We start from the raw sequence: 57,671 nt of genomic DNA on the forward strand, positions 1-57,671 counted from the left end.
TGAGGCTAAGGAAGAACTTCAGGATATGTTCTCCAGGAGGTACTCCTAATGGTTTACACAAAATTATTGACACAACCGCATCATAAAAGAGAACTCAAAGAAAGAATACATCAGAATAATGGAAGAATTTATCGAAAACAAAGCTGAAGGAATTATTTTAGGATGCACGGAAATAGGCCTTTTGGTCAAAAATGGAGATGTTCCGGTGCTGCTTTTTGATACCACATTTATACATGCCGAAGCAGCAGTAAAAGAAGCTTTAAGCTAAAAAGCTCTGAACAACTTTTTCGGCGGTTTCTCTTGCCAGTTTATCAATGGAAACAACCTCTTCTATAGTTTCCGGAGAGGAAAGGTTAAGTATATCCATTGTTTTTTCTATAACTTCCGGAATCGCTGTAAAAGGAATTTTCCCTTTCAGAAAACTGTTAACCGCCACTTCATCAGCAGCATTTAAGATTATTGGATATGGATAACCTCTATCCAGAGCTTCAAAAGCAAGCCTCAAACATTTAAACGTTTTCAAATCAGGCTTTTCAAATGTAAGAGACATTTCGTAAAACTCCATTCCAAGATTGTCAGGAAGCGGCAATCTTTCAGGATAGGAAAGAGCATAAGCTATCGGAATTCTCATATCCGGTTTTCCCATCTGGGCTATAAAAGAGTTATCACAAAATCTCACCATAGAATGGACAATACTCTGAGGATGAACAACCACTTTTATCTTTTCAACAGGAACATCAAATAACCAAACAGCTTCAATAACTTCAAGTCCTTTATTCATAAGAGTCGCCGAATCTATTGTTACCTTATTACCCATATCCCAGTTTGGATGGGAAAGAGCATCTTCAGGCTTTACATCTTTTAACTCTTCAAGTTTTTTACCTCTAAAAGGGCCTCCGGAAGCTGTAAGAATAATCTCTTTTATCTCTTCTTTTTTTCCTGATAGAAGTGCTTGAAATATCGCAGAATGTTCACTATCAACAGGGACTAGCTCCTTTGCTACAGCTTTAATGAATTTACCAGCACAGACAAGAGACTCCTTGTTGGCAAGTGCCACCCTTTCTGCCTTTTTCGCAGATTCAAACGTCGGAATAATTCCGGAAGCTCCAGATATAGCAGCAACAACAATATCAAAATCAATATCCTGTATTAAAGATTTTATCCCTTCTTCTCCAGAATAAAAGTCAACACCTACAGGCGTCTCAAGTTCTCCTTCAAACAGAGCAACAGCTTCAGGATTAAACTTTTCCATCTGTTTTTTTAGCTTCTCACTGTTTTTCCCGGCAACAAGTCCTGTAACCTTAAACCTTTCAGGAAACTGTCTGATAATATCAAGTGTGTTCTCTCCGATTGAGCCTGTAGAACCTAAAATCAGAACCTTCTTTGTGCCATTTCCCATCAAAGCCTCGCTAACAATTCAGCAACAGATTCTATCCTTTCCTGCTTGCCGGTTTCAAAACACTTCAAAGAGTAAAAACCGCCCTCCAATTCTTCATCGCCTATGATAACTACATATTTTACGTTTAACTTATTGGCAAGCTTAAACTGAGATTTAAAACTACCTTGCCTATGATCTATCTCTGCATAGAATCCTTTATCTCTTAAAGTTTTAACAAGTTTAAGTCCCTCTAAATAGGCTTTTTCTCCTCCGGTTACGACAAAAAGACCTTTTCTCTCTTTCTCTTCATCAGGAAGGAGAAGCATTATTCTGTCAATACCCATTGCAAAACCGAGAGCCGGAACATCACCACCGCCGAGCTCTTTTATCAAATTATCGTAGCGACCACCTGCCAAAACGGTACTTTGAGCTCCTAAATTTTCAGATTTAAACTCAAAAACGGTTTTTGTATAGTAATCAAGACCTCTCACGATGAAAGGATTGTGAACAAAAGGAACATCAAGCTCTTTAAGTAAAACTTTAAGTCTCTCAAAATGTTCCCTGCACTCATTACAAAGATAATCTGTTATTAAAGGTACCTCTCTAACAACTTCTCTGCAGGACTCGTTTTTACAATCAAGAACTCTCAAGGGATTTCTTTCAAGTCTGCTCTGACAATCTTTACACAAACTCTCTTTTTTAGATGAGAGATACTCAATTAATGCTCTCCTGTAATTCGGTCTGCACCTTTCACATCCGATAGAGTTAATCTCAAGAGTAAACTTAACATCTAATGCTTTTAAAATTTCTGAAGCGAGAAGTATAACCTCCGCATCCGCTCCGGGAGAAGAAAGACCAAAAACTTCACATCCCGCCTGGAAAAACTGTCTATTCCTCCCAGCCTGAGGCCTTTCGTAACGAAACATAGGACCTATGTAAAACCACTTTGTAAAAGGTTCTTTCACATAAATACCGTGCTGAATGTAAGCCCTCACGGCAGAAGCTGTTCCTTCAGGTCTCAGAGCTATCTTTCTGCCACCCCTATCTTCAAAAACATACATCTCTTTCTGAACAATATCCGTTGTTTCTCCAACACTTCTTAAAAACAGCCCCGCTTCTTCAAAAACGGGAAGAATAACCTCTTTAAAACCGTAAACCTTTACCTTTTCTTTAAACGTCTCAGCAATTTTTTCAAATTTTTCACTTTTAGGCGGTATTACGTCCTCAACACCTCTAACCGTCTTAAATTCCATAATCCTCTACAACCTCCACCCCTTCCGTGTAACAAAACCTATCACCGGCATCACCAAGACCCGGCATAATATAACCTTTATCGTTCAAACATCTATCAATTGAAGCCGTGAAAATTTCAACGCCAGAAAACGCCTCAAGCTTTTCAATTCCTTCCGGTGCACTTACCAGAGAAACAAATTTTATCCTATCAGGTTTTACATTTAATCCCAAAAGCTTACCTATTACACATGCAGCCGTCCCGCCGGTAGCAAGCATGGGATCAAGAATAAAGTAAAAGGCATCTTTAACAACAGGCACTTTAAAGTAATATAGGTTTGGTTCCAGTGTTTCCTCATTCCGATAAACACCAGCAAATCCTATTCTTCCCCTTTCATAAAGCGAAATGGCAGGATGAAGCATCAAAAGCCCTGCTCTCAAAATGGGAACAAATACAATATCAACGTTCAGAACATCAGCTTTAACACCACTTTCAACAGGCGTATCTACAACAACCGAATCAACAGGAAGATTAGATAAAGCTTTTGATATCAAAACCGAAGTAAGTTTTTCTGCAGCTTTGCGAAAAGAAACACCATCACTTTTTCTATCTCTTAAAACAGTAAGAAGGGAAGATGTAAAGCTATTTTTAACCTCGGTTATCATTGAATAACTTCCCCTAAAACAGCCGTGTAGAAACTATTTTTATAATCTCCGCTCAAAATATCATAAGTCTCTTTCGCTTTATCCTTTTTACCATTTGAAAGGTAGTAGATTGTTAAGTAGTAAAGCCCGGCAGGATATGTCCAATCCTTATCCCTCGAAAGTGAGGCAAACTTTTGAACTGCCATTTCGCCCTTCCCGTCTTTCATCATAAAAATACCATCTTCCAACTTTGCAGCAGGAGAAAGCGTAAAGCTTTTAACGCCTTCTAACTTTTTAATATAAGATACATCATTTGCCAACTTTCCATACAGAAAAGCTCCTGCTTTCCCGGAAGGTGCAGAAAAATATTTATCGGCAGCCTCTTTAAAATACTTCTCGGCTTCTTTCTCATTGCCATTTTCGAGGGCAATCATTCCTCTATCAAAAATAGACGCTGCTTTCATCTCCAGACTATTTTTATACCATTTATAACCAAAATAACTTCCGCCTAAAATTACCAGAGCTGCAAGAACAGCGACAAACTTAGAAGCATGCTCCTGAAAAAATGCAACAACTTTATAAACATCATCAACCATCATCTCGGCTTCCGGAGTATCAACAGGAGCCGGTATATCAATGTGCTTTTCTATTTTTGCTTTCTTTTTCTTTTTATCTCTTCCGTAAGATTTATAAGGCGGCTTTTTCATTCCCCATTTTCCTCCTGACCATTTCCTCAGACGTTGCAAAAGCCATTTCTACCTCACGCATTGTAAGTCCTGCACCAAGACCAACTTTCATAGCGAAAGCTCTATCTATCAAATCGGAAGGTGCATGAGCATCAGTATTTATAACAAATCTAACACCAACTTCTCTACCAATTTTCACAACGTATCCATTGGTTATATTATGCCCTTTTCTTGCAGTTATCTCAATAGCTACACCATTTTTAGCCGCCATCTCAAGTATCTTCAAATCCACAAGTCCAGGATGAGCAAGAATATCGGCTCTACCCTCAATTGCTGCCAGATTTGTTCCCTCAGCCACCGGCTCGACTACTGTCTCACCGTGAACAACAACAACTTTAGCTCCTTCGTTTCTGCACTTCTCTATCAATTCCGGAATTTTAACAGGTGGAACATGAGTTATCTCCACACCAGGAAGAACAACTATGTTCGTATTTTCAGTGAGAATCTCAACTGTTTTTAGAAGATTTTCAATAATAAACTGATAATTGGAGTAATCTGCATGGTCAGTTATGGCTATCGCTCTGTAACCTAAAAACTCGGCACGCCGAACAAGTTCGGAAGGAATAAGCTCACCGTCACTAAAAACCGTATGAGTATGAAGATCTATCATTTCTTCCTCTTTAAGAAAGTTCTTCCACAACTATATTAACATTTGTATAGATACATATACTTCCAGCTATTTTTAGAGATTTTTCAACAATCTCTCTTGCCGACAAATTGGTATTCTCATAAAGGGCAGTAGCAGCCGCCTGAGCATAAGCACCACCTGAGCCTATCGCCATAACGGGAATGTCAGGCTCTATCACATCCCCATTACCAGAAATAAGTAGTATCCTACTCTTATCTGCAACAAGAAGCATCGCTTCAAGACGCCTCAAAACTCTATCGGTTCGCCAATCTTTTGCAAGCTCAACAGCAGACTTTAAAAGATTACCGCCGAAGGAAGTTAACTTGGATTCAAATCTCTCAAGAAGGGAAAAAGCATCGGCAACAGAACCGGCAAATCCAACCAGAACATTACCGTTATATATTTTCCTAACTTTTCTGGCACCGTTTTTAAACACAGTGTTTCCCAGAGTAACCTGACCATCACCGGCCATGGCTACTTTTCCATCCTTTATAACGGCACAGATAGTAGTACCGTGAAAAGTCTCACTCATAAAGACCTCCAGGATAATATCTTCTCCTTATCATACCTCCGACAAGCTGACCAACAACCGCCGTAGCAATAAGAATAGGAGCAAATTTTATACTGATTCCAAGCAAAATCCTGCAGGCTATTATAAACGGTATAGGAAGGTGAATGTATAGAAACCACTTTTTTGAAAACTTCTCCGTCGTTTCTCTCAACCAGCCAAAAGGTAAATTTAAAACAAGTGTGAGAAGAATCACAAAAAGCAATTTTTCAAACATGCTTTTTCCTCCTTTCAAATGTAGTTAGGGAAAAATTATTAACATTCCCTAACTATGTCAATTGCAACTCATTATCAATCTTTCCAAAAAGAAGGCATAAAGATCGCAAAAAGTGCAAATATCTCAAGTCTTCCAAGTATCATTTCTATGGAAAGCATGAACTTCTGCCAGTCGGCAAAAAAGTGATAGTTTCCGGCAGGACCTGTCTTTAAAAGGCCTGGACCGGAACAACTAGCGCAGGCAATTGAAGATGAAAATGCAGTTACAAGATCAGTGCCATTTAAACAAAGAAGGATTCCCACAATCACAGTAATAAATGTAAAAGCCGCTCCAAAAGCCCATATTGCATTAAGAGCAGAAAAATCAAGAGTTTTACCGTCCAGTTTAATCCTGTAAACAAGTCTTGGATGTGCAGTTTTTTTCAACTCACCATATATGGATTTTCCCAGAGCAACAAGTCTGAACTGTTTTAAACCACCTGCTGTTGAACCTGAAACACCGCCCAAAAACTCCAGAATAATAAGCACCGCTAAAACAAATGTCGGCCAATGAGTGTAATCCGTAGAAGAGAAACCTGTTGTAGATGCTGAGTTAATAACTTGAAATATACTGTATCTTAGAGCCTGAAGGGGATTATAAAATCCGTCAACAGTCAGAATAAAAGCACATAGAACAATGGCAATTCCAAGAATTGTAAAGTAAAGCTTGTTCTCTTCCGATTTAAAGAAAACCCTCCAGTTTTTTGTTCTGTAAAGGTGATACCAGTTAAGAAAATTAACAGAACCAAAAACCATAAACAGAGCAACTACCATCTCTATAAAAACACTGTGATAGCTCCCTATACTGCTGTTTTTAACGGAAAAACCACCGGTTGCTATCGTGCAAAACGCATGGTTAACGGCATCAAAAAGAGGCATTCCACCAATAACAAGAAGAAGAATTTCAGCAAGAATCAAACCGTTATAAATAACAAAGATTATTCTTGCGACCTCTTTCACTTTTGGCTTTAATTTCTCCTCTACTGCTTTAGAAGCCTCAAACTTCATCATTTGCATACCGCCAGAACCAAGGGCTGGCAAAAGTGCAATAGCAAAAACGACAAACCCAAGACCGCCAACCCAGTTTGTAGTGGAGCGCCAGAGCAGTAAACTTTTCGGCATAGCTTCCACATTTGTTAGTATGGAAGCTCCCGTTGTCGTAAAACCGGAAACAGATTCAAAGTAAGCCTCTATGAAGTCAGGAATAGCACCGTTTATCCAGTAAGCCATCGCCGAAATGGCGGGGAATATGAGCCATATGAGAGATATAGATAAAATCGCCTCTTTAAGTGTCAAATCATCTTTTACTTCTATCTGATAGGCAAGAAGATATATTGAACCTACAAGAAGAAACGGATAGATAAAATCCATAACCTGTCCATCACCTACAACCAGAGAATAAGTAGCCGGAATCAGAAGAGAAAGAGACATGTAGAAAAGAATTGAAACAACAACCTTAAAGACCACTACTAAATCAATACCCTTCACTTTCATCACACTACCTCTGCCTTATACATATAAGAATATCTCCTTTTTTAACAACAGTGTCTCCACCAACTACCTGAATATCATTATCCCTTTTAAGAGCAAGAACCAATGGACATTCTTTACACTTTATTTCAGCTATCTGTTTACCATCCCACTCTTCACCAACCCGCATTTCAAGAATCTCTATATTTTCTCTTAACTCAAAAACATCAAGAAGACTTTTACTGCTAAGAGTAGTATAGACACGGCTTGCCAGCAATTTCCTGGGAACTATAGGTGTATCAATGCCGATTGATTCTATGATGTTCTCATATTCGGAATGGGCTATTAAAGCGGCCGCTCTTTTTGCTCCCAACTTTTTGGCAAGAATACAAGAAAGAACGTTGTTCTCTTCGTCTTCTGTTATAGCTATCACCAAATCGGCTTTATCAATACCTTCCGATTTAAGAAGCTCAACATCCGTAACTTCACCGTGAAGAACATCAATATTCGGAAACTCTCCGGCTGTCTCTTCACATTTCTGTAAATCAGGTTCAACAAGCTTTATCTTCAATCCTTCAAAATCACTTATCCTTTTAAGAAGCTCAACCGTAAACTTTGAATACCCAAGTATAAAAGCAAGTTTAACTGGCTCGGCATTTTTAAGGAGATGTTCCTGAAACATCTTCACATCTTCTTCTTTTATTACGAAGAAAAGAGAATCTCCAGGATAAACTATTGTATCACCATCCGGAACAGTGACTTTTCCGTCTCTTTCCAAAGCGGCAATAGTAAACGGAATCAACCTTCTTAAAGCCTGAAGCTCTTTTATCTGCTTACCTGCGAAAATATCTTCAGAAGAAACCATATAATTCAAAAGAATTAATTTACCTTTCTCAAAACGCACAACCGAACGGGCAAACGGAAATCTAATAGTATCAATAATTTTTGTTATGACCTCTGTTAGAATGTTAACCGGTTCAACACCGAGTAATTCTTTAATCGGAGGAGCTGCAAAAGCATTTTTACTAACTCTTATAATTATCTTGTCTTTCTTGAAAAAAGACTTCAAAATTGCCGCTATCGCTATATTCCTTTCATCACTGTCTGTCACAACAATAAAAAGTTCAAAATCTTTTACCTTATCCAGACATCTAACTTCTGTAGCATCACAATCAATTCCCATTATGTCAAGAGTTGATGTTAAGTCTTCTATCTTGGCACCATTTTTATCTATAACTGCAATCTCATAACCTGAAACCGAAAGTTTTTTTGCAAGGGAGCTACCAACAACACCAGCACCTATGATACAAACCTTTTTCATCTTTCACCTCGACCAAAACTCTTATATAATTGCCTATTATGCCAGAAAATAAAAGTATAGGAAAATCATTTCTAATTGTAGCATTATCTATATTTTCAAGCAGAGTATTTGGCTTGCTAAGAGATGTCGTCATAGCATCAACTTTCGGTGCCGGACGGGCAACAGATGTATTTTTTGTAGCTTTCAGAATCCCAAACATGTTAAGAAGAGTATTTGCAGAAGGAGCATTCAGTTCAGCTTTTACGCCAGCTTTTGCAAAAAAACTCCAGATTAGCAAAGAAGAAGCCATAGAATTTGCCTCAAGATTCTTTTTTATTCTTTCAATATCTCTTATCACGGTCGTAATTATTGGAGAAATATTTGCCCCTCTAATAATAAAAGTTATAGCACCGGGATTTTCAGGAGAATTTGAAAAGCTTGCTATCTCTTTAACAAGAGAAATGTTCCCTTACATATTTCTGGTAAGCCTTGTAGCCTTTTTCGGCGGTATACTGAACGGATACGAGCATTTTTTTGCACCGGCTTTTTCCACAGTCCTTTTTAACATTTCGCTTATACTCTGTGCAATATTTTTGAAAAATAAGCTTAATATCCATGCACTCGCTCTCGGTGTTGTAATAGGTGGATTTTTGCAGGTGCTTCTTCAACTCTATTTCCTCAAAAGAGAGGCATTTGTTCCTAAACCAATACCGGAAATTGATGAAGATGTCAAAAAAGCACTAAAAAACATCATTCCGGGAATATTCGGATTCGGTGTAAGGCAACTTTCCATGCTGGCAGATACCATTATTGCCTCTTTTTTAGCTGCCGGTGCTATCTCCTATCTTTACTACGCAAACAGATTTGTTCAGTTACCTCTCGGAATATTCGCGATAGGCCTGTCTCAAGTGCTTCTTCCAAAACTTGCCAAAACATTCAAAGATGAAGATGCATTCAGGTATAACCTAACAATAGGACTCAGATTATGCGCAATGATAATAATCCCCTCAACCATAGGCCTTCTCTTTTTCGGGAAACCCCTGATTGATATAGTTTTTCACCACGGTAAATTTACAGTAAAAGATTTGAACGCAACCTACTATGTGCTGTGTGGATACGGAATCGGCCTTCTGTTTTATTCCTTTGAAAAAATCCTGGTAAACGCTTTCTACTCCCTTGACGATTACAGCTATCCTGTTAAAGTCGGAGCCGCAACCCTTATATTTAATATAATCGTGAACATAATCCTCTGTTTTGAACTTAACCTCGGAGCCGCAGGATTGGCTCTTGGCACGGCAATGACTTCTTTGCTAAATGTTGTTTTTTTAATAAGAAAACTTGAAAAAAACGTTTCTTTTATAGATAACTGGTTAAAAGGAAACTTCAAATACTTACTCTTATCTCTTCCCATAATTCCAGTTGCAATTTACGGCACAAGAATATACTTTCAGTTTGCGTCACCACCACTAAAAATTACAACCATAGCAGTAACCATATTAACAGCTGCGACTGTTTATTTTGCAACACTTGCTCTAACAGGTGACAAAATCGCGTTGAAATTAATAAGGAGGCAATAAATGCATCCAATACTTTTCAAGATAGGCCCCTTCACCGTCTACACTTTCGGCGTAATGGTAGCAATCGGTATCATCTGCGGGTACTTCATTTTAATTAAACTCGGAGAAAAAGAAGGAATAAACACAAATGATCTTTCAGATCTTATGATCTGGACTGTTATCTCCGGTTTTATTGGAGCGAGAATTTTCTTCTTCCTGTATAATCCACAATACCTTCATCCTATATGGAGAATATTTTATTTCTGGGAAGGTGGACTTGTCTGGTATGGCGGATTTTTATTCGGATTCATAACCGCTCTTTACCTTGCAAAAAAGAAAAACATTCCCATATGGAAAACAGCTGATATTGCAGTAATAGCCGGTGAAGTCGGACTTGGTTTTGGAAGAATAGGTTGCACGATGGCAGGATGCTGCTACGGTAAAGTTTGCCACTCACGATTTGCCATTGTGTTTAAAGACCCCCACTCAGCTGCACCTCTTAATATTCCTCTTTATCCAACAGAGCCTATATCTTCTGCGGCAAACTTCCTCATAGCCGGAATACTATATCTACTTTACAGGAGAAGAAAAGCACCAGGAGAAATATTTGGCTTTTACTTCATTCTTTACGGAATTTTTAGATTCCTGATTGAATTCTGGAGAGCAACACCAAAAACATATTTTGGCACTTTAAGCAATAACCAGATAATGAGTATCTTCATGATTATCCTGGGAATAGCACTGGTGATATATAGAAGGAAAGCCTTCAAAGAAGTATAATTGATTTCTCAAGGAAAAACTCAAAACTGGAGGAGAAAAAATGGCTCAACGCTATGCCTACTTTGAAGGTAAATTCGTTCCAATAGAAGAAGCAAACATAAATATTCAAACAAACTCTTTTCACTACGGAACAGCCGTTTTTGAAGGAATCAGAGCATATTGGAACGAAGAAAAGCAACAACTTTTCGGTTTATTTTTTAAAGAACACTATGAAAGAATGCTGGCAAACTGCAAAATACTGAATTTTCAGGTGAATAAGACTGTCGATGAACTTGTTGATATAACCGTTGAACTTCTTAGAAAATGCGAACACAAAGAAAACGTCTACATAAGACCAATCGTTTACTTCCCTAACCTTCAAATTTCACCAAAACTCATAGGCTATGACACCGAACTGGCAATTTACACCGTTCCACTTGGCGATTACCTTGATACAAAAAAAGGATTAAAAGTTATCACATCATCTTTCCACAGAATTAACGACTCTATGATTCCTGCAAGATGCAAAGTTGCAGGAGCTTATGTAAACAGTGCTTTTGCAAAAACAGAAGCAATCAGAGCCGGTGCAGACGAAGCAATAATGCTCAACCCTGACGGAACAGTTGCGGAAGGAAGCGCGGAAAACCTGTTCATTATAAGAAACGGCGTTGCAATAACTACACCTTCATACAGCAACATTCTTGAAGGAATTACAAGAAACGCAATAATAAAACTTCTAAAAGAAGAATTAGGTGTTCCTGTGGAAGTAAGACCAATGCTAAGAAGCGAACTTTACATAGCAGACGAAGCCTTCTTTACAGGAACAGGAGCACAGGTTGCACCAATTGCAGAGATAGACGGAAGAATTATCGGAACTGGAGAAGTCGGAGAGATAACCTCAAAACTTCAAGACCTTTACTTCAATATAGTGAAAGGCAACGTTAGTAAATATAGCGATTGGCTCATTCCTATATACTAAGAAAACGGGGCTACGCCCCGTTTCTATTTACATTGAAATTATCCTGTGTCTGCCTTAAAATAGTCTTGTAATTCAATTACCAACAGGCGGTGATTATGAAAGTTGCTGTTGTCCAAATAAACACTGTTTTGGGAAACTTAGAAAAGAATATAGAAAAAATCTGCCAGTTCGTAGAGAAATGCATAGAAAAAGGAGTAAGTATCTGCCTGTTTCCAGAACTTTCTATGACAGGTTACTACCTTCAAGACATAACATCTGAAATAGCAATAAAACCGGACGATGAAAGACTATCACCTTTAAAAAGACTGAGCAGACACATCGGAATAATAGTTGGCGGTATAGAAGAGTCAGAAGAACATATCCTTTATAACTCTGCTTTCTTTATAGAAGATGGAGAAGTAAAACACATACACAGAAAAGTTTATCTGCCGACATACGGGATGTTTGATGAAGCCCGCTTTGTCGGTGCAGGAAATAAGTTTGAAACTTTCGCTATGTGTGGCTTTAAATCAACAATTCTCATATGTGAAGACTGCTGGCATTTCTCTTCCATTTATATACCATTTCTAAAAGGAACAAAACTTATATTTGTCCAATCTGCCAGCCCCGGCAGGGGCTATAGAGAAAACCGCATGTTCGGCAACTCAAAGATATGGAAAAATATGGGAGAATTTTACTCCCGGCTTACAGGCTCATACTTTATCTATGCAAACAGAGTCGGTGTTGAAGACGGATTCGTTTTCTCAGGAAACTCATTTATATGCGATCCCTATGGTAACATCGTGAATGAAGGAACAACATTTGAAGAAGAAATAATTACTGCCGACATAGAACCATCTTTGATACGTTCTGCAAGAATAAATCTTCCTCTGCTGAGAGACGAGAAACCCTGGTTAATTGAAAAAGAACTAAAAGCCTTTCTGGAAGGAAAAAAATGAAAGAAAAACTAATAGAAATTTTAAAGATAAAAGACAAAAAATTCATCATGAACGTCCTTACCACTTTCATAAAACAAGAAATAGAAAAAGCGGGATTTAAAAAAGCCGTTATCGGCGTAAGCGGCGGCGTTGACTCTGCCCTTTCTGCATTTTTGACGGTAAAAGCCCTCGGTAAAGATAACGTCATACTGATATCAATGCCTTATAAAGAAAGCTCTAAATCTTCAGTTGAAGACGCCAGACTGGTGGGAGAAGTTCTCGGTGCAGAATTTCACGAAATAGACATAACACCTCAAATAGATGCATACTTCAAAAGATTTCCTGAAGCATCAAAACTAAGACGCGGTAATAAAATGGCCAGAGAGAGAATGTCTATTCTCTACGACCTTGCTTACGACAGCAATGCCCTTGTTATAGGAACAAGCAACAAAAGTGAACTCTTAATAGGCTATTCTACTCGCTGGGGAGACAACGCACACGACATCAATCCACTCGGCGACCTTTACAAAACACAGGTGTGGGAACTGGCCGAATATATCGGTGTCCCTGAAAGAATAGTTAAAAAGAAACCCTCCGCAGACCTATGGCCGGGACAAACAGACGAAGGAGAAATAGGCTTTTCATACTATCTACTTGATCAGATATTAGTTGCATACGTTGACCTGAAGATTAAAAAGGAAGAAATTATAGCCTTCGGATATGAGCCTGAAATAGTAGAAAAGGTTATGAGAATGATTCAACGTTCACAATACAAGAGAAAATTACCAATTATATGCAAAATAGCTCAGAGGACGGTAGACAAAGACTTCCTCTATTTCAGAGATTGGGGGATATAGTTATGTTAGTTGATTTCAAGGAGCTTGGCGAATTTGGTGTTAGGGAACTGCTTAAACGCGGTGCCGACTTTGCTGATCTGTTTTTTGAAAAGAAATTTACATTCGTTGCAAAGTGTGAAGAGAATCGTATTGAGAATATATCCAACGGAATAGAAATTGGCGTTGGGATTAGAATGATAAAAAACGGTAAAACTTACTACGGTTTTACCAACGAGATAACCCAAAAATCTATTCTTTCTGTAATAGAAAATCTGGCAATAGCATCAACGTCTGAAAAAGAAATATCACTTGATATGAGAATCAAAGACAAAAGATATCCGGAAATAGTTGACGGAGAAATAGACTTTACCATACCCGTAGAAAATAAAATTATGCTCTTAAGAAGAGCCAATTACAGAGCAAGAGAATGTGGAGACAGAATCAAACAGGTAACGGTAATGCTGAAAGACTCTATTCAAGAAGTTGTAATTGTCAACTCTCTCGGAAATATCGTTGAGGATGTAAGACCAAGAGTTGTATTCTACGTTCTTGTCGTGGCATCCGATGGAAGAACTCTTCAAACAGGTTATGAACCTGTCGGCCATCTCGGTGATTACTCCATTTTTGAGAAAATAACACCGGAAGACATCGCCCTGAAAGCAGCCGAAAGAGCCATAAAGATGCTCTCCGCAAAACCGGCTCCTGCCGGAACGTTTCCGGTAGTGATATCTTCAAAAGCAGGCGGAACGATGGTTCACGAAGCCGTAGGTCACGGACTCGAAGCAGACCTTGCAAACCAGGGACTTTCAGTCTATTCAGGCAAAATCGGAGAAAAAGTGGCCTCTGACCTTGTAACCGTTGTTGACGACGGAACGCTCAAAGGGAAATACGGCTCTTCAGGATATGACGACGAAGGAGTAGCAACGGCAAAAAACGTCCTGATAGAAAACGGAATCCTCAAGGGATTTATGTATGATTATCTTCAAGCGAGCAAAGCAAACCAAAACCCGACAGGCAACGGAAGAAGAGAGTCATACATGCATGTGCCCATCCCGAGAATGACAAACACCTTTATAGCACCGGGGCACGACGATCCGGAAGACATTATCAATGACACAAAAGAAGGAATCTTAGTTGTAAAAATGGGTGGCGGCCAGGTTAACACAATAAACGGAGACTTTGTATTTGAAATTTCTGAAGGATATATGATAGAAAACGGAAAGGTAACACATCCAATAAAAGGTGCATCACTAATAGGAAACGGACCCGCTGTTCTTCAAAACATAGATGCGGTTGGAAACGATCTCGGATTTGCCATAGGAACCTGCGGAAAGGACGGACAGGGAGTTCCCGTTTCAGATGCACTACCAACAATCAGGATAAAAGAGATGACAGTAGGCGGAACTAAAAGCTGACACTTGAAATATCAACGTAAGAGTATATAATTACTACCGTTTAACTTTCGAAGGAGGCGATTGGCATGCCAAAGATTAAAACACGCAGGTCAGCAGCCAAGAGAGTAAAGATAACTGCTACCGGAAAGGTGAAGCACTGGCATCCTAACAAGGGCCACATCCTCACCAAGAAAAGTAGAAAGAGAAAGAGAAGACTCAGAAAGGCAGATTACCTCACAGGTGCTCAGGCTGCAAACTACAGAGAGTTAGTGCTCTACAAGTAAGTGATGCAACCGGGCATAAGCCAGAAGGCGCCCGTAGCTCGCTAAAAGGAGGAAAAAGATGAGAGTAAAGACAAGCCCAAGGAAGTACAGAAGGAAAAAGCTTAAAAAGCTAACCAAAGGTTACTTCGGTGCAAAGCACAAACTTTACAGAACAATGAAAATCCAGGTAATGAAATCCCTCTTCTACGCTTACAGACACAGAAGAGAAAGAAAGAGAGAATTCAGAAGACTCTGGATCGCAAGAATTAACGCTGCAGTAAGACAGTTTGACCTTAACTATAGCAGATTCATCAACGGTCTAAAAAAAGCTGGCATAGAGCTTGACAGAAAAGTCCTTGCGGACATTGCCGTTAGAGATCCGGAAGGCTTCAAAGCCTTAGTTGAAAAAGTTAAAGCTGCTCTTTAAATTTGGCGGGGAAGGCTCTTTCTTCCCCCTTAAATTTTATTCAGGATAGAGGGGAAAATGAACCTTGAAACACTTAAAGAACTTAAATCAAAATTTATAGAAGAACTCTCAAAAATAGAAAATCTAAAAAATCTTAATGAATTAAGAGTCAAATATATTGGAAGAAAGGGAGAAGTAACATCTCTCCTAAAAAGAATTCCGGAACTTCCCCCTGAAGAGAGAAAATCATTCGGAAAAGCCTGTAACGAACTAAAAAAAGAGATAGAATCACTGCTCCAAAACAAAATAAACGAACTTAAAGCAAAAGAAAAAGAAGAGAGGTTAAAAAAAGAGTTTATTGACATAACCCTTCCCGGAAGAAAAATTCCTTCAGGAGCCCTCCACCCTATAACAAAAACTCTGGCAGAAATAACAAAAATATTTACATCTATGGGCTTTGCTATTGCAAGCGGTCCTGAAATAGAAACTGACTTTTATAATTTTGAAGCTCTCAACATACCTAAAGGTCACCCTGCAAGAGAGATGCAGGACACCTTTTACATAAAAGATGAAGTTGTTCTAAGAACCCACACTTCACCTGTCCAGATCAGAGTAATGGAATCCACAAATCCACCGATACAGATAATAGCTCCTGGAAAAGTTTATAGAAAAGATGCAGACCTAACACACACCCCTATGTTCCATCAGGTTGAAGGACTCATGGTTGATACATCAGTAACATTTGCAGACTTAAAAGGTGTTCTTGAACTTTTCTTGAGAGAATTCTTCGGTTCTGAAACAAAAGTTAGATTTAGACCAAGCTTCTTTCCATTTACAGAACCAAGTGCCGAAGTGGATATTGGCTGTGTAATATGCGGCGGCAAGGGCTGTAAGGTATGTAAAGGAACAGGATGGCTTGAAGTTCTTGGCTGCGGAATGGTTGATCCTGCAGTATTCAAGGCTGTAAACATTAATCCTGAAGTCTACCAGGGGTTTGCTTTCGGAATGGGCGTTGAAAGGCTAACGATGCTTAAATACGGAATAGATGACCTAAGACTTTTCTTTGAAAACGATCTAAGATTTATAAAACAGTTCAAAGGGTTGGAAGTATGAGAATAACATATAACTGGTTAAAAGAGTTCATAGACATTGACGACCTATCTCCGCAGGAAGTTGCGGACATCATGACCGACATAGGAATAGAGGTTGACTCTGTTACTTATGCCGGAAAAGACATAGAAAAAGTAGTAATAGGAAAAATACTAACCATTGAAAAGCATCCAAACGCCGACAAGCTAAAAATCTGTCAGGTTGATGTTGGAGACACTGTTCTTCAAATCGTAACAGGTGCCGACAATATATTTGAAGGCGCTATTATCCCGGTAGCTCTTCACGGCTCAAAACTGCCGATAGGTATAAGAATTAAAAAAAGCAAGCTGAGAGGCGTAGAATCAAACGGGATGCTATGCTCAGAGGAGGAACTGGGTCTCACCACTCACTCCGAAGGTATAATGATTCTTCCTGAAAATGCAGGACTTCAGATCGGCGAAGACGCAGTAAAAGCTTTAGGTCTTGATGACTGGATAATTGAATACGAAATAACAACCAACCGCCCGGACGCTCTAAGTATACTTGGTATTGCAAGAGAACTTAAAAGCGTATTGGGCAGAGAAGTTGTACTGCCAGAAACTTCTTTCTCAACCATTGATGAAAATGCTTTAGACGCTCTTACACTTTCAGTGAAAGACGAAGTTGCCTGCCCCAGATACGACGGATTCGTTGCAAGAAACGTAAAAGTCAAACAGTCACCTCTTTTTATGCAGATGAGACTTTACAAGGTAGGTTTAAGACCTATTAACAATGTCGTTGATATAACAAATTACGTCCTATACGAAGTAGGACAACCTATGCACGCTTTTGATGCCGACAAGCTAAAAGAAAACACTATAATTGTTAGAAAAGCAAAAGATGGTGAAACTATCGTAACTCTTGACGGTGTTGAAAGGAAGCTCTCCTCCGAAGACCTTGTAATAGCAGACGCAGAAAAACCTGTAGCCCTTGCAGGTATAATGGGTGGCGAAGATTCAGGAGTAACTTTCAATACGGAAAGAATTGTCCTTGAAAGTGCTCACTTTGAACCTTTAACAATCAGAAAAACGGCAAAGAGGCTCGGTATATCAACAGACGCATCTTATAGATTTGAAAGAGGCGCAGACATAGAAGCAACCATCTTTGCAGCGGAAAGGGCACTCTATCTCATCCAGAAGTACGCCGATGCTGAAATCTACTCCGGCGTCGTCGAATTTTATCCAAAACCTTACACACCAAAAGTAATTGTATTCAATCCGGAAAGAGTTAAAAAGCTTATTGGAGTTGATATTCCACCGAGGAAATCCTTCGAAATTCTTAACTCTTTGGGCTTCCCTGTTAAAAAAGAACAGGACTACATAATTGTAAAAGTCCCTTCATGGAGAAAGTATGATGTTTCAAGGGAAGTTGATCTTATAGAAGAAGTTGTCCGCATATACGGAATGAAAAAGATAGAAAGCACATACCCACTTATGCACTCAAACATAGAAAGGCCCCGTAGATTTGACAACATAATGAAAACGAAAGAGTTTTTATCTACAAAAGGACTGAACGAAGCAATAAACTACAGTTTCATCGGAAAGAAACTTTACGACGCCTTCGGCCTTGATTTTGAAAATCTCATCAAAATATCCAACCCCTTATCAGAAGAATGGGTTGGGATGAGGGATCTTTTAACGCCTTCTCTTGTCAACAACTGTGCTCAAAACGTCAAAAGAAACGAAAAGAACGTTGCGCTCTTTGAAGTCTCTGTCGTATTCAAAAACACAGGGAAAGAGCTTCCAGACGAAAAACTCCATGTCGCGTTTTTACTGTCAGGTAAACTTCCCGAAGACATATATAGAGAAAGGGACGTTGACTTTTACGATATCAAAGGCATCGCCGAAGAACTTATCGAATATTTCGGACTAAAAGCTGAATTTGAAAGAGCAGAAGAAAAGTTCCTTCACCCGGGACAATCTGCAAAAATTTTAGTAAACGGTGAAGAAATAGGATTTATAGGAAGAATCCATCCTGACGTTGAAGAAAAGATGGAAATAAAACAACCTGTTCATGCAGGTGAAATAGAACTTGAAAAGCTTTTCGAACTCACCAGTAGAGAGAAAAAAACCTTTAAAAAGCTTCCGAAATTTCCACCTGTAACAAGAGATATCGCCGTGCTTGCAGATAAAGAGGTTCCTGCAGCAAAAGTTGAAGAAATCATAAGAAAAGCAGCCGGAAAACTTCTTGAGAAAATAAAACTTTTTGATATTTACGAAGGAGAGAACATTCCGAAAGGCAAAAAAAGCCTAGCATTCTCACTTACATTCAGGTCTTCTCAAAAAACATTGTCAGATGAGGAAGTTTCTCGTATAATAGATAAAGTGATTAAAAAACTGGAAGAGTCCAACATCACCATAAGGGCATAAGAGGAAGTGGAAAGTGGCGAATTTGCCAAACACAGTTGAGATAATTGTCTCCGGCAGGAGATTTACCATAAGGACAGACAAAGATCCTGAATACGTGAAGCATCTTGGCATTAAGCTTGAGAAGATGCTGGAACGTATAAGGGCCGGCAATAATCGTATAACTTACGATAAAGCTTTAATAATAGCCTGCCTTTACCTGCTTGATGAGAATGAATCTCTCAGAGAACAGATAAGAGATCTTGGTATTGAAATCCAACGACTGCACGAAGAGGGTGCAAAGATTCTGATTAATTCAAGAAAGATAGCGCCTTAACTTTTCCCTTCCCCTTATGCCCCGAAAGGGGTAACATGAAAGAGAAGAAAGCAAAACTCAGACACAGAATCAGAGAGAAGCGGCTATTACTTAGTGCAAAAGAGATTGAGGAAAAGAGTAGGCTCATATGTGAAAAAATTTTGAACCTTCAAATCGTTAAAGAAAACTCAAGCTTTCTTCTCTACTACCCTTTCAAAAACGAAGTTTCACTATTGCCGCTTTTTGATGCATTGAAGAAAGCAGGCAAATCCGTGTCGTTTCCGAAAGTTTCAGGTAAAGAAATAGTCCCCGTGAAGGTTAACTCACTAAACGAATTATATCCGGGATACATGGGTATCCTTGAACCAAAAGAAACGGCAAACACCGAGAAACCATCCGTTGTTTTCGTACCCGGAATAGCATTTGACCTTAAATGTTACAGGTTAGGTTACGGAGGAGGATTTTACGATCGCTTTCTTTCCGGAGGTGAATACACCACAGTTGGAGTCTGTTTTGATTTCCAGATAGTTAAAAATTTACCTGTTGAGCCGTTTGACGTACCTGTAAATCTTGTAGTATCCGAAAAAAGAACGATAAGGAGGAAAGAATGGAACTATTAATGATAGTTGCACTATCAATAATTGCCGGATTCGGCACCGGTTTCGTCGTTGGAGCCAAAAAGGAAAAAGGCGAAATCGAAAGAATCAGAGAACAGATAAGAAACGAAGCTAAAGAAGAAGCTGAAAGACTCATAAAAAGGGCAAAAGAAGAAGCTGAAGATATAAAGAGAAAAGCTGAAACAATTCTCAAAGAAGCACAATCAAAAGTTGACGAGATAAGAAGAGAAGCCCTCCTACACGCAAAGGAGAAAGTTCAGCTTGAAAAAGAGAAAATAGAAGAAGAGTTAAAAGAGAAACGGAAAGAACTACAAGAGTTTGAGAAAAGACTCCTCAAGAGAGAAGAATTTCTCGATAAAAGAGAAACTTCTCTTGACAAAAGAGAAGAAAATCTGGACAGAAGAGCCGAATTTCTTGAAAGAGTCGAGAAAGAACTTGAAGAGAAAAAAGCCGAACTCCAGGAACTTGAAGAGAAACTTTCAGACAGAGAACTTGAGCTTGCAAGACTTATAGAAAGCGAAATACAGAAACTGGAAGAAATATCAGGCATGACAAAAGAAGAAGCAGAAGAAGAACTTCTAAGAAGGATGGAAGAGGAAATAAAAAGAGAACTTGCAGTAAGATACAAAAAAATGGAAGAAGAATTTGAATTCATGGCAGAAAGACGTGCCAGAAGAATCTTATCAACAGCCATACAGAGACTTGCAACGGAACACGTTGCAGAAACGACAGTTGCCGTGGTGGACCTTCCAAACAACGAAATGAAAGGAAGGATCATCGGTAGAGAAGGAAGAAACATAAGAGCATTCGAACTTGCAACCGGTGTTGACCTAATTATTGATGATACACCAGAAGCAGTTGCAATATCATGTTTCGATCCTGTAAGAAGAGAAGTAGCAAGAATTGCCCTTGAGAGACTTGTAGCAGACGGGAGAATACACCCTGCAAGAATTGAAGAAGTTGTTGAAAAAGTCAGAGAAGAAATAGAACAAGAGATCATCGCCACAGGTGAAGAAACCCTGTTTGAACTCGGTATCTCAAACGTTCATCCTGAACTCATAAAACTTCTGGGAAGCCTTAAATTCAGAACAAGCTATGGACAAAACGTTCTTCAACATGTAAAAGAAGTTGCATACCTTGCCTCAATGCTCGCTGCCGAAATAGGTGCCGATGTTGAATTAGCAAAAAGGGCAGGACTGTTCCACGATATCGGAAAGGCCGTTTCTCACGAAACGGAAGGCTCTCATGCAGCTGTTGGTGCCGAAATACTCAAAAGATACGGTGAACCGGACGAAGTAATCAACGCAGCAGCTTCTCACCACGGAGAAGTAGAAGCAAAATATGTAGAAGCCGTCCTTGCACAGGTTGGAGACGCACTATCAGCAGCAAGACCGGGAGCAAGAAGAGAAAGCCTTGAAGCTTACATCAAGAGAATAGAAAAGCTTGAAAGCATTGCAGAATCCTTCCCTGGCGTTTCAAAAGCCTTTGCTATCCAGGCAGGTAGAGAAGTCAGAATTATGGTCGAACACGATAAGATTACAGATGAAGAAGCAGCACTGCTTGCTCACCAGATAGCCAAGAGAATAGAAGAAGAAGTCCAGTATCCGGGACAAATTAAGATAACCGTAATCAGAGAGACACGAGCCGTAGATTACGCAAAGTAAAGAGGTGAAAAATGCTCAAGAGGTTAGATGAACAGGTAAAAAAAGATTTCAAAGAGTATTTTAAAGATAGAGATTACGGCGTAATTGCAGTAACCGAAGAAGATGCAATAAGAGTTTTTGCAATCAGGACAACAAACCTTACGGAAATAGCCCGTCTAAAACACGGGCTATTTCCTCTTTCAGCCGTAGTTTTAGGCAGAACAATGGCAGGAGTAATACTCCTTACAACGCTTATAAAACACGGAACAGACCAGAGAATTCTTCTGAGAATAGAAGGTGACGGACCGGCAGGGCTCGTTGTAGCCGAAGTAAACGGAAAAGGTGAGGTCAGAGGATTCATTCAGAATAAACATATAGAAACTGCAACAAAAGACGTAAACGGAAAAAAGAAATTTGACGTCAGAAGCGCAGTCGGCAAAGGAACATTAACGGTTATAAAGGATCTGGGACTAAAAACACCTTACGAAAGCTCTGTTCCTTTAATCTCAGGTGAAATAGCAGAAGACATAGCATACTACCTGCTCAAATCCGAACAGATACCGTCAGCAGTATCTCTCGGTGTTCTCATAGGAGAAGACGGAAAAGTTAAAGCTGCAGGCGGTTTTATCGTTCAGCCGCTGCCGGGAGCAAAAGAAGAGAGCATTGCAAAGATAGAAAAAACAGTTAAAAACCTCCCGCCGGTAACAGAAATGCTAACATCAGACAAAAGACCAGAAGATATTGTTGAAGAAGTATTGAAAGGTTTTGGCGTAAACGTCCTGGCATTGAAAGAACTTTCATTCAGATGCAGATGCTCAAAAGAAACAGCCATGCAAAGTCTGCTAATGCTTCCCGTCGAAGAGCTCGAAAAACTCATAGAAGAAGGAGGAGCAGAAATAACCTGTAACTTCTGTTCTACAGTCTATTATTTTACTCCCGAAGAGATAAAAAATGTTATAAAATTAAAAGAGACAGGAGATAATTAAACTGGATAGAGGGCTTTATGAAAACCATCGCTTTTCTCACTCTGGACATACCTTCTCTGCCGAAAGCCGATTTTCCGATAAACGTTGATTTCGAAGGTGATAAAGTCATAGTTCCGGCCAGCAAAATCATAAAGTTTATTGACACATCAAAAGGACTAAAGCTGATAGATCACCACAACAAAGTTCAGGTTTATGATATAAAAAATATTCAAGGAAATATTCTTGTAGTTGAAAAAGTTACCGTTTTCGAAAACAGAAGAAAATCGATAAGGCTCCCTTTTATAGGTAGATATAAAGGTTTTTTCGTATCTTCCATAAACGATGTTCCAGATATTTATAAGCTAAGAGACATCTCCTTTGAAGCGATTGCCGTCGAGACCGTAGGGGACTCAGTTCCTGTATTCCCTGAAAACAAGGAAATAAACGGCAGACTCTACTTTCCTGCAATGGGAATCAAATCGCCTGTTCTCCCTTTTTACATAATAAGAGCAGCAGAAAAACTCGCAGTATTTGGATTTGAAGGGAAAACAGAATTTGCAAAAGAACTCATGCTAAACCTTACCATAGAGCTTAAACATCTCCTCAAAAACGCCAAAATAACCTAACAAACAAAAACTCAAATAGATTCGGAGGTCAAATGATAGCACGCTACTCACTTCCAGAGATGAGCGCTGTTTGGGATTTGCAGAACAAATACAGAACATGGTTAAAAGTGGAAATTGCTGCAACAAAAGCCTGGGTTGAACTTGGCAAGATTCCGGAAGAAGCACTCAAAACAATCGAAGAAAAGACAAAAGACTATATAGAAGGCAAAAAAATTTTTGATATTAACAGAATAAACGAAATAGAATCTGTCACAAATCACGACGTCATAGCTTTCTTAACCTACATAAAAGAGATAGTCGGTGATGCTGCAAAATATCTTCACTTTGGCATGACATCTTCGGACATGCTTGACACCGCTTTCGCGCTCCAGATAAAAGAAGCAGGAGAAATACTTTTAAAAGACATAGACAAAATTCTGGAAGCGATAAAAAGAAGAGCCCTTGAACATAAATATACCATAATGATAGGAAGGACCCACGGCATTCATGCAGAGCCTATCACATTCGGCCTTAAACTGGCTATTTGGTATGAAGAGATGAAAAGAAATAGAGAAAGACTTGAAGCAGCCATAAAAAGGGCAGCCGTAGGTAAAATATCCGGCGCCGTGGGAACATACGCCAACATAGATCCAAGAGTTGAGGAAATAGCGTGCAGAGAACTTGGCATAGGTCACGCAAAAGTCTCAAACCAAGTGGTTCAAAGGGACAGACACGCCGAATTTTTAAACACATTAGGTCTCATAGCAAGTTCAATAGAACAGTTCGCAACAGAGATAAGACATCTTCAAAGAACGGAAGTTAGGGAGGTAGAAGAGCCTTTCAGGAAAGGGCAGAAAGGCTCCTCCGCGATGCCCCATAAAAGAAATCCTATCCTTTCAGAGAGACTCTGCGGACTTGCAAGAGTCGTAAGAAGCGCGTCCATTGTCGGTATGGAAAACATAGCACTCTGGCATGAAAGGGACATAAGCCACTCATCTACAGAAAGAACAAGCTTTGTAGATGCATGCATAGCTCTGGACTATATGCTTCAGAAGTTTGAATGGCTTATATCAAATCTAACAGTTTATCCTGAAAACATGATGAAAAACCTTAATCTATTAAAAGGTCTCGTCTTTTCTCAAAGAGTTCTACTTACACTGATAGAAAAGGGCGGATTAACAAGAGAAGAGGCTTACGCAATTGTTCAGGAAAATGCTATGAAAGTGTGGGCCGAAGGAGTTAAATTTAAAGAGCTATTAAAGAAAGATGAAAGAGTTAAAAAGGTTTTAACAGATGAAGAGATAGAAGACATTTTTGATCTTTCATACCACACAAAGCATGTTGACTATATCTTTAACAGAGTCTTCGGATAAAAACGGCGGCCTTAGGCCGCCGTTTTTCAAGCTCCAAGAACAGATTGTATTCTTTCTATTGCATCTTCAACTTCAAGATTTAAAAGTCCCACATTTGCATTTGATTTAACAACGCAAACAAGAATGGCTCTTCTTCCGGCTTTCTTTGTCAAAATATTTTGAGATGAACATCTGATAAGAGCATCTTGAAAATCACCAGCTTCAACAACTTTGGACAATCTTTCCGAAGTTCCGACAACTGCGGCAGCCATAGCGGCAAGCTTTTCAGCACTTAAACCGCCTTTAACCATCGTAGAAACAACAACCTGACCGTCTGGTGTTGCAACAAGAGCTCCGAGTATATCTGAACCGAGTGAATCGGCAAGAGACAACAAAATATCTTCTAAAAGTTCCCTTTTACTTGCCATAACAGCCTCCTTTAATCGTTTTCACCATGATAAAGTTTCTTAAGGGCTTCTCTAACAATACCTCTTGTAACATCTTCCCCTGCAAGCTCTTCCATATAAGATATAAGCATTGGAGAAGGAGCAGAAAGAAACGTTTTTTCTTTTGGTTCAAACTTTGAAGCCATATCATCAAAACTACCTATAACTCCCTCTATATCAGATATATTTTCGAGAGATTTCATTGCGGCAAAAGAAACTTTTTGAATCTTTTCGTCAAAAAGCATTGATTTTAGGGATTTTTTAAGAGCTTCAGCATTTAAAAACTTCACAAGACCTTCAATACCATATTTAGCAATAATACTTGAAACAACCTGAAAAGCCTGTGCAAGCTGAAATTCCGTCATTGCTTTCGTTGTCTTTAAAACACTCTTTGAAACTGCATAATATTCAAGAGCACTAATAGCTGCAGAAGCCGTTGCAACAACACCCATATCACCTATAGGAGAAATTAGCTCCGCCGGAATCAGATAAGCTTTCTTTCCGGTATCTTCGGCAAGCTTTTTTAATTTCTCTATCTGATGAGGTTTCACTATCTCTTCTTCTAAAAGCTCATTAGTAGCAATGAAATAGTGTGTATGTTGTGGAGTTCCCGGTATGGCAGCCGGATGCAATGTAGAAAAACCTATGTCCTCTCTGTCCTCCATAAAAAGGACATTCTTAACGGATGTTTCAAGGACAAGAACAGGCATTGTGCAGGTGGTGGCAATAACAGCATCGTTTCCAAGATTAGGAATAATCTTCTCGGCAACTTTAACGGTTAAACCGCTTCTAAAGGGCGTAAAAAGAACAGCAACGTCAGCACCTTCAGCTGCTTCAACATCATCAGTTGTAAGTTTTACACCGGCATCGAGAAGTTTCTGCTTAAATTCCGGTTTGATTGTATCCATTCTGGGATCGGACAGAAAAACTTCATGACCTGCTTCAGCAAACTCAAGAGCCATTCTTGAACCGCCGTAAGGTGGTTCTCCTCCAAGATTTTCGGAAACTTTCAGGACATTTCTGTAGTAGGTTTGATTACCAAACCCATAAACTGCTACTTTCATCCTGCCTCCCCTAGTTTTAAAATGTCAGATAATTTTATCATAGTCTAAATTGGGAAAAGATTAATAAAAGACAAAAATTGAGAATTTAAAAATTGAAATTAAAAGAGAGACAGGATTTTCCTGAAACCTTCCGAAGGATTTTCTTTATAAAGTTCTATTCCTAATCTCAAGTCATTAGAAGAAATACCAAGAAAATTAAGCCTTTCCGGCTTTCTCAAAATATGAAATCCCAAAAATTGAAGAAGATTCCTCGGATTACCAGTAAATCTGGCACTCTCAAAGTCTATAAATCTTATACCCCTATCACTCACTATAATATGCTTCTCTCCTTTTAACTCAGAGTGATTAACACCTGACTTATCAAGAATGTAACACTTTTCCATAATTTCTTTAAGAATATTTAGAAGTTCATTTTTCGAATGGAAACTGCCAAAAGAGAACGGGACACCCTCTATGTATTCCATTATTATTACTTCTTCGTCATAATAGTAAACAACAGGAGCTATAGATTTTGGTTCCAGATATTCCAGAATCCTTGCCTCTTTCAAGAGAAAGTGCTTTTTACCTGCATCGCTCCTTGCAAATTTTATAGCTACTTTAACAGGTATCGTAAACTGGTCGTAAGGCTTTATAAACCCCGAAAAGACCGTTCCTCTGTATCCTTTAGCGATAAAATCACCAAGTTCTATATCAAGATTCTCCAGTGTTTCAAGCCTTCTAAGGACGATATTTTCACGTCCGGCGGGGTAATCAATCAACGACAACAATTGTAAATTCAGGAATTTCATACCGCTCCCTTAAAGTTTTCTTAACAAGAGCCTTATAAGTTATTTTATAAATTTTCTCGTCCCAGTAAAACCTATATCTTTCCAGTTTAGCAGTCACCTTCTTTAAAATTTCATCCTTATCAGGCAAATTATTCAGTAAAAAGGCAAAAAAATCGTCTTCAAAAATCTCCAACTGTTCCTCTATTAACTCATCATCAAGCTCAGATATTTCTCTTAATTTCTCAAGAATTAAAACATTATCTACAGGTAGAGAAAGCAACACATCCTGTAAAATGTCATAGAGACACTGCAATCTCTCAGAAGTGGTTAAAGGCCCTTCTTTATAAAGCTGTTTTTTTTCCTTTCGTTCTTTCTTTTTTTCCAGTTTAAATAATTTTTCCACACGTTTCCCTAGTTCTTTCAGAGTTTTCGGAGAATCTTCTTGCATCTCTGTAACACACTTCATAACAAACTTATCAGGAATCCTCAAATGATACCACCGCTTTATAATTTTCTGATCATCACTTCCCTTAAAATGCAGGTAAGGAAAAGTTTCAGAAATATACTTTATTATCTCCCGGGCATACTCACTAAAGCTTCTATCCATTTAAAAAACTCCAGATAAAGTTCTCTATTTTCATCCATTAAGCTTTCAAGATCACGGAATTTAATGAGCTTTCCGTATAACCTCTTCTCCGTTTCTGCTTCCCTTAAAAGGGAAAATATTTTATAAAAGTCCTTCTTCATTCGTTCAGAAACTTTCTTAAGCACTCTGTAAACATTACCTATCCTTTCCTTTTCAAAAAGTTGATAAGTATACGCAACAAACTCCGAATCAACAATGCCACCTATACCGTATTTCATCAAACTTTTCTTACCCAGCTCCTTTTCAAGCCTTTTCCTCATACCTTTAATTTCTTCTAACGTATCAAGAGAAAGCGGCTGAGAAAATAAAAATTCATCAACAACCCTGTAAATATCATCTTTAAAAGAAACTCCATCGGTAACAAGTCTAAAACGCGTATAAGCAAGCTTTTCCCATACTCTTGCCGATTCAAAGAAATATTTTCCCATATAGTTAACTGTAAACCCTATTTCTCCTTTCTCTCCAAAAGGCCTTAACCTCGTATCAATCTCATAACCAAAAGCTCCCAACTTCTCAATAAAGGAAGGAATAAGGCCTATATCTTTCTCTTTATCCCCTTCATCTTTAAATATAAAAAGCAGATCAAGGTCAGAACCTACATTCATCTCCCTGCTTCCAAACTTTCCAAGAGAAGCAACGGCAAAGGAAGGAGCCATCTCATTATAAATTTTAAGTAAAACTACATCTGTTACATTTGTAAATTCTCTATTGAAAGTTTCTACATCCGTTCGCCCGAGCAGTTTTCTCAATATAACTCTGACCTCTTCGAGATTTTTTGCAAGTTTGTCGTTTTTCAAAAAATCAAAAGTTTCTCTAACAGCGCTTATAGTTCTTGGATTTTCTATACCTTCAGGATCAAACAGGTATTCCATTATCTCCGGCGTTTCAATGAATCGTCTGATGAAAAAGTCTTTCAATGAAAAAAGCATAAGCAAAACTTTGAGAGTATTTATCTGTTTTAAATAGAAGAGAAAGTATATTTTCCCTTCCTCTTTCTCAAGGAACGAAACCAAATTTTTCATACAGAGTTTGGAATCAGGCATCTCAAATATTAGATCTATAAAAGTATCTCCCATAAGGTCAAGCCTATTTTGAGCTTCAGCAGAAAGAACCTTACCGTTGAAAAGACAATCTATAAATTTCTTTATCTCTTCAGGCTCAAAAAACTTCTTGCGGCGTAAATCTTCAACAGTAAGAGAGGATAAAGTTTTCTTCTTTTCCGTAGGGAAAAACCTGTTAAAGAGATTGTGAACGTTATTCATGGTCCTCTTTAACTCAGATAAAAACTGTTCCTTGTCAGCAAAACCCATTTTTGAAGCAAGCTCTTCAGCTTCTTCACTTTCAGGATGAAAAGTCTGTGTCTGTCTGAAATGAGTAACCTGAATCATATGTTCTGTTCGCCTTAAAAACTCATAACTGTCCCTTAAAGTTTCATACTCAGACTCTGTTAAAAATCCCCAACGTCTCAACTTATCCAGAGCTATTAAAGTATTCCTGGAACGAATATTTTTGTTTTTACCACCATAAATTACTTGAAAAGCCTGGACAATAAATTCTATCTCTCTGATACCACCTTCCCCCAATTTCACATCTATCTTATTCAGTCTCTTTGAAACCTTCGCCTTTATAAGCTCCTTTAATCTCAGCACCTCTTCAATCAAAGTAAAATCAATATATTTCCTGTAGACAAAAGGTGTTATAAGCTTTTCAAATTCAACACCTATAACCTTTAAGTCGCCAGCTGCAGGCCTTGACTTTAAAAGTGCAAATCTTTCCCATGGTCTTGCAACAGCAGTATAATACTCTTCAAGAGCTTCGATGTCGTTACAAATCGGCCCCATCGTCCCGTTGGGGCGGAGCCTCAAATCAAGCTCAAAACACTTTCCATCTTTTGTGTTTTCAGTCACAAGCCTGGTAACGTATTCGGAAAGTAGAGAAAAATAGTCGTGATTATCAAGCTTCCCATAATCTCCGCCTGAAGTTTTTCCATACCTTGAAAGATAAACATATATAACATCAAGATCTGAAGAATAATTAAGCTCAAAACCAGAAGCTTTCCCCATATCAACAATACAAAAGCCGCTGTTTCCAGGACTTCCGTAACGCTTCTCCATCATTTTTTCAGCAAACTTTAGAGCAGCTGACATAATGGCATCATGTAAAAGAGTCACGTCTCTGGTTAGAAATAACAGTGAATCCATACCGCAAATATCCCTCAGAACAATCCTTCCCATATGAAAACGATGATGAAATCTTATAAGCCTTTTAAATCCAGCTTCATCACCATCTCTCCATTTTGAGACTGCAAAGTCTGAAGGCATAAACCTTTTCTTATAAATAGCCTTCAGCTTTGGAAGAAAATCCGGATTTGAAACGAAAAAATCTCCTAAAAATTGAGAGAAAGAAAAAAGCTTTATTAAATCTTCCAAAAATTGATCCTGCAGAAAATCGGGCAGCTGTTCAGGATACTTATTCCTCAATTTATCAATAAGAATAAGTGCTCTACGGACATTGGGAAGTTTATCTTTATTGTTTTCAATAATATCAAGAGCCTTCTGCCAGCTGTCTGGATATTCACTTCTACACTTTTGTAAAAGATACTTCATCTCTCTTTCCTCTCAAACGCACCGGGAATGCCCATCTCTTCCCGATATTTTGCAACCGTCCGCCTTGCTATTTTTATTCCTCTTTTACCAAGCAGCTGTGCTATCTTTGAATCACTTAATGGTTTTTTCTTATCTTCACTTTCAATAATTTCCTTTATAGCTTTCTTTATAACATCTACGCTTGTTCCTGATACAGAACGTTTAAAGAAAATCTTAAACGGATAAACACCAAAAGGCGTTTCAACAAACTTATCCTTTACTGCACGACTGATAGTTGATTCATGAATGGAAAGTCTCCCAGCTATCTCCCTGTAAGAGAGAGGTTTTATTGCAGATTCACCGTGTTTCAAAAACTCTATCTGATGAGAAAAGACAACTTCAGCTATGGCTTTAAGCGTGGCATTTCTCTGCTCTATAGCCTTTTTAAGATTAAGAGCTCTCTGGTACTTTTCGTTAAGGTATTTCTTGAGCTTTTCCGTATCGGCCGAACGAAGATAAGAAGAATTTATCCTGAAGTTAAAAGTTTTCGTTTTTAGAATCTTTACAACCGGCTTACCGTTCTCAAGATAAACAATTAAATCAGGTGTAATCCTTACGGTTTCAACTTCTATTCCAGGCTGTGGATCAAGATGCTTCAATACGGCCAAAAACTTTTCCAGTTCCCCTTCAGTTAATCCGGTCTTTTCAAGGAATCTTTTCCTATTTTTTCTCAGAAGCTCTAATTCATCAATGGCTTTGAGAAACTTATCATCAATGCCAAGCTCTTCCGCCTGAACCTTGAGACATTCAATCAGAGAAAGAGACGCGCAACCAACCGGATCAAAGTGTAAAATTCGTTTCCTTACAGACTCTACCTTACAAACAGGAACGGAAAGAAAACGGGCTATTTCTTCAACAGAAACAGCCAGGAAACCTTTTCTATCGAGATTATCAATAATAAAACGGGCAACTTCAAAATCTTCTTTCTCAAATTCAAGAGAAGCCTGTTTCAGCAACCTGTCTCTTAGAGAAACAGGAGAAGCCTTAATACTCAAAGGATCAAAAACTTCTGAATCGTCTTTAACAAAAAGATTTCCTCCGTCAACAACGAAATCCCAAACACTCTCGTTACTTTCATTCTTCTCAGCAGCTTCACTCTGTTCATATTCAATCTCTATCAGAGGATTGGTCTCTATTTCATCCTTTATAAGGTTCTCAAGCTCAAGAATGGGAAGTTGCAAAAGTTCTATATTCTGCAAAAGCACAGGGGTCAGTTTTAACTCAAGCCCCAGCTGTTGCTGCAACTCAGGTTTTATTTCCATAACAAAGACTTCCTCTATAAACGGGATTTGTGTTGTAAAATTATGGCTGATATATAGCAATATAAGCAGCAATCAACGACAATTAAATCAATTATACCTGATAAGGAGTCTATAAGTGAGTGAAAAAATTCTTAAAATTGGAAAGCAGGTTTTAAAAGAAGAAGGCAAAGCTCTCATCAATCTGTCAGAAAGTCTGGGAGTAGATTTCATCAAAGCAATAAATATTTTACTCAAAACAGAAGGTAGAGTGGTTTTAACCGGAATGGGTAAATCGGGGCTCATCTGTAAAAAAATAGCCGCAACACTGTCCAGCACAGGAACCCCTTCTTTCTTTCTCCATCCCGCAGATGCTGTTCACGGAGATCTCGGAATGCTAAAAGGAGATGACACGGTGATAGCTGTATCAAACAGCGGTGAAACAGCAGAACTTCTTAATATAATACCTATAATAAAAAGTTTCGGCATACCAACAATAGCGATAACGAACAATTCTGAATCTTCTCTTGCAAAACTCTGCGATATCAGTTTGGTTCTAAACGTAAAAAAAGAAGCCTGTCCGTTAGGACTTGCTCCTATGACAACTACAACGGCAACATTAGCCCTTGGAGATGCAATAGCTGCTGCTTTAATGGTAGAAAAAAGCTTCAAAAGCGAAGACTTTGCAAAATTTCATCCCGGAGGAAAACTCGGCATCCGGCTCTCACGAATAAAAGATATAATGAGAAAAGGAGAAGATGTTCCAATAGTCTCACCGGAAACAACCATAAAAGATGCTATTTACGAAATATCTTCAAAAAAACTTGGAGCAACACTGGTAGTTGAGAACGGAAAACTTACAGGAATATTAACAGACGGGGATCTGAGGCGATTTTTTGAAAAAGGTGGCAACATCAATTCCAGAGTTAAAGAAGCAATGACTCCTTCTCCAAAAACAATTGCAGAAGATGCTTTCGCCGAAAAAGCAATAGAAATGATGGAAAGATACAAAATTACAGTTCTTCCTGTCGTTGATAATCAGGGAAATCTGAAAGGCATTATACATCTTCATGACATACTGGGAAGGAGGATATAATGGAAATAAAATTAATCGTCCTTGACGTTGACGGTGTTCTCACCGACGGTTCCATTTACTACGACAGCGAAGGAAGAGAATATAAGAGATTTAACGTAAAGGACGGCTTTGCAATAAAGTATACTATATCTAAAGGTATAGAAGTAGCAGTAATAACAGGAAGAACTTCTTCCATAGTGGAAAAAAGGTGTAAAGAACTCGGAATAAAACACGTATTTCAAAACATAAAAGATAAAGAAGGTGTATGTGATCAACTTGTCAAGCAACTCAACATCACATATGCAAATGTAGCTTACATGGGCGACGATATTCCTGATCTGCCGCTGATAAGAAAAGCAGGATTTTCAGGCGCTCCTATTGATGCAGTAAGAAAGGTTAAAAAAGAGGCAGACTTTGTAAGCGTATATCCGGGAGGAAAAGGAGCAGTCAGAGAATTTATAGAACAGATAGTAGGTGAAATCGGGTGAGAAAAAAACTTTTCAGAATTGCCATTATCATTGGCATAGCAGGGCTTCTTCCCCTGCTATTTGTTTTGCTTCACAAAAACGCACCACCTCCAAAAGTTCATATAAAGAAAACAAAGCAGCAGATTATAAAAGACTTTGTATTTTTCCAGGAAGAAAACAACCAGACAAAATGGAGTCTAAAAGCTCCCGAAGCTAAATTCATAGACAACCATATAATACTTAAAGAACCTATTCTAAAAGTAAACACAAAAACACTGGTTGAAATAATCGCTCAAAAAGCCATATACTACAGACAGGAAAATAGAGCAACTTTCGAAAATGTAAAGTTAAAAGGAAAAGACTTCTACGCAGAAACGCCCTTTGGAAAATTTGATGGGAAACTACAAACCTTTCACTCTAATTCAAGCTGTCTGATAAAATTCTCAAATGGATACATTATAAAAGGTAAAAACTGCTCAATAAACTTCAAAACAGGAAAGGTTATAATTAGCAAAGAAGTAAAAACGGTCATAAAACCTATGGAGGAAAGATGATAAAAAAAATTCTCTTAATTTTAATAATAGCTATAACGATAATACCAAACAACTCTTTTGCCGTTAAAAAAACAGCATTTAAAAATGTCCCTATTGTTGTAGAAGCAAGACAACTAATCTACGATAAGAACAAACACACAGCAATATACATAGGAAATGTAATTGTTCAACACGATAGAATAACCATAACTGGAGACAAGCTAATAATATATTTTGATAAAACCGGGAAAATCATAGAAAAGGTAGAAATGATCGGAAATGTCGTTCTAAAAAGCGACCAAGGAAATGGAAAATGTGACCGTCTGGAATACTATCCTGCCCAAGAAAAAATAGTCCTTATAGGAAACGCTGAACTGAAAAAAGGCAAAAACGTTATAGTGGGAGACAGAATAGTCGCCTTTAAAAACGGAAACGTCATAGTCGAAGGAATAAAACAAAAAGTAAAAACAATTATATTCCCCGGAGAAGCGATAAATGCCACAGTTAAATAAGATCGATTTAAACGTTTTATCAGCCATTAATATAAAAAAGATATACGGAAAAAGAACCGTTGTTGAAGATGTTTCTCTAAAGGTAGAAGAAGGAGAAGTTGTAGGATTGTTAGGACCAAACGGTGCCGGAAAGACAACTACCTTTTACTGCATAATAGGGCTGGTAAAACCCGAAGGTGGAAGAGTCTTTATCGGAGAAGAAGAAATAACAAACGATCCAACTTATATAAGAGCAAGAAAGGGACTTTCTTACCTTCCGCAGGATGCTTCAATATTTAGAAAGTTAACCGTTGAAGAAAACCTGATAGCAGTTATGGAGATGCATAACTACCCCAAACGGGAAATAGAAGAAAAAACAACATCTCTGCTGAAAGAGTTCGGAATAGAATATCTACGAAAAAACAGAGCCGACACACTATCCGGCGGAGAAAGAAGGCGACTTGAAATTGCAAGAGCATTAACAATAAATCCGAAATTTCTGCTCCTTGACGAACCTTTTGCTGGAGTTGATCCGATAGCTGTATCAGATATTCAGGAACTGATAAAAAACCTCAAAAACAGAGGTATCGGAATACTGATAACGGATCATAATGTAAGAGAGACTCTAAGAATTATAGACAGAGCCTATATCATAAGCCACGGAAAAGTGCTTGCAGAAGGGACACCAGAAGAAATAGCAACATCAGAAATCGTAAGAAAAGTCTACTTAGGTGAAGAGTTCTCCCTTTAAGGCGGAAAGATGTGGCACGTTTTAATAAACGTTATCCTTCCTATATACATTCTCATAGCCTTAGGATTTCTATCTGGCAAGCTTAAAAAAGACATAGAAACAGATACAATAACATTTATAGTTTTATACTTTTTTGCTCCGGCTCTTATTCTCTCCTCGTTTAAAAACATCAACTTATCAATAGAAAACATAAAATTTATCGTTATCAATGGAACATTAACCATTGGAATCGTCTGGATAGCAGCTGGCATTATAAGTAAAAAGTTTTACAGAAAAAGAATCCCCGCACTTGAAATCTCATCAGCCGTAATGAACATAGGTTATCTGGGACTTCCGCTAATATACGTCCTGTTTGGAGAAAAAGCCTTAGGTTACGCAATCAGTTACATGGTTTTCGTAACAATTATACACTTCACAGTAGCAATAGTGGCACTTAATCCTGAAAGCTTCAAAAAAGGATTGTATGAAACTCTTAAAATACCGCTCATTTATGCTGTTATCGCCGCATTCCTCCTTAAAAAAGTTCAATTTCCCGAAGGTATAGGAAAAATGCTTAAATTAACAGGTGATTCGACAATGCCGCTCATGCTAATAGCAATAGGGATAAAACTTTCCAGAATAAAACCTGATAAACTTTCTCCTGCCATCACGGGAACAATTTTAAGACTTGTAATAGGAACTTTTATATCTTTCGTGGTGGTAAAAACCATTCAGGCTCCTTTGCTTTTAAAACAAACAGTCTTCATCCAATCAACACTTCCTTCTGCTATTCTCAATTTCGTCCTTTGCGACAGGTTCAATCAAAACCCGGAAATCAGCGCATCAATAATATTCTTAAGCACACTCCTTTCGCCATTGTGGCTTATATTCGTTATTAAAATTTTACTTCCGGCAATTTAAAGGAGAGTTTACATGAAAGAAATCCTGGGATGGGCAGGATGTATACTGCTTCTCATAGCGTATCTCTTCCTGTATCTTAAAAAATTCAAACTTTTTCTTTATTTCAACTTCATAGCGTCTCTATCTCTCACCATATACAGCCTCATGCTTAAAAGCATTCCGTTTGCAATAGTAAACAGCTTTATAACCATAGTAGTTGCTAAAAAGATTATAAAGGGAGAAACTTCATAAAACTTTCCTCTTATACTCTTTCAAAAAGTAATCTATCGTCTCTACCCTTATCTTTATCGCACCGGAAGGACGATTTTCATCTATCTCGTGAAATGTAAAGTAAGGAGTACCGCTACTTTCCATTATTTCCTCTATAACTCTATAGGTTGGGGCATCCGGTCCACATCTGAAACTTGAAAAATCAAGAACGGCAATATTCGGATGACCAGCAGCATAGAGAGCTCCCCATATCTTTCTGTTGGTATTTTCACTGTAAGACTTTTTATATACATCTGAAATGGTAAAAGGATCTCTTCCTTTAAAAACTCTATTTAAAATATCTTCATCAACAGGAAGTGAATCAATTGTAAGAATTGGATAACCCTTCTTTTGAATTTCTGTCGTAATACCGTGATTTATCCCGGGATCGTTATGATAAGGTCTTCCAAGAGCAAGAACAACAACGCTACCACTTTCCTCAGCCTGTTCAAGAATTTGTCTGCCATAACCTCTCAATCGGGAAAGATACCTATGATACACCTCAAAACCAACATTTATTGCCTCTCTGTTCTCTTTTCTGCTAATATCAAACAGCTTCCCGAACGTATCTAACAGTTCAAACTCAAGAAAATCTCTATCGTGAAAATGAAGAATTGGAGAAATAAATTTAACTCCCTTTTGTTTAAAAATATCGTCCTCTTTTGTTAGAACAGCCTTTACAACCATAGGCGTTCCTGAAACCGTAGGGCAGGCTTTAGAATCTTCAGAATCCTTTAAAAATCTCATCAAAGTCAGAATTTTCGGAAAAAAGATCAGATCAGGCTTTTCTCTTAACAGATTAACGACATGAGCAAGAGCAACTTTACTGGGGAAGCAAGGATCTATGGCCCCGCCAATCATATCCCTTTTCACCATAGTTTCCGATGTAAATGGAGAATAGATAACATTTGCCCCTAAGGATTTAAAATAACCAAAAAAGAATGGAGCAAGAGAATAAAAATTAAGAACTTTAGGAATACCTACTACAATGCCTTTCAATTTATCAGTCACTTCATCAACTTCAAAACTACCAAATACCGTTTTAGCAGAAATTTCCGTCATATCCGGAAATCTATTTTTAATACTTTTTAAAGCACCTATATGTTCCTTAAGAGAGTCTTTATCAACAACCATCCCTTTTTCGCAAGGAGCAATAATATAAAGTTTATCCCTATCTTCAGATTTTATAAATGTTCGCAAGCATCTATTAGAACAGAAATTGCATCGTGTAGTTTCATCATTAATAATTTCAAACTTCATACCTTTAATAAGCTCAAAACCCGGAAAAACCGTTTTTTCGGTTTTCATCGCTTCAACTGCTGCACCAAAAGCCCCTGCCTCACCGGTGATGGGATGAACAAAAATTTCAGCATCAGGAACTTTTTCTTTTATAAAGTCATACTGCGCTTTAACTGCCGCAAGATTTCTCTGTGTTCCTCCTTGCAAAAGAAACCGCTTACCAAACTTCTTAAGATTCGGTTCTTTAACAACATACAACCAGATATTTTTAGGAAGCACTTTGGCAAGACCAGCCATTATTTCATGAGGCTCCCAGCCAAGTCGCTGAAAATCCACAATATCCTGCTCCAGGAAAACGGCACATCCAAAGTTAAACTCAGGAGCATATCTGGCTTTAAAGGCAACATCTGCATATTCTTCAACTTTATAACCGAACTTCTCGGCAGTTGTCTGAAGAAAATAACCGTTACCAGCAGAACACTGAGTATTAAGCTTAAAATCCTTAACCTGATTGTTAGACATAAACATAACCTTTATATCCTGACCACCTACATCAACAATAACATCAATTTTGTCGAAGAAAGAAAGAGCCGAAATGGTATGAGCAACGGTCTCAACAACAGCAACATCAGCGCCTATAAACTCTTTTATCATATCCTTAGCATAGCCGGTAACACCAACACCTTTAACATCAAGCAAAATACCTTTAGATTCAGCAGACTGATGAATTTGCATGAGCAGTTTTTTCACATCTTCTAAAGGATTACCACAAGAGAGCGTATAAGCTTTATCAACCACTCTCTTTTCATCATCAATAACAACAATTTTCGTAGATGTAGAACCACCATCAATGCCTATATAACAAGAAATCCTCTCTCTTTCTTCTAACTCTCTCACGGGAGCAAAAAGATTTCCATACTTTTTCAAAAATTGTTCAAGCTCTTCATCATCCTTAACCAGACCCGGTATGCCCATTTCCTTTTTCAATCCATCTATACCGACTCTCAGAAATTCTTCCAGCTTTTCAGAACCTCTATATGGACTCTCTTCTCTTTCCCCCGAAAGGGCAGCACCTATGGAAGCAAAAAATTGAGCATCTTCTGGAACTACTATACTATCTTCACTAAAGCTTATCCCCTTCTCCTCCCAGATCCTTTCAAGATGAAACTTCCATGCCTGACAAAGCGCAGGGAAGAAAGTATGAGGACCGCCCAGAAGCAAAACCTTAGGATAAAGTGTATATCCCCGCGTAAGAACAGAAAGATTCTGAAGAACTATTGCATCAAAAAGAGAAATAAGAAGCTCCTCAGCAGGAACTCCGCTTTTTTGAAGTCCAGTAATGTCTGTTTCTGCAAAAACGCCACACTTTGCAGCTACAGGATAAACTTTTGAATGATCATAAGAAACAGAAATTGCAACTTCAGGAGATATTTTAAGTTTACTCAAAATTCTGTCTATTGTAGCACCTGTTCCGCCGGCACACTTATCATTCATGGTGGTCAGTTTTCTTTTCCTACCATTAACATCAAACCAGAAAATCATCTTTGCATCCTGACCGCCAAGTTCAACAACGCTTCTTGTTTCAGGCATCAGTCTCTCTACCGCCCGAGTAATAGCATTTACCTCCTGAATAAACTGAACTCCTAAAACCCTGGAAAAAGATGTAGCACCACTTCCCGTCATGAACAAATTGAAATCTTTACTGGCAATGGATTCTATATCCTTTAAAAACTTTAAAAGCTTCTCTCCCTGCCTTGCCTCATGTCTCTCATAACGTTTATATATAATCTCTCCATTTTCGTCCAATAAAACACACTTGATAGTAGTTGAACCTATATCTATACCTGCATTTTTCATACCTTGTTCCCTGCAACAAAAAAAGTATCTAAAAGAAAGTTAAGATGATTGTTGAAGACTGGCAATAAACGGCTATCTTTATTTTATAACTATTCTACAGATGAGGATAAAATGGAACTTCTATCACCTGCAGGAACGCTGGAAAAGCTTAAAGTTGCAGTAAATTTTGGAGCCGATGCGGTATACGCCGGCGTTAAGAAGTTTTCTCTAAGAGAAAGAGCTGGCAACTTTACAATTGAAGAACTTAAAGAAGGTATTGACTACGCTCACTCTAAAGGGAAGAAAGTTTACGTAACGTTAAACGCTTTTCTGAAAAATCACGAAATTGAAAACTTCAAAAAAACAGTTGATGCGGTAGCAAAACTAAATCCTGACGGTTTCATTGTCGCAGATATAGGAGCATTGTCGATAATAAAAGACAGAACAGATATCCCAATCCACATAAGCACCCAGGCCAACGTGACAAACATAGTAACAGTAAAAGCCTACAAAAATCTGGGAGCCAGTCGAATCGTTCTTGCCAGAGAACTTTCATTAAAAGAAATTGCAGAAATAAAAAAAGCCGTTTCTAACATGGAAATAGAAGTATTTGTCCACGGCGCAATGTGCATGGCATACTCAGGAAGATGCCTTCTTTCAAACTATTTAACAAAAAGAGACCCCAATCGAGGAAGTTGTGCTCAAAGCTGCAGATGGAAATATTATGTGGTCGAAGAAAAAAGGGAAGGTGAACTATATCCAATAGAAGAAGACCATCACGGAACTTACATCTTTAATTCTAAAGACCTATGTGCTCTACCTCTCCTTGATAAACTATACGAAATAGGTGTTAATTCTGTAAAAATCGAAGGTAGAGTAAAAAGCGTTTATTACGTAGCCGTAACAACAGCAATATATAGAAGAGCCATTGACCTCATCAAAAACAATCCAGAAAGCTTTAAAACAGAACTCCCGAAACTGTTAGAAGAACTGGATAAAGTAAGTCATAGACCTTACACTACAGGATTCTTACAACAGGAAAAAGAACTGCAGTACTATCCTACAAGTTCTTACATAAGAAAATATAAATTTCTCGCCATATACAAAAACAACTTCTGGAAAGTTAAAAATCCATTCAATATAGGTGATAAAGTAGAACTTTTTTCAAAAGACGGAAAAAGTATAAAAGCAACTATTAAGAAAATAGTTAAAAACGGAGAAAAACAGATCCATACAGCTCACACAAATTATAATGTTGATATAGAATTTATCCCACATTTAAAACCTGAAAACTACGACATTATAAGAAAAGAAATCACTTAATTAAGCTACCCATCTTAAATATCGGTAGATACATAGCAATAATAATAAAACCTATAACTCCACCTATGAAAACCATCATTAAAGGCTCTATCAAAGAAGTCAAACCATCGACCATTGTATCCACCTCTTCTTCATAAAAATCAGCTACCTTGGCAAGCATTTCATCAAGATTACCAGCATCCTCTCCTATCGCTACCATATTTATAAGCATAGGGGGAAAGATTTTACTTCGAGAAAGAGCTACAGCAAGACTTATACCTTTCTCCACTTGCTCTTTCACTTTGCTTATTTCCTCTTGAATTATTTGATTATTTGAAGTTTCTGCTGCAATATCAAGAGCCTTCAATATATTGATACCACTTGAAAACATAGAAGATAATGTTCTGGCGAAATTAGCTATAGAACTTTTAAGAATTAGCTCCCCAAAAACAGGAACTTTCAACATAAACAGATCAAAATAGTATTTAAATTTCGGAATTTTAAGCAATCTCTTAAAAATAAAGATAAAAATTACTATGCCAGCGATCAGCCATCCTATATAATCCCTCAAAAAATCGCTCGCTTTAATAACCATCCGAGTAAGCGCCGGAAGTTCTCCTCCAAATTCCTTGTATATTCCAGCAAACGTAGGAATAACAAAAATCAAAATACCAGCTACTATAATAGAAGCTATAATCAAAACAAATGTAGGATAAAACATTGCACTTTTTACTTTTGAACGTAGATGTTCTACTTTTTCAAGATATTCTGCAAGTCTTTTCAAAGTTGTATCAAGCGTTCCTGCTTCCTCTGCTGCTTTTATCATACTTATATAAAGATCACCAAAAACATCTCTATACTTTGCAAGTGCTGCTGAAAATCTACCTCCCTCCTCTACCTGTTTTGCAACATCTTTTATAATCTCTTTAAGTTTACGATTTGAAACCTGTTGTTCCAAAGCCCTCAAAGCACTAACTAATGGAATACCCGCATTTATCATAGAGTAAAGCTGGCGAGTAAATAAAACTATATCTTTGAGCTTTACTTTATCCATAAAAGACAAATTAATTTCCATATTTAAGCCAGAGGATTTTTCCTCTTTAAGGGATTCTATATAAACAACACCTTTACTTCTTATGAGATTTTTAGCAATATCGATATTATCCGCAGTTACCTTGCCTCTTTTCACTTTTCCTAATATTGTTTTACCTCTATAACTATAAACAGGCATATCTTCTTACCTATCCCGAATAAGTTTTTATCAAAGATTCTAACTCCCTAACATCAGGAGAAACTGTTTTTGCTGTTTCAAGAGAAATTGTACCTGAAAGATAAAGTTTTGCAAGAGTCTGATTCATCGTTACCATCCCGGTTTCAGCCTGACCTGTTTGCATCAATGAATAAATTTGATGAAGTTTATTTTCTCTTATAAGATTTCTTATAGCTGCCGTCGGAATAAAGACTTCAGCTGCCGCTACTCTTCCTTTTTTATCTTTCCTCTTTAAAAGCCTCTGTGCAACAATTCCCTGAAGGGAAAATGATAACTGAGTTCTTATCTGAGACTGCTTATCTGCAGGAAAAACATCAACTATACGGTTAATAGTTTCGATGGCAGAATTCGTGTGAAGAGTTCCAAAAACAAGATGCCCCGTTTCAGCAGCAGTTAAAGCTGCTGCAATAGTCTCAGTATCTCTCATCTCGCCTACAAGGATAACATCAGGGTCTTCACGAAGAGCCGACCTTAGCGCATTCGCAAAACTTTTTGTATCACTACCAAGCTCTCTCTGATTCACCAAAGACTTTCTATGTTCATAAACAAACTCAATAGGATCTTCAATCGTGATTATGTGGTAAGGATAAGTTTCATTAATGATATTAATAAGAGAAGCAAGAGTTGTAGATTTACCAGAACCGGTAGGACCCGTTACTAAAATCAATCCCTGATCAAGATGTGCAAAACTTTTAACAACATCAGGTAAGCCCAATTTTTCAAATTCTGGGATTTCAAACGGAATTAAACGGAATACCGCTGAAAGAGCAGAACGCTGAAAAAAGGCATTACCTCTAAACCTTGCAAGATTCTCTATACCAAAAGAAAAATCAAGTTCCAGTTCTTCTTCAAGACGTTTCTTCTGCATATCAGTAAGAACACTATAAATAAGCTTCTTCGTTTCATTAGGAGTCAAAAGGTTATATTCATCCATTGGAATGAGATCACCACTAACTCTCACTCTAGGAGGACTCCCGGGGGAAAGATGTAAATCTGAACCTCCCCTTTCAACCAGCTCTTTTAAAAAATCAACTATTGAAGCCATTATTTTTCCTCACATTCACAAAACTCTTAACTGCTTTTCTTCGTTTATCAATTTTAATTATAACATACTCCCATCACACAGATAACCAAATAATCAAAAAGTGGAAGTCAAAACTTTAACAACCACTTCTACTGCAACTGCCAAAAGAAAAAAAGCAAACCACTTCCTCAATTTTTCTGCTTGAACTTTATGCATAACTTTTACTCCCATTTTCGTCCCAAAATAAAGAGGAGGAATCATAAAAACAAGTGCGGGTATATAAATATACCCTAAAAAGAAAATACTTTTAATATGATGCCAGCCATAATAGATATAATTAAGAGTAGAAAAAAAAGCATTAAAAAAAACAACTCCTGTTGATGTAGCCATGGCATTTTTTATAGGAATATCAGCAAAAGAGTAAAGCATAGGAGTAACAACAGCCCCACCCCCAACTCCAAGAAGTCCAGCAAGAAATCCAGAAGTAAATCCTGTAACAAGAATTGAACGATAGTTTAATTTTTGTTTTTTCCCTTCTTCTTTTTTTGAACCTTTAAGCATTTTTATGGACATAAAAATTAAAAACAGAGCGAAAAGAACTTTTGTCATCTCAGGAGAAAGAATTTTAGCCGTTAAAGCACTTCCCACAAAATCTCCTGGAATAGCTCCCAATATAAGAAAAAGAAAAATATCTTTCCTCAAAAACCCCTTTTTTATATGTTGCCAGGCAGAAGTTGCTGATGTAACAGTCATACAAGCAAGAGACGTTGCAACTGCAGACTTAGGAACTATGCTTTCTGGAATTCCAAGAAAAGGAAACACGACCCAGAAAGTTGGAATAAATAACATCCCTCCACCTTTCCCAAGAAGACCAGATAGAAAACCAATAAAAAAACCTGCTATCGAGAGAACAATCCCAGCTTCAATAATATGTGAAAGCATACAAAAACCTCACTCAATTTTTTTCTTTTTCCCAATATTGTCTATTCATCGAAAAGTATTTTCTAATGTTCATAGGTATCTTATCAAAGTTATATCCTACTTTATAACCAACATACTTAGCCAAATTCTTTAAAAGAAATTTGGGTAAAAAATAAAGAGCTTTCTGATTCAATAAAAATTTCAATTCTGACTTAACATATTTCAGACCCTCTTTTTCAGGTTTTCCAAATGTATCGAGCATCCAGGCCTGTGTTCTATGAAAAACACCTATATCGAAATATCTTCTGAACTCCTGAAATACTGAATAAGAATGTGAATGATAAACTTTGGCTTCAGCAACATATTTAATTTTGTAACCTTTTAATAACAACCGGGCTGCTACAACAGAATCTTCACCAAATATAACACCTTCCGGGAACCAACCTACAGATTCAAGTAAATTTCTATTATACGCAGCAAAAGAGTTAGAAAGAAAAGCAACTTTAAACCCCATATGTTCTCTGTCTTTTAAATTTTTCTCAAAAGACTTTTCTGGATAATTAAATAGCCTCAAATGTTTTCCAAACAAATCAGTATCATTATATGGAATTTGACGTCCATAAGTAGCTGCTATTTCTTTATCTTTTTCCAAAGGAAGTGTTAAAAACTCAATTGCCCTATTGTTAGCAGGAATAGCATCTTGAGTAAAATAAACCAAAATATCTCCTTTTGCCTCTTTGCCTGCTAATGTTCTGGTCCCTCCATGATCAAAAGTATTTTTCGGAATAGAAATAACACGTGCTCCTTTTGAAACAGCAATATTTACCGTCCTATCCGAAGACGAGGAATCTACAACAATAACTTCATCTGGTCTCATAGTCTGATTGTTAAGAGCATCAAGAAGCCTTTCTATGTACTTTTCCGCATTATATGTTGGGATTATCACAGATATCATAGAAATCCTCTTTTACATATCTTAAATACCACAAAAATCCAAGGTTTCTCAGAAAATTTTGCTTGAAAAGTTTAAAACGAAAAACGGTAAGTAATTTTCTAACGTAAGATACATAAGGAATCTGCACATAAGCCCTAAGCATATCTTTTTGTTCCGGTTTTAAACATTGCTCAAAAGTTGATAAAAAATTCTGAGCCTGTAAAACTGTTTTGGCAATTGATTTAACCAAATCATCCTTTCGCATGAATTTTCTAATAGCATATCTTACATCAACATTTTTAGCCCCTGTATCATTTTTTTCATGCTGTCGATACAATACTGTTGGTTTTGAAATAAAATCCACCACTCCAAACGCAGACGCAACAAGAGAAAGCCACCAATCATGCATAATAGCTTTTCTTCCTATAGGATGGGCTTTTTCTAACAAAGCCCTATTAACAGCACAGGCACAACCAGTTACATTATTTTGAACAAGTAGATAATTAAGTGTTTTACATTCTGGATTAAGCTTCTGATAACGCCACATAGAATCGCTTATCACATCTAAATTAGAATCCACCACTTTCAAATCAGAATGCAAAAGAATTGATAAATCTTTACGTGAACTTTCAATTCCTTTAAACCTCTGAAGAAAAATCTCTATTTTATTTTCAATCCAAACATCATCCTGATCACAAAAAAAGAAATATTCAAAATTCCTTTCTAAAGCAATACCAATGAGATGACTAAAGTTATCCTTAGCATTGCCAAATTTTAATCCGTCGTTAAGAAAAATAATCCTTTCAGGATATTTAATGCTATACTCTTTCAAAATATCAACTGTTCCATCTTCTGACCCATCATCATGAACCAAAAGAACCCAGTTTTTGTAAGTTTGAGATATAATAGAATTAAGCTGTTGAGCTAAAAACCGTTCACCATTATAAGTAGCCATTAAAATTGCCACTGTCTTTTCTTCCACATTTACCTCAACACAGATTATGATAACCTAACTTTCTAACTAACGGTTTTTCCTTTATGTTTTCATAAAATTTTACAAGATGTTTGTTTGATAAAAAAGCATAACTCCTTGAAGTATTTATAAGAGCAACCGCTTCCTTTACTCTATCCTTATCTACAGAAATATTAAAATAGTTCAAAATAGTTTCAATCGTTGAATCTGGATTTTCCAAAAATTCCTCATACTTCAGATGCAAGATTCTCTTATCTGAACGCTTTTCAAAATCATATATTGATGATAAATATTCTTCCCATAGCTTAAAACCTTCTTCTAGAAACTGCAAACGAACTGAATCAACAAAATTTAATTTACCTTTAGCAAACATAGATTTTATAGTGTGTTTATAGTTCCATCTGAAATTATTTTTATTTTTTAAGACTCTCTTCCTCAAACTTTCAGCTACATCTACAGGATTACGATATATATGAATTATTTTTGCTTGAGGAAAAATCTCTGACCATATATTCAAAGTAATACTATTTCTTGGATCTTTCCATCCCCAAAGAAAAGGAAGATTGTCTAATTTTCTGTACTTTAGGAACCTGCGAATGCCAAGAAATTTCAATATTCTAAAACTGGAAATACTAATCTTAACTGCTTTTATTAAAGTTTCTTTGAATGTATCATCTATAAATCTAAAATTGTATGGATTATCCCACGTGGCATTTGTTTGAGCCAACAACCAATCATTAAGCTCAAGAAAAAAGAAAGATTCATTATTTGGATCTCGACTTGCTCCCATAAAAATTCCACATTTTTGAAGAACCCTTGAAAGTAAAGATGTCCCCGAACGATGCATCCCAACAATAATAATTGGCGGGTATTCCATTTGACAGCTCCATTATATTATATTTATAGTATAAAAACCATAATATTTCTTAACAAGGAAAAGCGGTACAATATTGATAAAGACAAGACTTATTGCACTGGCAATGGCAGCTCCGTTTATCCCATAATAAGGAATTAAACAAGCATTAAGAACAACATTTATAAAAGTACCACCAAATATAATATTTTGCATAGTTTTTTCTTTCCCTGTCATCATCAAAATATAGCCAACACTTCCAACAATTGCATTTACGAATTGCCCTAAAGAAAGAATAACAAGCGCCGAAGAAGCAACAATAAAATCTTTACCAAAAATTAACAATATTTGTTTGGAGAAAAAAACAAAAACAAGCAATATTGGGAGCGACATCCAAAAGATTAGTCTAGCAGACTGCCTTGCAACTTTTGCAAGACCCTTCAAATCTTTCCGTCCCCAAAACTCCGCAAACTTCGGAGCAGCAATTGAATTTATAGAAAAAAGAACAATACTAATTAATGTAGAAAGTTTTAGAACCACATTGTATATTCCTACGTCTCTGGTGGTTTTAAAAACTCCTATCATAAAAGTATCCGTCCATCCCATAATAAAAACCAATACACTTGAAAAAAGAAGAGGTAGAGAAACAGATAAGATATACTTATAAGAAATCTGTTTTAATACTGGTTTAACATAGAGGGAAAATGCCATCAAATACTTTCTACAAAGAAAAAGTGCAAAAAAGGCAAATATAATGATAGATATACCGTACGATAAAATTGGAATCAAATAAGGATAGTTTATTTTCAAAAACATTAAAGAGAAAACTAAAATAACAGACGCCAGAGCAAAAACACCAAGCTGTTGTAATAACATATAAATAGCTATTTTCTTCAATCCTCTAATAACCTCTCTTGTAATCCATAAAACCACAAAAGGAATAACAAAGATAGAAACCAATTTTAAAGGTAAAATTAAAATAGAATTATGAAATACTTTAATTGCTATATAATTAGCAAACAGAAACAAAATAAAAGATAATACACTTGAAACACTTAAAGTCAACAATAAACTTTTTTTAAAAACTTGAGGTATCAAATACTTATCTTCTGAAACCATAAACTCGGAAGTAAACCTCAAAAGTGCTATGTCCATCCCCAAACGACCAAACATTCCCGATATCTGAAGAAACATAAGACATATAGAGAAAACACCCCATGCTTCAGCACCATAATGACGAGTAACAATAACCGTAAAGCAATAACCAACAACTATGCCAGCAATCTTCAGAATAAAAGCAATCCCCGAGTTTTTTAAAAGTTCCTTTAAATCCTGATCTTCAAAACATCTATGCGCTAAATTAACAATTCGATTGATAATCATTCAATAATTATTCCTCACATACCAGTTTATATGCCACCATAACTGGAAAATCATCGTAAACAAGCTTAAAATATTTATTATCATAATGCCTAAGAATAAACATCTGATTAAACATAGAATAGAAAGGCTGCTGATCCATTATAAAACCAAGTAACTTACCTTTACTTTTCACAAGATCAAAATAATATCTTCCCGCAGGATCATAAGAAAATTCCCTATAATGTCCATCTATATTAATGGCTATTTTATTTAAAACAGCTGTTCCCCTGGCCTTGATAACTCCTGTTTTAAGATCTATAGTAATACCTCCACAAATAACCTTATTCTTAGAAGGAATAAAACAGACTCCTACCGGGTTAATGCTGTCTTTAATTCCCTTTTTCAAATCAAAATTCCATGTTCCGAAATAGTTAATCCACGCAAACTTCCCAATTTCATCTTCAGTAAAAATCCAGTAAACAGGATGACTTAACCTACCATTAAACACCCCTTTAAAAAACTTGTCTCTAATTGACTCTGGAGTCTGCCCCTCTTTCAGCCATTTATTTATATAGGTTACTCCCACATTAGATATACCTTTAATCGTGTTATAAGCAATTTCTGGAGAAGAAGTAGAAAATGTAGTGGCAACAAAGTAAGTCTTAGGAGAAAGCTGAGATTGTCCGTCATGATAGACAGCTCGCCTTGATAGATATTGAATAGCAGTTCCGTAATCCCACCATGTCCATATCCAAGAATCTACAGGTGTAATCTCTTTCAACTTTAAAAAGGCTCCTTCAAGTGTAGGAGTTATTTTAGGAACAGCTACAAACTTCACTGCTTCTGTTTGAGAAACGAAAGCAATAATAGTAATTAATACAGCAATCGACAAAGTCAAGATATTCCTGAAAATAACTTTTCCCTTCTCATCATTTTTTGGTTTTGGCAAACTCAATTTCAAAACATAGTTAAATAACTCATCAAAAATATACCCAAAACCAATACCCACGAAAGGAGCCAAATACATAGAAAATCTATTACCACTTTTAAAAACCATAAGTCCTAAAAGAAAAGAAGGTATCAAAAATATCGTTTCTCTCCATTTCCTATAGAACATGTAAAATATAAAAGCCATTCCTAACCAAAAAATGATACTGCTGCCAACAGTTGTCAGTATTATCATCTTTAAAGAAGCTCTCTGAGCCTCGCTAATGGATTGGAGAACGTTGGGGAATCCTGTTTTTACAGCTGTTTTACCAAAATTAATTATGTACATACTCGCTCTTGATATAAAGGAATGAATACCATGCCAGAGAACAAACGGACTTGAAAATAGAGCCAGAACGCCTATTAATTTTAAATCCTCCTTTGTAACTCTCCCATTTGTTATAAAAATCCCTAATATAAAAACGACAAACATAATCAAAACAAGATCTGGATGAGCATACCACCAGTTAAACAAATAACAAGATATCCCTGCTAAAATTGCAAAAATATATCTTTTCCGCCCTTCAGTATGCAGAATTTTATGAAAAAAATAAGCTATTAAAAAAGGGAAGAACAAATTCAAAGAATCTGTATCAAAACGAGCAATTGTTGTCCTTGCAAGATACATTAAAGATAGTACTCCAAACACAGCACCGGAAAAACCAGCAACTGGAGCACCTATTTCATCCATATAAATTACCAAAGGAATAACGAACAAAACAGCAAGTATAGGTGTAAGATAAACTGCCACATTCTCTATATGTGTATTAAAAAACTTGGAAAAAACGGCACCCATAAAACTTTCAAGGGGTATCGGATCAGGATATACAGCTTTGTAAGCTTTAAGTTTTTCAACTTCCGAATCAGATAGTTTAGAAACTATATAATTATCTGGAACAAACCTTAAAGGATCCATCTTTCCAGCTTTATATTTTCCTTCAAGATAATCTTCACTCCATCTCGCAAAATAGAAAGCATCGTAACTTGTGAATAAAGGACGATCTTTATAATAAAAACTGGATCTTCTAGCATGCCAAACTGCAAGATCATCAAAGCGCAAATAAAGTCCTGCTATAACAGGAATTATAATGAAAACAAGCAACCTCACCAATCTCCAACTTCTAATCTTCTCCACACCTATCTCCAGAAACTGAGTATTTAAGACAAAAGCAATTATAGCAAAGCGCACAATATTGACATTTAAATTCAGACACCTAAAATATCTTTACACATAACTATTATCTCGGAGCATGGCGCAGTCTGGTAGCGCGCTTGGTTCGGGACCAAGAGGTCGGGGGTTCAAATCCCCCTGCTCCGACCACTATCTATATATTTAACCAACTTATCTGCCTGAAGTTTTAAATTTAACAGGTTCCCTGTGTTACAAATTAAGAAATCAGCGAACTTCAGCTTTTCACCATAAGGAAGTTGTAGTTTATCCCTCCTGATAACCTCTTTCATTCCAAACTTTTTAGAGGCTCTCATATATCTTTGACCTTTATAAGCAAAAACAAGCACAATTTTATCAACAATCTCATGCCAGCCAGATTCTATTAAAACTGCTGCCTCAATAAAAATAAGCTTATTACTTCCTGACATAGAGATAATTTTTTCTTTTACCAAAGGATGAGTAACAGAAGTGAGTTTTTTTAAAGCTTCCCTATCGGAAAACACAATGTCTGCCAATCTTTTTTTATCTATTTCACCGTCAGCACGAAGAATATCTTTACCAAACAGAGAGATCACAGTATCATAAGCTACCTCGCCTCTTTTCAAAAATTTTTTAGCCATATCGTCAGCATTTAAAACTCTGTAACCCTTCATTCCAATAAACTGAGAAAGAGTGCTTTTACCTGCCCCGATATTACCTGTTATACCTATAATCATGTTTTCATTTCCTTTTTCATCATAAAACTATCAAAAACAGGCAATATCATTGCAACTACCGGAACAGCAACAATTATACCCAGAAAATTTCCATAGGTTGCACCAAAAAAGACCGCAAAAAATATCAAAAGCGGATTTATTCCCGTAGTTCTGCTCATAACCATAGGATATATAACATTTTCAAGAGCAGCTTCCGATAAAAAAACGATTCCAACGGCAACTATATGAAAAAGATCTCCGTTATCAAAAATAGCCAGCAAAATGGAAGGAACAAAAGCGGTAAAAAAACCCACATAAGGAATCATATTCATTATCCCGGCAACAACTGCTATAAGAAAACTATATCTAATTCCAATTGCCGTTAAGGTAATAGAAAAATAAACAGCGACTAAAAACGCCATTAACAACTGGCCTCTGATATATCCTGACAGAGAATCATTTACCTTGTCTATCAAAACAGCCGTCTCTGCCCTATGTTCAAAGGGCAAAAGTTTCAAATACAAATCCCTTAAATTTTCCCAATCTACAAGGATATAATAAGAAAGAAATGGTATTACAACAATGTTTATGGCTATAGAAGCTATTGAAAAAACACCAGAGAATATTTTCTGAACCAAAGCCGCAACTGTTATTGAATTGTTGATATCAAAGTTTCGATAGATGAGAGAAAAAACAGATTTCATATTGCCAGGATTAAATCTTCCTGAAAAAATTTTTTTACCTAAATATTTAGCAAGATAAAAGTCAATTTTAGAGACTAAAACAGGAAGATAATCGATAAAACTTTCAATCTGTTTTAACAAAACCGGGAAAATTACAAGTATCAATCCTAAAATTGCTACCAATATCAATACTACTGTTAAAACCGCAGCTATCTGGCGCTTCTTAAACAATTTTAAAAAAAATTCGAATATCGGAAATGTTATATATGCACTTGCCATAGCGGCAAAGAAAGGAAAAATTACCGATTTCATTATAAAAAGAGAAATAACAAAAATAATAATAGTAGAGATAACCACAATTTCGGGAAAATATTTATCAAAGAGTGTTCTATTCACTTCCCAGCTCCCTTATCCCTATTATTACATAGCTTATCCCTGAAATAACAGTCACACCACCAGTAAAGGGATATAGGAATTCTAACATAATGTTTAGATAATAATTATTGAAATTTAGATGAAGTAATGTAAAAAATATTGTTAAAAATTGAGAAAATGCTGTAAATTTTCCTATTAAAATCGGTTTTATTCTATCCAGCTTCTCAAAAACAGTTAAAAGCCAACCACCAACGATTATTAAGATATCTCGTGAAATAACTAATATGGTAAGCCATGGAGGAATAATTTTATGGACATAACTTAACACAACAAAAGCCGAATCGATAAGAGCTTTGTCAGCTAAAGGATCCATTATCACTCCGACAATTGTAACTTGCTTCAATTTGCGGGCTAAAAATCCATCAACAGCATCACTTAAAGCGGCTATAATAAACAATATAAGCGCTATCTTGAAATTTCCATAATGAAGAGCCATTATAAAAAGAGGAACAATTAAAGCCCTAACAACAGTTATAGAATTTGGTATATTTACCATTAGCACCAACTCCAATATTAGAGGTTGAATAATGCAATTTTCAAAAATAGCAATTGAGGATTATATACTATCTTTTCTGAAAGAAGATATAGGCTTTACAGGAGACATAACATCATCCTCTCTTCCAGGAAAACGAATAAAAGCATACATCGAAGCAAAAGAAAATTTTATACTTGCAGGAAGTCCTTTCTTCCAGAAAACATTCGAAATGTTAGACAAAAGCTTTGAATTCATATGGAAGAAAAATGAAGGCAATCGAGTAGCTAAAGGAGAAATAATCGCTTATATTGAAGGTAATGAAAAAGCTCTTTTAACAGGAGAAAGAACTGCTCTAAACCTTATTCAACATCTCTCCGGCATAGCTACAAATACCCGTAAATATGTAGAGATATTAAATGGAACAAATATTAAGCTTCTGGATACGAGAAAAACCACTCCAGGACTTAGATACTTTGAAAAGTATGCAACAAAAGTTGGAGGAGCCTACAACCATAGAATGGGTTTATACGACGCAGTAATGATAAAGGACAACCACATTAAAGCATTTGGAAGCGTTGAAACTGCTGTTCTTGAAATTTCAAAAAATATTCCTGTAACAATGTCTATAGAAGTCGAAATAGAAAATTGGCAGCAGCTTGAAGAAGCTATTAAAGTTAAAGAATTAATAAACATCATCATGCTGGACAACTGGTCATTACAAGAGATAGACAGAGCAGTGAAATTTATCAGAAAAAATTTTAATCACGTTGAAATAGAAATATCCGGAGGAATAACATTAGAAACATTAAAAATGTTAAGAAACAAAGATATTGACTACGTATCAACAAGCAAGCTCATCACCAGAGCCAAATGGGTTGATATAAGTATGGAGGTAGAATGAATATTCATCCGTTAAATTTACTAGATGCAGTCCTGGTAATAATTCTGGGATGGAATTTTTTCAGAGGCTTCAACAAAGGTGTCATAGAAGAAATTATATCCATTGCCGGAGTTATCGTGAGTATATTTATAGCTATCAAAACAGCCCATATAGTAGCTGCAAAATTTGTACCCGATCCTGACGCACCTGTAATTATCATGACAGGATTTGTAATATATGGAATCCTATTCTTAATATCAAAATACATAGCGTTTACTTTGAATTCGCTCTATTCTAAAGGTTTCTTGGGACTAATTAATAATATCATGGGATTCCTATTCGGTATATTCAGAGGAATTCTGCTTGCATCCATATTTTTACTCTTCATAGGGACAACTATGCCTGACAGTTATCTAATAAAAACAAGCTATCTTGGCGGATTCTTAGTACCGGTAACTGATACAATAGTATCCTTTCTGCCTGAAAAGGCAAAAAAGAAAGTCGAGAAAAACTGGAAAGTTGCAGAAGTAATACTTCTTAAAAACAGAAAAAGATGGAAGGAATAAAAAAGGTCCGCTTTAATAAAGCGGACCTTAAAAAGAAATTTTTCTCAATTATATACCAACGGAAGCCATATATTTAATCAAATCCCCCAATCTGTTGGAATAACCAAACTCATTATCATACCAGGAAATAATCTTAACCATATTTCCGCCTATAACATCGGTAGATTTTGCATCAACTATTGAAGAACGTCTATCACCTATATAATCAACAGATACAAGCTCCTCTTCGGTATAACCTAATATGCCTTTTAACTCACCTTCGGCAGCTTCCTTTAACGCGGCATTAACTTCCTCAACTGTAACCTCTTTCTCAACAGTACAAACGAAATCGATTAGAGAAACATCAGGGGTTGGAACTCTTATGGAAATCCCGTTAAATTTTCCTCTAAGTTCAGGAATCACAAGACCTACCGCCTTTGCCGCACCTGTTGTTGTTGGAACCATTGATACGGCAGCCGCTCTTGCTCTTCTTAAATCTTTATGTGGAGCATCCAAAAGCCTCTGATCAGCAGTATAAGAGTGAACCGTCGTTAAAAATCCTTTTTCTATTCCAAAATTCTCAAGCAATACTTTTGCAACAGGTGCAAGACAGTTAGTTGTACATGAAGCGTTAGAAACTATAAAATGTTTATCGGGATCATATTCTTTATGATTAACACCAACTACAAACGTAGCGTCAGGCTCTTTTGCAGGTGCCGAAATAAGAACTCTTTTCGCTCCAGCTTCCAGGTGCTTTGAAGCACCCTCTCTATCTCTAAATCTGCCGGTAGCTTCCAGAACTATATCAACTTCCAGACCTTTCCAAGGTAATTTCGCAGGATCCTTCTCTGCATAAACTGTTATTTCTTTGCCGTTTATAACAAGTTTATCCCCTTTTACTTCTACCGTTCCGGGAAATTTACCGTGTACAGAGTCGTACTTTAAAAGATGAGCAAGTGTAGCAGCATCTGTCAAATCGTTTATTGCCACAATTTCAAATTCACCATCATCTAAAATAGCACGATGAAAACATCTTCCAATTCTTCCGTAACCGTTGATTGCAACTCTTACACCCATTATAATCCTCCCTTAAACGGTTTATTTCTAACACTTAAATGATAAACTTTATTCATCACATTTACAACAAAAAAGAGGTTCTTAAATGCTTGCTATTGCCACTTTAGGACTATTCGTAGCAGGAATAGCTACAGGTGTTACATTGTTCCAAATGAAAAAGATGAACACTATAAAGAAAAAACTGATTTCACTTTTTTCACTACCAAAACAGGTCAGCTGGAATGAACTCGTTTATTATATAGAAAAAGAGAGAAATGAAAAGAAAAATCGGGATAACATTCATCTTCTCTCCCAGGCATTAAACCTGTTAAACGAAGGATTAGTAATAATGTCCCCTGCCGGGAAACTTATATACACCAACAGATTTGCAAGAGAACTTTTAGACATCGATAAAGAAAAATACAGGGATAGATATTTTTATCAGGTAATTAGTGACTTAGATGTGATAACTTTCATAAACGAAAATTTCGACAAAGAATACAACGTGTGGGAAAGCAAAAAGATAAAAAATCGATATATACAACTCGTGTTCGCAGCAGATGTAGATGAAAAAGTTTTATTACTCAGGGATCTAACACAGATCAAAAAGTACGAAAATCTTAAAAGAGATTTCATCGCAAATGTCTCACATGAACTCAAAACACCCGTTGCCACACTCAAACTACTTATGGAAACACTTGAAGATGAATGCCAAACAAACAAAACAGCAATCGACTTTATCAAAAAAGCCCAGGGAAGAATAGAATACATGGAACAACTCATACAGGATTTAATAACCCTGACAATGCTTGAAACAAGCAAGGGTATTCCATTTGAAAAGAAAAAAATCAAACTTAAACCGATAATAGATAAAATAGTCGAAGAAACCAGCGTCATAGCCAAGCAAAAAAATGTTCAAGTTGAATCGCTTCTACCCGAAGACCTTGAAGTTATCGGGGACGAAAGACTTTTTTACTTTGTATTCAGAAATCTTATAGACAACGCGATAAAATACAACCACGAAGGCGGAAAAGTTGAAATAAAATACTCAACCCTTCCAAAAGAGCAGGTAATATCTGTTTGCGATACAGGACCAGGCATACCAAAATCTCATTTACCCTTTATATTTGAAAGGTTTTACAGAGTGGATAAATCAAGATCTAGAAAATTGGGCGGAACAGGACTGGGACTTTCCATAGTTAAACTCGCTGTAGAAAAACTAAACGGAAAAGTTGATGTCGAAAGTGAAGTTGGCAAAGGAACATGCTTCAAAGTATATTTTCCTTATTCTTAGTTGTGTTATTATTGTATCCACCAATTATTCGGAGGTTTTCCTTTGAGGAAAATAGTTATCGCAGTAGCGTTGGTACTCTCTATAATACCTTCATACTCCAAAGCTCAAACACTGGCATCAAACAACACAATACTATCAACACAAAATACGACACTAAAACCTGTTATAGAAGAGATAAAAATTGAAGGAAACACATATCTGCCTAAAGAAAGTATTCTCTATAGAATTTCCTTAAAGCCGGGAGAACCACTAAACAGAGAAAAAGTAGCCGAAGACATAAAAAACATATTTTCCCTGGGTTATTACAAAACAATAGAAGTAGTTGAGGAAAAACAGGGGAGCAAAATAATTTTAAAATACATACTGAAAGAAAAACCCAAGGTAAAATCTATAACTTTTAAGGGTAATAAGCACATCTCTACAAAAGATTTAATAAAAGAAACAGGATTCAATGAGGGAAATTTCACAGGGCATATATTATCCTACGAGAAACTTGATGAATTAAAGAACAAAATAATTGATCTATATCATGAAAAAGGTTATATAAATGCCAATGTCACCTATTCCATAGCTGAAACCGAACCCCAAAAAGCAGATGTAGTATTCAAAATAGATGAAGGACAAAAAGCGTACGTTTGCAAAATCGTAATAAAAGGAAACAAGGCACTTGCTACAGGAGACATAAAGGACGCTCTTCTTACAAAAGAGCGTTGCGTCTGGAAATTAAGATTTCATCCACCGCTTGTAAAGGAAAACTTAGAAAAAGACGTAGAGAGGATAAAGAAACTTTATGAAAGCAAAGGCTATATAGAAGTAAAAGTAGGAAAACCTATTGTAAAAAAACTAAACGGTTGTTACGAAGTTATATATCCCATTATAAGCGAAGGACCTCGATACTATTTCGGAAAAATCTCAGTCAAAGGAAATACACTATTTACATCAAAAGAGTTGTTAAAACTTGTAAACGGACTTAAGCCCGATAACCCTTATAATCCTAATTTACTAACAGAATTTTCTATAAGAGTAGCAAAACTTTATGGAAAATACGGATACATCTTTGAAACTACAATACCAGAAATCAACATTGATGATAAAAATCACAAAGTAAACGTAACATTTGTCATCCATGAAGGCGAGAGAGCAAAAATAAGATACATTAACATCAAAGGCAACTACAACAGCAGAGACAGAACTGTAAGAAGAGAACTTGACATATATGAAACGGGAATATTCAACACGGAAAAACTTGAACGTTCCGTAAGAAGACTTTACAACACAGGTTATTACGAAGCTGTTAATGTTAAACCGAAAGTTGTAGATAAAAACCTTTTAGATATAGATGTTGATTTAAAAGAGCGTCTTACAGGAATGTTCTCCATCGGTGTTGGATATAGCTCCACTACGAAATTAACTGGAATGGTTTCTCTACGCAAAGGGAATCTTTTTGGAACAGGAGATTCAATATTTATTTCCGGGCAGTTCGGCTCCTCAGTAACCTATTTTGATATCGGATACAACCACAAGTGGTGGCTCAACCAGCCTCAAACACTCGGAATAAGAGTTTACAACCACAAAAACGAATATACAACTTACACGAGCCACAGAAAAGGCTTCTCTTTCAATATATTCAGAAGAGTAAAAAAAGACTGGAACATAGGTATAGGTTATACCCTTGAAAAGAACACTGTAAGTGACATAGACCCCAACGCCACAAGCATCGTTAAAGAAGAAGAAGGAACATCCGTAATAGGCCTTATATCATCAAGAATAACATTGGATTTAAGAGACAATCGTTTCCTTCCCCACAGAGGCTTTATGTTTAGCCTAAACACTAAATTTGCCGGACAAGCACTAGGCGGCGACAGCAACTTCTACGAAGCAGTTGCAGACATATCAAAATACATCTATCTTGATGATTTTTCAGAGAACTACAAAATTCCTGTTGTTCTATCAGCACACCTAAAAGCCGGATTTGCAGACACTTACGGAAAAACTGAAGATGTTCCTATAGATTACAGATTTTTTGTCGGAGGCGATACAACAGTAAGAGGATTCCGCTGGGGAGAAGCTGGACCGGTCGATGCCAATGGCGACCCGGAAGGTGCAAATAGAGAACTTGTTATGAACTTTGAAATAGGCTACGATATATCAAATAACTTACGT

The 57,671-nt window shown here is 36.9% G+C and carries 57 protein-coding genes and 1 tRNA gene (1 of these 58 running past the window's edge); 30 read left to right on the forward strand and 28 right to left on the reverse strand.

Annotation, left to right across the window (positions count from 1 at the left end; genetic code table 11):
- The first annotated feature begins 82 nt into the window (after window positions 1–82).
- Window positions 83–268 (forward strand): aspartate/glutamate racemase family protein, encoded by a 186-nt coding sequence (locus BLW93_RS03080; RefSeq protein ID WP_342743758.1) that lies wholly within the window; start codon window positions 83–85, stop codon window positions 266–268.
- Here BLW93_RS03080 and dxr read toward each other — a convergent pair.
- The 9 genes from dxr to BLW93_RS03125 all read right to left on the reverse strand — a co-directional run bounded on the left by dxr (window position 260) and on the right by BLW93_RS03125 (window position 8,241).
- Complete coding sequence (gene dxr / locus BLW93_RS03085) at window positions 260–1,399, reverse strand: 1-deoxy-D-xylulose-5-phosphate reductoisomerase (protein WP_076712648.1); 1,140 nt, start codon at window positions 1,397–1,399, stop codon at window positions 260–262. The two genes, BLW93_RS03080 and dxr, sit on opposite strands and share 9 nt — an antisense overlap.
- Window positions 1,399–2,631 (reverse strand): histidine--tRNA ligase, encoded by a 1,233-nt coding sequence (gene hisS, locus BLW93_RS03090; protein WP_076712649.1) that lies wholly within the window; start codon window positions 2,629–2,631, stop codon window positions 1,399–1,401. Before hisS ends, dxr begins: the two co-directional genes overlap by 1 nt.
- Window positions 2,621–3,274 carry a uracil phosphoribosyltransferase gene (gene upp / locus BLW93_RS03095; protein WP_076712650.1) on the reverse strand — a complete coding sequence of 218 codons (654 nt, stop codon included), beginning with the start codon at window positions 3,272–3,274 and terminating at the stop codon, window positions 2,621–2,623. The genes hisS and upp overlap by 11 nt, the downstream gene beginning before the upstream one ends.
- The gene (locus BLW93_RS03100; RefSeq protein ID WP_076712651.1) at window positions 3,271–3,960 is read right to left on the reverse strand and encodes a YfgM family protein; all 690 of its coding nucleotides are present in this window, start codon (window positions 3,958–3,960) and stop codon (window positions 3,271–3,273) included. The genes upp and BLW93_RS03100 overlap by 4 nt, the downstream gene beginning before the upstream one ends.
- A complete protein-coding gene (locus tag BLW93_RS03105; protein ID WP_076712652.1) occupies window positions 3,941–4,609 on the reverse strand; it encodes a histidinol phosphate phosphatase domain-containing protein in 669 nt (222 codons plus the stop codon). Before BLW93_RS03105 ends, BLW93_RS03100 begins: the two co-directional genes overlap by 20 nt.
- 10 nt (window positions 4,610–4,619) lie before the next feature.
- The gene (hslV, locus tag BLW93_RS03110; RefSeq protein WP_076712653.1) at window positions 4,620–5,159 is read right to left on the reverse strand and encodes an ATP-dependent protease subunit HslV; all 540 of its coding nucleotides are present in this window, start codon (window positions 5,157–5,159) and stop codon (window positions 4,620–4,622) included.
- Window positions 5,152–5,412, reverse strand: coding sequence for a hypothetical protein (locus BLW93_RS03115; RefSeq protein WP_076712654.1), 261 nt, complete (start codon window positions 5,410–5,412; stop codon window positions 5,152–5,154). Before BLW93_RS03115 ends, hslV begins: the two co-directional genes overlap by 8 nt.
- 74 nt (window positions 5,413–5,486) lie before the next feature.
- Window positions 5,487–6,944, reverse strand: a complete 1,458-nt coding sequence (locus BLW93_RS03120; protein WP_076712655.1) for a TrkH family potassium uptake protein — start codon at window positions 6,942–6,944, stop codon at window positions 5,487–5,489.
- Window positions 6,945–6,948: 4 nt separating this feature from the next.
- A complete protein-coding gene (locus tag BLW93_RS03125) occupies window positions 6,949–8,241 on the reverse strand; it encodes an NAD-binding protein (protein ID WP_076712656.1) in 1,293 nt (430 codons plus the stop codon).
- A gap of 38 nt (window positions 8,242–8,279) precedes the next feature.
- Between BLW93_RS03125 and murJ the strand changes: the two genes are divergently transcribed.
- The 16 genes from murJ (at window position 8,280) to purB (ending at window position 24,322) form a co-directional block, all read left to right on the forward strand.
- A complete protein-coding gene (gene murJ, locus BLW93_RS03130; RefSeq protein WP_076712657.1) occupies window positions 8,280–9,797 on the forward strand; it encodes a murein biosynthesis integral membrane protein MurJ in 1,518 nt (505 codons plus the stop codon).
- A complete protein-coding gene (gene lgt, locus BLW93_RS03135; RefSeq protein WP_076712658.1) occupies window positions 9,798–10,556 on the forward strand; it encodes a prolipoprotein diacylglyceryl transferase in 759 nt (252 codons plus the stop codon).
- A 40-nt stretch (window positions 10,557–10,596) separates the two neighbouring features.
- The gene (locus BLW93_RS03140) at window positions 10,597–11,514 is read left to right on the forward strand and encodes a branched-chain amino acid transaminase (RefSeq protein WP_076712659.1); all 918 of its coding nucleotides are present in this window, start codon (window positions 10,597–10,599) and stop codon (window positions 11,512–11,514) included.
- A gap of 95 nt (window positions 11,515–11,609) precedes the next feature.
- Entirely contained in the window at window positions 11,610–12,452 is an 843-nt protein-coding gene (locus BLW93_RS03145; protein WP_076712660.1) for a nitrilase-related carbon-nitrogen hydrolase, read from the forward strand.
- Complete coding sequence (locus tag BLW93_RS03150; RefSeq protein ID WP_078058103.1) at window positions 12,449–13,288, forward strand: NAD+ synthase; 840 nt, start codon at window positions 12,449–12,451, stop codon at window positions 13,286–13,288. Before BLW93_RS03145 ends, BLW93_RS03150 begins: the two co-directional genes overlap by 4 nt.
- 2 nt (window positions 13,289–13,290) lie before the next feature.
- Complete coding sequence (locus BLW93_RS03155) at window positions 13,291–14,682, forward strand: TldD/PmbA family protein (protein WP_076712661.1); 1,392 nt, start codon at window positions 13,291–13,293, stop codon at window positions 14,680–14,682.
- A gap of 65 nt (window positions 14,683–14,747) precedes the next feature.
- Window positions 14,748–14,945: a 50S ribosomal protein L35 gene (rpmI, locus tag BLW93_RS03160; RefSeq protein ID WP_076712662.1), complete on the forward strand. Its 198-nt coding sequence runs from the start codon at window positions 14,748–14,750 to the stop codon at window positions 14,943–14,945.
- A gap of 58 nt (window positions 14,946–15,003) precedes the next feature.
- On the forward strand, window positions 15,004–15,351 hold the full coding sequence (gene rplT / locus BLW93_RS03165) for a 50S ribosomal protein L20 (protein WP_076712663.1): 348 nt from the start codon (window positions 15,004–15,006) through the stop codon (window positions 15,349–15,351).
- 57 nt (window positions 15,352–15,408) lie between these two features.
- Entirely contained in the window at window positions 15,409–16,443 is a 1,035-nt protein-coding gene (gene pheS, locus BLW93_RS03170) for a phenylalanine--tRNA ligase subunit alpha (RefSeq protein WP_076712664.1), read from the forward strand.
- Window positions 16,440–18,827 carry a phenylalanine--tRNA ligase subunit beta gene (pheT, locus tag BLW93_RS03175; RefSeq protein WP_076712665.1) on the forward strand — a complete coding sequence of 796 codons (2,388 nt, stop codon included), beginning with the start codon at window positions 16,440–16,442 and terminating at the stop codon, window positions 18,825–18,827. The genes pheS and pheT overlap by 4 nt, the downstream gene beginning before the upstream one ends.
- Before the next feature lie 13 nt (window positions 18,828–18,840).
- Window positions 18,841–19,140 carry a cell division protein ZapA gene (locus BLW93_RS03180; protein WP_076712666.1) on the forward strand — a complete coding sequence of 100 codons (300 nt, stop codon included), beginning with the start codon at window positions 18,841–18,843 and terminating at the stop codon, window positions 19,138–19,140.
- Between the two features lie 35 nt (window positions 19,141–19,175).
- Window positions 19,176–19,739 (forward strand): 5-formyltetrahydrofolate cyclo-ligase, encoded by a 564-nt coding sequence (locus BLW93_RS03185; protein ID WP_076712667.1) that lies wholly within the window; start codon window positions 19,176–19,178, stop codon window positions 19,737–19,739.
- Window positions 19,727–21,400, forward strand: coding sequence for a ribonuclease Y (gene rny / locus BLW93_RS03190; RefSeq protein WP_078058105.1), 1,674 nt, complete (start codon window positions 19,727–19,729; stop codon window positions 21,398–21,400). Before BLW93_RS03185 ends, rny begins: the two co-directional genes overlap by 13 nt.
- A gap of 11 nt (window positions 21,401–21,411) precedes the next feature.
- Window positions 21,412–22,365 carry an Hsp33 family molecular chaperone HslO gene (hslO, locus tag BLW93_RS03195; RefSeq protein ID WP_076712668.1) on the forward strand — a complete coding sequence of 318 codons (954 nt, stop codon included), beginning with the start codon at window positions 21,412–21,414 and terminating at the stop codon, window positions 22,363–22,365.
- 17 nt (window positions 22,366–22,382) lie between these two features.
- On the forward strand, window positions 22,383–22,970 hold the full coding sequence (locus BLW93_RS03200) for a hypothetical protein (RefSeq protein WP_076712669.1): 588 nt from the start codon (window positions 22,383–22,385) through the stop codon (window positions 22,968–22,970).
- Window positions 22,971–23,002: 32 nt separating this feature from the next.
- Entirely contained in the window at window positions 23,003–24,322 is a 1,320-nt protein-coding gene (gene purB / locus BLW93_RS03205) for an adenylosuccinate lyase (protein WP_076712670.1), read from the forward strand.
- Window positions 24,323–24,348: 26 nt separating this feature from the next.
- Here purB and BLW93_RS03210 read toward each other — a convergent pair whose 3' ends face one another.
- The 6 genes from BLW93_RS03210 to rpoN all read right to left on the reverse strand — a co-directional run bounded on the left by BLW93_RS03210 (window position 24,349) and on the right by rpoN (window position 31,131).
- Window positions 24,349–24,729 (reverse strand): roadblock/LC7 domain-containing protein, encoded by a 381-nt coding sequence (locus BLW93_RS03210; RefSeq protein ID WP_076712671.1) that lies wholly within the window; start codon window positions 24,727–24,729, stop codon window positions 24,349–24,351.
- Between the two features lie 11 nt (window positions 24,730–24,740).
- Window positions 24,741–25,811: a H(2)-dependent methylenetetrahydromethanopterin dehydrogenase-related protein gene (locus BLW93_RS03215; RefSeq protein WP_076712672.1), complete on the reverse strand. Its 1,071-nt coding sequence runs from the start codon at window positions 25,809–25,811 to the stop codon at window positions 24,741–24,743.
- A 98-nt stretch (window positions 25,812–25,909) separates the two neighbouring features.
- Complete coding sequence (locus BLW93_RS03220) at window positions 25,910–26,599, reverse strand: hypothetical protein (RefSeq protein WP_144443993.1); 690 nt, start codon at window positions 26,597–26,599, stop codon at window positions 25,910–25,912.
- A complete protein-coding gene (locus tag BLW93_RS03225) occupies window positions 26,562–27,185 on the reverse strand; it encodes a hypothetical protein (RefSeq protein WP_076712674.1) in 624 nt (207 codons plus the stop codon). The genes BLW93_RS03220 and BLW93_RS03225 overlap by 38 nt, the downstream gene beginning before the upstream one ends.
- On the reverse strand, window positions 27,149–29,830 hold the full coding sequence (locus BLW93_RS03230) for a [protein-PII] uridylyltransferase family protein (RefSeq protein ID WP_076712675.1): 2,682 nt from the start codon (window positions 29,828–29,830) through the stop codon (window positions 27,149–27,151). The genes BLW93_RS03225 and BLW93_RS03230 overlap by 37 nt, the downstream gene beginning before the upstream one ends.
- Window positions 29,827–31,131, reverse strand: a complete 1,305-nt coding sequence (gene rpoN / locus BLW93_RS03235) for an RNA polymerase factor sigma-54 (RefSeq protein ID WP_076712676.1) — start codon at window positions 31,129–31,131, stop codon at window positions 29,827–29,829. Before rpoN ends, BLW93_RS03230 begins: the two co-directional genes overlap by 4 nt.
- A gap of 115 nt (window positions 31,132–31,246) precedes the next feature.
- Here rpoN and BLW93_RS03240 point away from each other — a divergent pair, with 115 nt between their 5' ends.
- From BLW93_RS03240 to BLW93_RS03270, 7 genes are read left to right on the forward strand one after another with little or no spacing between them, the layout of a single operon-like run.
- Window positions 31,247–32,203, forward strand: a complete 957-nt coding sequence (locus BLW93_RS03240; protein ID WP_076712677.1) for a KpsF/GutQ family sugar-phosphate isomerase — start codon at window positions 31,247–31,249, stop codon at window positions 32,201–32,203.
- Entirely contained in the window at window positions 32,203–32,670 is a 468-nt protein-coding gene (locus tag BLW93_RS03245; protein WP_216818656.1) for a KdsC family phosphatase, read from the forward strand. Before BLW93_RS03240 ends, BLW93_RS03245 begins: the two co-directional genes overlap by 1 nt.
- Complete coding sequence (locus BLW93_RS03250) at window positions 32,667–33,203, forward strand: LPS export ABC transporter periplasmic protein LptC (RefSeq protein ID WP_076712679.1); 537 nt, start codon at window positions 32,667–32,669, stop codon at window positions 33,201–33,203. The genes BLW93_RS03245 and BLW93_RS03250 overlap by 4 nt, the downstream gene beginning before the upstream one ends.
- Window positions 33,200–33,694 (forward strand): lipopolysaccharide transport periplasmic protein LptA, encoded by a 495-nt coding sequence (gene lptA / locus BLW93_RS03255; RefSeq protein WP_144443994.1) that lies wholly within the window; start codon window positions 33,200–33,202, stop codon window positions 33,692–33,694. Before BLW93_RS03250 ends, lptA begins: the two co-directional genes overlap by 4 nt.
- Window positions 33,678–34,424, forward strand: coding sequence for an LPS export ABC transporter ATP-binding protein (lptB, locus tag BLW93_RS03260; protein WP_076712680.1), 747 nt, complete (start codon window positions 33,678–33,680; stop codon window positions 34,422–34,424). The genes lptA and lptB overlap by 17 nt, the downstream gene beginning before the upstream one ends.
- A gap of 9 nt (window positions 34,425–34,433) precedes the next feature.
- Window positions 34,434–35,324: an AEC family transporter gene (locus tag BLW93_RS03265; protein ID WP_076712681.1), complete on the forward strand. Its 891-nt coding sequence runs from the start codon at window positions 34,434–34,436 to the stop codon at window positions 35,322–35,324.
- A gap of 12 nt (window positions 35,325–35,336) precedes the next feature.
- The gene (locus tag BLW93_RS03270) at window positions 35,337–35,555 is read left to right on the forward strand and encodes a CBU_0592 family membrane protein (protein ID WP_076712682.1); all 219 of its coding nucleotides are present in this window, start codon (window positions 35,337–35,339) and stop codon (window positions 35,553–35,555) included.
- On the opposite strand, the gene BLW93_RS03275 is transcribed toward BLW93_RS03270, so the two are convergent.
- The gene (locus BLW93_RS03275) at window positions 35,550–38,669 is read right to left on the reverse strand and encodes a BadF/BadG/BcrA/BcrD ATPase family protein (protein WP_076712683.1); all 3,120 of its coding nucleotides are present in this window, start codon (window positions 38,667–38,669) and stop codon (window positions 35,550–35,552) included. The two genes, BLW93_RS03270 and BLW93_RS03275, sit on opposite strands and share 6 nt — an antisense overlap.
- 111 nt (window positions 38,670–38,780) lie before the next feature.
- Between BLW93_RS03275 and BLW93_RS03280 the strand changes: the two genes are divergently transcribed.
- Window positions 38,781–39,971: a U32 family peptidase C-terminal domain-containing protein gene (locus BLW93_RS03280; RefSeq protein ID WP_076712684.1), complete on the forward strand. Its 1,191-nt coding sequence runs from the start codon at window positions 38,781–38,783 to the stop codon at window positions 39,969–39,971.
- Here the strand turns inward: BLW93_RS03280 and BLW93_RS03285 are convergent.
- The 8 genes from BLW93_RS03285 to BLW93_RS03320 form a co-directional block, all read right to left on the reverse strand.
- Window positions 39,964–41,139, reverse strand: coding sequence for a type II secretion system F family protein (locus BLW93_RS03285; RefSeq protein ID WP_245791985.1), 1,176 nt, complete (start codon window positions 41,137–41,139; stop codon window positions 39,964–39,966). The genes BLW93_RS03280 and BLW93_RS03285 overlap by 8 nt on opposite strands.
- A gap of 52 nt (window positions 41,140–41,191) precedes the next feature.
- Complete coding sequence (locus BLW93_RS03290; protein WP_076712686.1) at window positions 41,192–42,265, reverse strand: type IV pilus twitching motility protein PilT; 1,074 nt, start codon at window positions 42,263–42,265, stop codon at window positions 41,192–41,194.
- 93 nt (window positions 42,266–42,358) lie between these two features.
- Window positions 42,359–43,186 carry a sulfite exporter TauE/SafE family protein gene (locus BLW93_RS03295; protein ID WP_076712687.1) on the reverse strand — a complete coding sequence of 276 codons (828 nt, stop codon included), beginning with the start codon at window positions 43,184–43,186 and terminating at the stop codon, window positions 42,359–42,361.
- Between the two features lie 13 nt (window positions 43,187–43,199).
- Window positions 43,200–44,120 (reverse strand): glycosyltransferase family 2 protein, encoded by a 921-nt coding sequence (locus BLW93_RS03300; protein ID WP_076712688.1) that lies wholly within the window; start codon window positions 44,118–44,120, stop codon window positions 43,200–43,202.
- Complete coding sequence (locus BLW93_RS03305) at window positions 44,092–45,081, reverse strand: glycosyltransferase family 2 protein (protein ID WP_078058106.1); 990 nt, start codon at window positions 45,079–45,081, stop codon at window positions 44,092–44,094. Before BLW93_RS03305 ends, BLW93_RS03300 begins: the two co-directional genes overlap by 29 nt.
- A 7-nt stretch (window positions 45,082–45,088) precedes the next feature.
- Entirely contained in the window at window positions 45,089–45,949 is an 861-nt protein-coding gene (locus BLW93_RS03310; RefSeq protein ID WP_076712689.1) for a sulfotransferase family protein, read from the reverse strand.
- Between the two features lie 12 nt (window positions 45,950–45,961).
- On the reverse strand, window positions 45,962–47,308 hold the full coding sequence (locus BLW93_RS03315) for a flippase (protein WP_076712690.1): 1,347 nt from the start codon (window positions 47,306–47,308) through the stop codon (window positions 45,962–45,964).
- 7 nt (window positions 47,309–47,315) lie between these two features.
- Window positions 47,316–49,409: an STT3 domain-containing protein gene (locus BLW93_RS03320; RefSeq protein WP_076712691.1), complete on the reverse strand. Its 2,094-nt coding sequence runs from the start codon at window positions 49,407–49,409 to the stop codon at window positions 47,316–47,318.
- A gap of 109 nt (window positions 49,410–49,518) precedes the next feature.
- Between BLW93_RS03320 and BLW93_RS03325 the strand changes: the two genes are divergently transcribed.
- Window positions 49,519–49,595, forward strand: a tRNA-Pro gene (locus BLW93_RS03325).
- On the opposite strand, the gene coaE is transcribed toward BLW93_RS03325, so the two are convergent.
- Genes coaE through BLW93_RS03340 form a run of 3 tightly spaced genes read right to left on the reverse strand, consistent with a single transcriptional unit; the run spans window position 49,574 to window position 51,754 of the window.
- Complete coding sequence (gene coaE, locus BLW93_RS03330; protein WP_076712692.1) at window positions 49,574–50,161, reverse strand: dephospho-CoA kinase; 588 nt, start codon at window positions 50,159–50,161, stop codon at window positions 49,574–49,576. The genes BLW93_RS03325 and coaE overlap by 22 nt on opposite strands.
- Window positions 50,158–51,219, reverse strand: coding sequence for an AI-2E family transporter (locus tag BLW93_RS03335; RefSeq protein ID WP_076712693.1), 1,062 nt, complete (start codon window positions 51,217–51,219; stop codon window positions 50,158–50,160). The genes coaE and BLW93_RS03335 overlap by 4 nt, the downstream gene beginning before the upstream one ends.
- Window positions 51,212–51,754 (reverse strand): CDP-alcohol phosphatidyltransferase family protein, encoded by a 543-nt coding sequence (locus tag BLW93_RS03340; protein ID WP_076712694.1) that lies wholly within the window; start codon window positions 51,752–51,754, stop codon window positions 51,212–51,214. The genes BLW93_RS03335 and BLW93_RS03340 overlap by 8 nt, the downstream gene beginning before the upstream one ends.
- Before the next feature lie 31 nt (window positions 51,755–51,785).
- Here BLW93_RS03340 and nadC point away from each other — a divergent pair, with 31 nt between their 5' ends.
- The gene (nadC, locus tag BLW93_RS03345; RefSeq protein ID WP_076712695.1) at window positions 51,786–52,634 is read left to right on the forward strand and encodes a carboxylating nicotinate-nucleotide diphosphorylase; all 849 of its coding nucleotides are present in this window, start codon (window positions 51,786–51,788) and stop codon (window positions 52,632–52,634) included.
- Entirely contained in the window at window positions 52,631–53,179 is a 549-nt protein-coding gene (locus BLW93_RS03350) for a CvpA family protein (protein ID WP_076712696.1), read from the forward strand. Before nadC ends, BLW93_RS03350 begins: the two co-directional genes overlap by 4 nt.
- 48 nt (window positions 53,180–53,227) lie before the next feature.
- Here the strand turns inward: BLW93_RS03350 and gap are convergent, their stop codons facing one another.
- Window positions 53,228–54,235 carry a type I glyceraldehyde-3-phosphate dehydrogenase gene (gene gap / locus BLW93_RS03355; protein WP_076712697.1) on the reverse strand — a complete coding sequence of 336 codons (1,008 nt, stop codon included), beginning with the start codon at window positions 54,233–54,235 and terminating at the stop codon, window positions 53,228–53,230.
- Window positions 54,236–54,320: 85 nt separating this feature from the next.
- Here gap and BLW93_RS03360 point away from each other — a divergent pair, with 85 nt between their 5' ends.
- Together BLW93_RS03360 and bamA are read left to right on the forward strand one after the other, a co-directional pair.
- Entirely contained in the window at window positions 54,321–55,508 is a 1,188-nt protein-coding gene (locus BLW93_RS03360) for a sensor histidine kinase (RefSeq protein ID WP_245791986.1), read from the forward strand.
- A 42-nt stretch (window positions 55,509–55,550) separates the two neighbouring features.
- On the forward strand, window positions 55,551–57,671 hold the 5' portion of the coding sequence (gene bamA / locus BLW93_RS03365) for an outer membrane protein assembly factor BamA (protein WP_158025373.1). The gene runs 195 nt beyond the window's last position; 2,121 of the gene's 2,316 nt are visible here — the first part of the coding sequence; the start codon lies at window positions 55,551–55,553; its stop codon lies off the right edge, out of view.

This window comes from Desulfurobacterium indicum (assembly GCF_001968985.1).
GTDB classification, from domain to species: domain Bacteria; phylum Aquificota; class Aquificia; order Desulfurobacteriales; family Desulfurobacteriaceae; genus Desulfurobacterium_A; species Desulfurobacterium_A indicum.

Bases quoted from the DNA above. Each gene is read 5' to 3' on its own strand.
- dxr (WP_076712648.1), bottom strand. From the start codon at position 1,399: ATGGGAAATGGCACAAAGAAGGTTCTGATTTTAGGTTCTACAGGCTCA.
- hisS (WP_076712649.1), bottom strand. From the start codon at position 2,631: ATGGAATTTAAGACGGTTAGAGGTGTTGAGGACGTAATACCGCCTAAA.
- upp (WP_076712650.1), bottom strand. From the start codon at position 3,274: ATGATAACCGAGGTTAAAAATAGCTTTACATCTTCCCTTCTTACTGTT.
- BLW93_RS03100 (WP_076712651.1), bottom strand. From the start codon at position 3,960: ATGAAAAAGCCGCCTTATAAATCTTACGGAAGAGATAAAAAGAAAAAG.
- BLW93_RS03105 (WP_076712652.1), bottom strand. From the start codon at position 4,609: ATGATAGATCTTCATACTCATACGGTTTTTAGTGACGGTGAGCTTATT.
- hslV (WP_076712653.1), bottom strand. From the start codon at position 5,159: ATGAGTGAGACTTTTCACGGTACTACTATCTGTGCCGTTATAAAGGAT.
- BLW93_RS03115 (WP_076712654.1), bottom strand. From the start codon at position 5,412: ATGTTTGAAAAATTGCTTTTTGTGATTCTTCTCACACTTGTTTTAAAT.
- BLW93_RS03120 (WP_076712655.1), bottom strand. From the start codon at position 6,944: ATGAAAGTGAAGGGTATTGATTTAGTAGTGGTCTTTAAGGTTGTTGTT.
- BLW93_RS03125 (WP_076712656.1), bottom strand. From the start codon at position 8,241: ATGAAAAAGGTTTGTATCATAGGTGCTGGTGTTGTTGGTAGCTCCCTT.
- murJ (WP_076712657.1), top strand. From the start codon at position 8,280: ATGCCAGAAAATAAAAGTATAGGAAAATCATTTCTAATTGTAGCATTA.
- lgt (WP_076712658.1), top strand. From the start codon at position 9,798: ATGCATCCAATACTTTTCAAGATAGGCCCCTTCACCGTCTACACTTTC.
- BLW93_RS03140 (WP_076712659.1), top strand. From the start codon at position 10,597: ATGGCTCAACGCTATGCCTACTTTGAAGGTAAATTCGTTCCAATAGAA.
- BLW93_RS03145 (WP_076712660.1), top strand. From the start codon at position 11,610: ATGAAAGTTGCTGTTGTCCAAATAAACACTGTTTTGGGAAACTTAGAA.
- BLW93_RS03150 (WP_078058103.1), top strand. From the start codon at position 12,449: ATGAAAGAAAAACTAATAGAAATTTTAAAGATAAAAGACAAAAAATTC.
- BLW93_RS03155 (WP_076712661.1), top strand. From the start codon at position 13,291: ATGTTAGTTGATTTCAAGGAGCTTGGCGAATTTGGTGTTAGGGAACTG.
- rpmI (WP_076712662.1), top strand. From the start codon at position 14,748: ATGCCAAAGATTAAAACACGCAGGTCAGCAGCCAAGAGAGTAAAGATA.
- rplT (WP_076712663.1), top strand. From the start codon at position 15,004: ATGAGAGTAAAGACAAGCCCAAGGAAGTACAGAAGGAAAAAGCTTAAA.
- pheS (WP_076712664.1), top strand. From the start codon at position 15,409: ATGAACCTTGAAACACTTAAAGAACTTAAATCAAAATTTATAGAAGAA.
- pheT (WP_076712665.1), top strand. From the start codon at position 16,440: ATGAGAATAACATATAACTGGTTAAAAGAGTTCATAGACATTGACGAC.
- BLW93_RS03185 (WP_076712667.1), top strand. From the start codon at position 19,176: ATGAAAGAGAAGAAAGCAAAACTCAGACACAGAATCAGAGAGAAGCGG.
- rny (WP_078058105.1), top strand. From the start codon at position 19,727: ATGGAACTATTAATGATAGTTGCACTATCAATAATTGCCGGATTCGGC.
- hslO (WP_076712668.1), top strand. From the start codon at position 21,412: ATGCTCAAGAGGTTAGATGAACAGGTAAAAAAAGATTTCAAAGAGTAT.
- BLW93_RS03200 (WP_076712669.1), top strand. From the start codon at position 22,383: ATGAAAACCATCGCTTTTCTCACTCTGGACATACCTTCTCTGCCGAAA.
- purB (WP_076712670.1), top strand. From the start codon at position 23,003: ATGATAGCACGCTACTCACTTCCAGAGATGAGCGCTGTTTGGGATTTG.
- BLW93_RS03210 (WP_076712671.1), bottom strand. From the start codon at position 24,729: ATGGCAAGTAAAAGGGAACTTTTAGAAGATATTTTGTTGTCTCTTGCC.
- BLW93_RS03215 (WP_076712672.1), bottom strand. From the start codon at position 25,811: ATGAAAGTAGCAGTTTATGGGTTTGGTAATCAAACCTACTACAGAAAT.
- BLW93_RS03220 (WP_144443993.1), bottom strand. From the start codon at position 26,599: ATGAAATTCCTGAATTTACAATTGTTGTCGTTGATTGATTACCCCGCC.
- BLW93_RS03225 (WP_076712674.1), bottom strand. From the start codon at position 27,185: ATGGATAGAAGCTTTAGTGAGTATGCCCGGGAGATAATAAAGTATATT.
- BLW93_RS03230 (WP_076712675.1), bottom strand. From the start codon at position 29,830: ATGAAGTATCTTTTACAAAAGTGTAGAAGTGAATATCCAGACAGCTGG.
- rpoN (WP_076712676.1), bottom strand. From the start codon at position 31,131: ATGGAAATAAAACCTGAGTTGCAGCAACAGCTGGGGCTTGAGTTAAAA.
- BLW93_RS03245 (WP_216818656.1), top strand. From the start codon at position 32,203: ATGGAAATAAAATTAATCGTCCTTGACGTTGACGGTGTTCTCACCGAC.
- lptA (WP_144443994.1), top strand. From the start codon at position 33,200: ATGATAAAAAAAATTCTCTTAATTTTAATAATAGCTATAACGATAATA.
- lptB (WP_076712680.1), top strand. From the start codon at position 33,678: ATGCCACAGTTAAATAAGATCGATTTAAACGTTTTATCAGCCATTAAT.
- BLW93_RS03265 (WP_076712681.1), top strand. From the start codon at position 34,434: ATGTGGCACGTTTTAATAAACGTTATCCTTCCTATATACATTCTCATA.
- BLW93_RS03270 (WP_076712682.1), top strand. From the start codon at position 35,337: ATGAAAGAAATCCTGGGATGGGCAGGATGTATACTGCTTCTCATAGCG.
- BLW93_RS03275 (WP_076712683.1), bottom strand. From the start codon at position 38,669: ATGAAAAATGCAGGTATAGATATAGGTTCAACTACTATCAAGTGTGTT.
- BLW93_RS03280 (WP_076712684.1), top strand. From the start codon at position 38,781: ATGGAACTTCTATCACCTGCAGGAACGCTGGAAAAGCTTAAAGTTGCA.
- BLW93_RS03290 (WP_076712686.1), bottom strand. From the start codon at position 42,265: ATGGCTTCAATAGTTGATTTTTTAAAAGAGCTGGTTGAAAGGGGAGGT.
- BLW93_RS03295 (WP_076712687.1), bottom strand. From the start codon at position 43,186: ATGCTTTCACATATTATTGAAGCTGGGATTGTTCTCTCGATAGCAGGT.
- BLW93_RS03300 (WP_076712688.1), bottom strand. From the start codon at position 44,120: ATGATATCTGTGATAATCCCAACATATAATGCGGAAAAGTACATAGAA.
- BLW93_RS03310 (WP_076712689.1), bottom strand. From the start codon at position 45,949: ATGGAATACCCGCCAATTATTATTGTTGGGATGCATCGTTCGGGGACA.
- BLW93_RS03315 (WP_076712690.1), bottom strand. From the start codon at position 47,308: ATGATTATCAATCGAATTGTTAATTTAGCGCATAGATGTTTTGAAGAT.
- coaE (WP_076712692.1), bottom strand. From the start codon at position 50,161: ATGATTATAGGTATAACAGGTAATATCGGGGCAGGTAAAAGCACTCTT.
- BLW93_RS03340 (WP_076712694.1), bottom strand. From the start codon at position 51,754: ATGGTAAATATACCAAATTCTATAACTGTTGTTAGGGCTTTAATTGTT.
- nadC (WP_076712695.1), top strand. From the start codon at position 51,786: ATGCAATTTTCAAAAATAGCAATTGAGGATTATATACTATCTTTTCTG.
- BLW93_RS03350 (WP_076712696.1), top strand. From the start codon at position 52,631: ATGAATATTCATCCGTTAAATTTACTAGATGCAGTCCTGGTAATAATT.
- gap (WP_076712697.1), bottom strand. From the start codon at position 54,235: ATGGGTGTAAGAGTTGCAATCAACGGTTACGGAAGAATTGGAAGATGT.
- BLW93_RS03360 (WP_245791986.1), top strand. From the start codon at position 54,321: ATGCTTGCTATTGCCACTTTAGGACTATTCGTAGCAGGAATAGCTACA.